This window comes from Sphingomonas lacunae (assembly GCF_012979535.1).
Classification (GTDB): domain Bacteria; phylum Pseudomonadota; class Alphaproteobacteria; order Sphingomonadales; family Sphingomonadaceae; genus Sphingopyxis; species Sphingopyxis lacunae.
In genome coordinates, this window is record NZ_CP053015.1 from 2,900,709 (window position 1) to 2,957,470 (window position 56,762).

54 protein-coding genes (2 of these 54 cut by a window edge) are annotated in these 56,762 nt (G+C 62.4%); 28 read left to right on the top strand and 26 right to left on the bottom strand.

The annotated features are described in order from the left end of the window. The 4 genes from GV829_RS13865 to GV829_RS13880 form a co-directional block, all read right to left on the bottom strand. A protein-coding gene (locus GV829_RS13865; RefSeq protein WP_246202901.1) for a cell wall hydrolase crosses the window boundary here: on the bottom strand, positions 1-1,007 show its 5' portion. 265 nt of this gene lie to the left of the window's left edge; the window shows 1,007 of its 1,272 coding nt (coding positions 1-1,007); it begins with the start codon at positions 1,005-1,007; the stop codon falls past the left edge of the window. A 134-nt stretch (positions 1,008-1,141) separates the two neighbouring features. After that, positions 1,142-1,612 (bottom strand): OsmC family protein, encoded by a 471-nt coding sequence (locus tag GV829_RS13870; RefSeq protein WP_169947594.1) that lies wholly within the window; start codon positions 1,610-1,612, stop codon positions 1,142-1,144. An 81-nt stretch (positions 1,613-1,693) separates the two neighbouring features. Then, the gene (locus GV829_RS13875) at positions 1,694-2,551 is read right to left on the bottom strand and encodes an arginyltransferase (protein WP_169948421.1); all 858 of its coding nucleotides are present in this window, start codon (positions 2,549-2,551) and stop codon (positions 1,694-1,696) included. 139 nt (positions 2,552-2,690) lie between these two features. Further along, a complete protein-coding gene (locus tag GV829_RS13880) occupies positions 2,691-3,965 on the bottom strand; it encodes a threonine ammonia-lyase (RefSeq protein ID WP_169947596.1) in 1,275 nt (424 codons plus the stop codon). Between the two features lie 58 nt (positions 3,966-4,023). On the opposite strand from GV829_RS13880, the gene GV829_RS13885 reads away from it, so the two are divergent. Continuing rightward, complete coding sequence (locus tag GV829_RS13885; protein WP_169948423.1) at positions 4,024-4,890, top strand: NAD(P)-dependent oxidoreductase; 867 nt, start codon at positions 4,024-4,026, stop codon at positions 4,888-4,890. Beyond that, positions 4,887-6,587 (top strand): amidohydrolase, encoded by a 1,701-nt coding sequence (locus GV829_RS13890; RefSeq protein WP_246202902.1) that lies wholly within the window; start codon positions 4,887-4,889, stop codon positions 6,585-6,587. Before GV829_RS13885 ends, GV829_RS13890 begins: the two co-directional genes overlap by 4 nt. Positions 6,588-6,654: 67 nt before the next feature. On the opposite strand, the gene sdhA is transcribed toward GV829_RS13890, so the two are convergent. The 5 genes from sdhA to ald form a co-directional block, all read right to left on the bottom strand. Next, positions 6,655-8,472 carry a succinate dehydrogenase flavoprotein subunit gene (gene sdhA / locus GV829_RS13895; protein ID WP_169947598.1) on the bottom strand — a complete coding sequence of 606 codons (1,818 nt, stop codon included), beginning with the start codon at positions 8,470-8,472 and terminating at the stop codon, positions 6,655-6,657. Further along, positions 8,459-8,857, bottom strand: a complete 399-nt coding sequence (gene sdhD, locus GV829_RS13900; protein ID WP_169947600.1) for a succinate dehydrogenase, hydrophobic membrane anchor protein — start codon at positions 8,855-8,857, stop codon at positions 8,459-8,461. The genes sdhA and sdhD overlap by 14 nt, the downstream gene beginning before the upstream one ends. Positions 8,858-8,860: 3 nt before the next feature. Then, positions 8,861-9,256, bottom strand: a complete 396-nt coding sequence (gene sdhC, locus GV829_RS13905; RefSeq protein WP_169947602.1) for a succinate dehydrogenase, cytochrome b556 subunit — start codon at positions 9,254-9,256, stop codon at positions 8,861-8,863. A gap of 105 nt (positions 9,257-9,361) precedes the next feature. Further along, positions 9,362-9,571 (bottom strand): hypothetical protein, encoded by a 210-nt coding sequence (locus tag GV829_RS13910; protein WP_169947604.1) that lies wholly within the window; start codon positions 9,569-9,571, stop codon positions 9,362-9,364. A gap of 19 nt (positions 9,572-9,590) precedes the next feature. Then, positions 9,591-10,706 carry an alanine dehydrogenase gene (gene ald, locus GV829_RS13915; RefSeq protein WP_169947606.1) on the bottom strand — a complete coding sequence of 372 codons (1,116 nt, stop codon included), beginning with the start codon at positions 10,704-10,706 and terminating at the stop codon, positions 9,591-9,593. A 221-nt stretch (positions 10,707-10,927) separates the two neighbouring features. Here ald and GV829_RS13920 point away from each other — a divergent pair, with 221 nt between their 5' ends. From GV829_RS13920 to GV829_RS13940, 5 genes are all read left to right on the top strand, one after another. Continuing rightward, positions 10,928-12,286 carry a methyl-accepting chemotaxis protein gene (locus GV829_RS13920; RefSeq protein ID WP_169947608.1) on the top strand — a complete coding sequence of 453 codons (1,359 nt, stop codon included), beginning with the start codon at positions 10,928-10,930 and terminating at the stop codon, positions 12,284-12,286. Positions 12,287-12,334: 48 nt separating this feature from the next. After that, the gene (locus tag GV829_RS13925; RefSeq protein ID WP_169947610.1) at positions 12,335-13,042 is read left to right on the top strand and encodes an SDR family NAD(P)-dependent oxidoreductase; all 708 of its coding nucleotides are present in this window, start codon (positions 12,335-12,337) and stop codon (positions 13,040-13,042) included. Between the two features lie 154 nt (positions 13,043-13,196). Beyond that, positions 13,197-15,536, top strand: a complete 2,340-nt coding sequence (locus tag GV829_RS13930; RefSeq protein ID WP_169947612.1) for a putative bifunctional diguanylate cyclase/phosphodiesterase — start codon at positions 13,197-13,199, stop codon at positions 15,534-15,536. A 51-nt stretch (positions 15,537-15,587) separates the two neighbouring features. After that, positions 15,588-16,574 carry a subclass B3 metallo-beta-lactamase gene (gene bla / locus GV829_RS13935; protein ID WP_246202904.1) on the top strand — a complete coding sequence of 329 codons (987 nt, stop codon included), beginning with the start codon at positions 15,588-15,590 and terminating at the stop codon, positions 16,572-16,574. Positions 16,575-16,584: 10 nt separating this feature from the next. Continuing rightward, positions 16,585-17,562 (top strand): 50S ribosomal protein L11 methyltransferase, encoded by a 978-nt coding sequence (locus GV829_RS13940; RefSeq protein WP_169947614.1) that lies wholly within the window; start codon positions 16,585-16,587, stop codon positions 17,560-17,562. Here GV829_RS13940 and phhA read toward each other — a convergent pair whose 3' ends face one another. Beyond that, positions 17,563-18,450, bottom strand: coding sequence for a phenylalanine 4-monooxygenase (gene phhA / locus GV829_RS13945; protein ID WP_169947616.1), 888 nt, complete (start codon positions 18,448-18,450; stop codon positions 17,563-17,565). A 153-nt stretch (positions 18,451-18,603) separates the two neighbouring features. Here phhA and yfiR point away from each other — a divergent pair, with 153 nt between their 5' ends. From yfiR to yfiB, 3 genes are read left to right on the top strand one after another with little or no spacing between them, the layout of a single operon-like run. Next, positions 18,604-19,110: a regulatory sequestration protein YfiR gene (gene yfiR, locus GV829_RS13950; protein WP_169947618.1), complete on the top strand. Its 507-nt coding sequence runs from the start codon at positions 18,604-18,606 to the stop codon at positions 19,108-19,110. Next, positions 19,107-20,381: a diguanylate cyclase DgcN/YfiN gene (dgcN, locus tag GV829_RS13955; RefSeq protein WP_169947620.1), complete on the top strand. Its 1,275-nt coding sequence runs from the start codon at positions 19,107-19,109 to the stop codon at positions 20,379-20,381. The genes yfiR and dgcN overlap by 4 nt, the downstream gene beginning before the upstream one ends. Beyond that, positions 20,378-20,866 (top strand): outer membrane lipoprotein YfiB, encoded by a 489-nt coding sequence (gene yfiB / locus GV829_RS13960; RefSeq protein ID WP_169947622.1) that lies wholly within the window; start codon positions 20,378-20,380, stop codon positions 20,864-20,866. The genes dgcN and yfiB overlap by 4 nt, the downstream gene beginning before the upstream one ends. Before the next feature lie 12 nt (positions 20,867-20,878). Here the strand turns inward: yfiB and GV829_RS13965 are convergent, their stop codons facing one another. From GV829_RS13965 to ubiA, 5 genes are all read right to left on the bottom strand, one after another. Then, positions 20,879-21,526: a Crp/Fnr family transcriptional regulator gene (locus GV829_RS13965; RefSeq protein ID WP_169947624.1), complete on the bottom strand. Its 648-nt coding sequence runs from the start codon at positions 21,524-21,526 to the stop codon at positions 20,879-20,881. Between the two features lie 306 nt (positions 21,527-21,832). Continuing rightward, entirely contained in the window at positions 21,833-23,887 is a 2,055-nt protein-coding gene (gene ligA, locus GV829_RS13970) for an NAD-dependent DNA ligase LigA (RefSeq protein ID WP_169947626.1), read from the bottom strand. Beyond that, positions 23,887-25,551: a DNA repair protein RecN gene (gene recN, locus GV829_RS13975; RefSeq protein ID WP_169947628.1), complete on the bottom strand. Its 1,665-nt coding sequence runs from the start codon at positions 25,549-25,551 to the stop codon at positions 23,887-23,889. Before recN ends, ligA begins: the two co-directional genes overlap by 1 nt. 87 nt (positions 25,552-25,638) lie before the next feature. Next, a complete protein-coding gene (locus GV829_RS13980) occupies positions 25,639-26,430 on the bottom strand; it encodes an outer membrane protein assembly factor BamD (protein ID WP_169947630.1) in 792 nt (263 codons plus the stop codon). Between the two features lie 87 nt (positions 26,431-26,517). Then, complete coding sequence (gene ubiA, locus GV829_RS13985; protein ID WP_169948429.1) at positions 26,518-27,432, bottom strand: 4-hydroxybenzoate octaprenyltransferase; 915 nt, start codon at positions 27,430-27,432, stop codon at positions 26,518-26,520. Between the two features lie 98 nt (positions 27,433-27,530). On the opposite strand from ubiA, the gene GV829_RS13990 reads away from it, so the two are divergent. After that, positions 27,531-28,277 carry a 16S rRNA (uracil(1498)-N(3))-methyltransferase gene (locus GV829_RS13990; RefSeq protein ID WP_169947632.1) on the top strand — a complete coding sequence of 249 codons (747 nt, stop codon included), beginning with the start codon at positions 27,531-27,533 and terminating at the stop codon, positions 28,275-28,277. A gap of 6 nt (positions 28,278-28,283) precedes the next feature. On the opposite strand, the gene GV829_RS13995 is transcribed toward GV829_RS13990, so the two are convergent. Next, positions 28,284-30,104, bottom strand: coding sequence for a CshA/CshB family fibrillar adhesin-related protein (locus tag GV829_RS13995; RefSeq protein WP_169947634.1), 1,821 nt, complete (start codon positions 30,102-30,104; stop codon positions 28,284-28,286). Between the two features lie 253 nt (positions 30,105-30,357). On the opposite strand from GV829_RS13995, the gene GV829_RS14000 reads away from it, so the two are divergent. Together GV829_RS14000 and GV829_RS14005 are read left to right on the top strand one after the other, a co-directional pair. Beyond that, entirely contained in the window at positions 30,358-32,247 is a 1,890-nt protein-coding gene (locus tag GV829_RS14000; protein ID WP_246202905.1) for a proprotein convertase P-domain-containing protein, read from the top strand. An 85-nt stretch (positions 32,248-32,332) separates the two neighbouring features. Next, positions 32,333-33,706, top strand: coding sequence for a glutamate--cysteine ligase (locus tag GV829_RS14005; protein ID WP_169947638.1), 1,374 nt, complete (start codon positions 32,333-32,335; stop codon positions 33,704-33,706). 12 nt (positions 33,707-33,718) lie between these two features. On the opposite strand, the gene GV829_RS14010 is transcribed toward GV829_RS14005, so the two are convergent. Together GV829_RS14010 and GV829_RS14015 are read right to left on the bottom strand one after the other, a co-directional pair. Then, positions 33,719-35,107, bottom strand: coding sequence for a methyltransferase family protein (locus GV829_RS14010; RefSeq protein ID WP_169947640.1), 1,389 nt, complete (start codon positions 35,105-35,107; stop codon positions 33,719-33,721). A gap of 108 nt (positions 35,108-35,215) precedes the next feature. Next, positions 35,216-35,602: a DUF805 domain-containing protein gene (locus GV829_RS14015; protein WP_169947642.1), complete on the bottom strand. Its 387-nt coding sequence runs from the start codon at positions 35,600-35,602 to the stop codon at positions 35,216-35,218. 285 nt (positions 35,603-35,887) lie between these two features. On the opposite strand from GV829_RS14015, the gene GV829_RS14020 reads away from it, so the two are divergent. Both GV829_RS14020 and GV829_RS14025 read left to right on the top strand, forming a co-directional pair. Next, positions 35,888-37,051: a M23 family metallopeptidase gene (locus tag GV829_RS14020; protein ID WP_169947645.1), complete on the top strand. Its 1,164-nt coding sequence runs from the start codon at positions 35,888-35,890 to the stop codon at positions 37,049-37,051. Position 37,052: 1 nt separating this feature from the next. After that, the gene (locus GV829_RS14025) at positions 37,053-37,445 is read left to right on the top strand and encodes a bactofilin family protein (RefSeq protein ID WP_169947647.1); all 393 of its coding nucleotides are present in this window, start codon (positions 37,053-37,055) and stop codon (positions 37,443-37,445) included. Positions 37,446-37,451: 6 nt separating this feature from the next. Here the strand turns inward: GV829_RS14025 and GV829_RS14030 are convergent, their stop codons facing one another. After that, entirely contained in the window at positions 37,452-38,960 is a 1,509-nt protein-coding gene (locus GV829_RS14030) for a YifB family Mg chelatase-like AAA ATPase (RefSeq protein ID WP_169948431.1), read from the bottom strand. Between the two features lie 348 nt (positions 38,961-39,308). Between GV829_RS14030 and GV829_RS14035 the strand changes: the two genes are divergently transcribed. From GV829_RS14035 to GV829_RS14065, 7 genes are all read left to right on the top strand, one after another. Continuing rightward, the gene (locus GV829_RS14035; RefSeq protein WP_169947649.1) at positions 39,309-40,097 is read left to right on the top strand and encodes an alpha/beta hydrolase; all 789 of its coding nucleotides are present in this window, start codon (positions 39,309-39,311) and stop codon (positions 40,095-40,097) included. Between the two features lie 124 nt (positions 40,098-40,221). Beyond that, positions 40,222-40,356: a 50S ribosomal protein L34 gene (gene rpmH / locus GV829_RS14040; RefSeq protein ID WP_169947651.1), complete on the top strand. Its 135-nt coding sequence runs from the start codon at positions 40,222-40,224 to the stop codon at positions 40,354-40,356. 100 nt (positions 40,357-40,456) lie between these two features. Continuing rightward, a complete protein-coding gene (rnpA, locus tag GV829_RS14045) occupies positions 40,457-40,768 on the top strand; it encodes a ribonuclease P protein component (protein WP_246203127.1) in 312 nt (103 codons plus the stop codon). Then, the gene (yidD, locus tag GV829_RS14050; RefSeq protein ID WP_169947653.1) at positions 40,765-40,977 is read left to right on the top strand and encodes a membrane protein insertion efficiency factor YidD; all 213 of its coding nucleotides are present in this window, start codon (positions 40,765-40,767) and stop codon (positions 40,975-40,977) included. Before rnpA ends, yidD begins: the two co-directional genes overlap by 4 nt. 63 nt (positions 40,978-41,040) lie before the next feature. After that, the gene (gene yidC / locus GV829_RS14055; RefSeq protein WP_169947655.1) at positions 41,041-42,762 is read left to right on the top strand and encodes a membrane protein insertase YidC; all 1,722 of its coding nucleotides are present in this window, start codon (positions 41,041-41,043) and stop codon (positions 42,760-42,762) included. Beyond that, positions 42,759-43,421 (top strand): ribosome biogenesis GTP-binding protein YihA/YsxC, encoded by a 663-nt coding sequence (gene yihA, locus GV829_RS14060; RefSeq protein ID WP_169947657.1) that lies wholly within the window; start codon positions 42,759-42,761, stop codon positions 43,419-43,421. Before yidC ends, yihA begins: the two co-directional genes overlap by 4 nt. Positions 43,422-43,492: 71 nt before the next feature. After that, a complete protein-coding gene (locus GV829_RS14065) occupies positions 43,493-44,167 on the top strand; it encodes a glutathione S-transferase family protein (protein ID WP_212612181.1) in 675 nt (224 codons plus the stop codon). Positions 44,168-44,171: 4 nt separating this feature from the next. Here GV829_RS14065 and GV829_RS14070 read toward each other — a convergent pair whose 3' ends face one another. Beyond that, on the bottom strand, positions 44,172-44,642 hold the full coding sequence (locus GV829_RS14070; protein ID WP_169947661.1) for a cupin domain-containing protein: 471 nt from the start codon (positions 44,640-44,642) through the stop codon (positions 44,172-44,174). Between the two features lie 46 nt (positions 44,643-44,688). Between GV829_RS14070 and dapE the strand changes: the two genes are divergently transcribed. Further along, complete coding sequence (gene dapE, locus GV829_RS14075; RefSeq protein WP_169947663.1) at positions 44,689-45,828, top strand: succinyl-diaminopimelate desuccinylase; 1,140 nt, start codon at positions 44,689-44,691, stop codon at positions 45,826-45,828. A 1-nt stretch (position 45,829) separates the two neighbouring features. Here the strand turns inward: dapE and GV829_RS14080 are convergent, their stop codons facing one another. From GV829_RS14080 to GV829_RS14090, 3 genes are all read right to left on the bottom strand, one after another. Further along, entirely contained in the window at positions 45,830-46,225 is a 396-nt protein-coding gene (locus tag GV829_RS14080) for a Smr/MutS family protein (protein ID WP_169947665.1), read from the bottom strand. Positions 46,226-46,450: 225 nt separating this feature from the next. Continuing rightward, positions 46,451-47,755 (bottom strand): murein transglycosylase A, encoded by a 1,305-nt coding sequence (gene mltA / locus GV829_RS14085; protein ID WP_246202906.1) that lies wholly within the window; start codon positions 47,753-47,755, stop codon positions 46,451-46,453. A 109-nt stretch (positions 47,756-47,864) separates the two neighbouring features. After that, positions 47,865-48,527, bottom strand: a complete 663-nt coding sequence (locus GV829_RS14090) for a Tim44/TimA family putative adaptor protein (RefSeq protein ID WP_246202907.1) — start codon at positions 48,525-48,527, stop codon at positions 47,865-47,867. 291 nt (positions 48,528-48,818) lie between these two features. On the opposite strand from GV829_RS14090, the gene secB reads away from it, so the two are divergent. From secB to GV829_RS14110, 4 genes are all read left to right on the top strand, one after another. Continuing rightward, positions 48,819-49,322, top strand: coding sequence for a protein-export chaperone SecB (secB, locus tag GV829_RS14095; protein WP_169947669.1), 504 nt, complete (start codon positions 48,819-48,821; stop codon positions 49,320-49,322). 54 nt (positions 49,323-49,376) lie between these two features. After that, positions 49,377-50,957: a murein biosynthesis integral membrane protein MurJ gene (gene murJ, locus GV829_RS14100; RefSeq protein WP_169947671.1), complete on the top strand. Its 1,581-nt coding sequence runs from the start codon at positions 49,377-49,379 to the stop codon at positions 50,955-50,957. A gap of 33 nt (positions 50,958-50,990) precedes the next feature. Beyond that, positions 50,991-51,989, top strand: a complete 999-nt coding sequence (gene trpS, locus GV829_RS14105) for a tryptophan--tRNA ligase (protein ID WP_169948436.1) — start codon at positions 50,991-50,993, stop codon at positions 51,987-51,989. Between the two features lie 161 nt (positions 51,990-52,150). Further along, positions 52,151-52,834, top strand: coding sequence for a DUF4136 domain-containing protein (locus tag GV829_RS14110; RefSeq protein ID WP_169947673.1), 684 nt, complete (start codon positions 52,151-52,153; stop codon positions 52,832-52,834). A 102-nt stretch (positions 52,835-52,936) separates the two neighbouring features. On the opposite strand, the gene dnaA is transcribed toward GV829_RS14110, so the two are convergent. From dnaA to mutM, 3 genes are all read right to left on the bottom strand, one after another. After that, on the bottom strand, positions 52,937-54,406 hold the full coding sequence (dnaA, locus tag GV829_RS14115) for a chromosomal replication initiator protein DnaA (RefSeq protein WP_425505423.1): 1,470 nt from the start codon (positions 54,404-54,406) through the stop codon (positions 52,937-52,939). Between the two features lie 455 nt (positions 54,407-54,861). Beyond that, positions 54,862-55,125, bottom strand: coding sequence for a 30S ribosomal protein S20 (gene rpsT, locus GV829_RS14120; RefSeq protein ID WP_169947675.1), 264 nt, complete (start codon positions 55,123-55,125; stop codon positions 54,862-54,864). Positions 55,126-55,231: 106 nt separating this feature from the next. After that, positions 55,232-56,047 carry a bifunctional DNA-formamidopyrimidine glycosylase/DNA-(apurinic or apyrimidinic site) lyase gene (mutM, locus tag GV829_RS14125; protein ID WP_169947677.1) on the bottom strand — a complete coding sequence of 272 codons (816 nt, stop codon included), beginning with the start codon at positions 56,045-56,047 and terminating at the stop codon, positions 55,232-55,234. Positions 56,048-56,154: 107 nt separating this feature from the next. Here mutM and GV829_RS14130 point away from each other — a divergent pair, with 107 nt between their 5' ends. Continuing rightward, on the top strand, positions 56,155-56,762 hold the 5' portion of the coding sequence (locus GV829_RS14130; protein ID WP_169947679.1) for a class I SAM-dependent methyltransferase. Its footprint extends 136 nt past the window's final position; the window shows 608 of its 744 coding nt (coding positions 1-608); it begins with the start codon at positions 56,155-56,157; its stop codon lies off the right edge, out of view.

Below are 56,762 nucleotides of genomic sequence, written 5' to 3' on the forward strand. Positions count from 1 at the left end.
GTCACGCCTGCTGCGACAGTGCCAGGAACGACGGCCGAAGGCACGTTGCGGCCGGCCCTGGCAGCCAGCTGGGCAGCAATCGGCAAATAGGGGCCCGGCGCCGGTTCCCGCCCCGAATATGGCCGGGAGAAAGCGGCAGGCGTCCCATATCGACCACGCCAGCGGTGAAAGATGTGGGCGCCGACAATGTTCGTCATAGCCAGCGACCGCCCCCAAGACGGCCAAATGGCCGTGGTGTGATAATGGGTAGCCACACCAACTGCCGGAAAAGTCCGTCCGGCGAGGGCTTCAGCTGCAATACGGCTGGCTCTGGACCAGTTGGTCCGGCTCGGCGAGCGGGCCATCGCGCCGTCGCAGGCAAAGGTAAACTGGCAGACCAGAGGCCGTTGCGAGCCCTGGAACACCACACCACAAACGCTGCCAGGAAAGCTGGGATGGCGAACACGGTTGAGCACAACCTGCGCAACAGCACGCATTCCGTCATCAGATTCACTCGCAGCCTCATAATACAGAGCTGCAGTGAGACAATAATGCGCACGGGCGGTATCAGTGGCGGTTGCGCCGCGAAACACATAGCGGGTCGGCGGCGGACCAACATAGGCCTCCATCCGCATGGCGGCGGCATTGGCGGGTGGCAGAGCCGCTTCGCCGTCCCCGCCCGCCAGTTCGGCAACGGTCGGCAATGCAGTCGGATCCGGCAAATCGGGCGCAATTTCCCGGGCCGCGTCAAAGCTGGTTGCATTGACAAGCGACCATAGCTGCGCATCATAGGGTTTGAGTGTCACCGGCACTGACACGGAATAGGGTTCCGGGGAAAAGGGATTGCCCCAAAGCTGATGTGATCCCAGCAACAAAGCAGGTACCAACGCCATCCCGCCCAACAACAGCCAGCGGCGCGAACGGTGCACCCGGCCACCAGATCGCGGCGGGCGACCAAATGGGCGCGCGGTTCGCCCGTCAGCGGCTTTGCCAGAAGCCCAGTCATCCGGATGAATTGCTGCGGTCATGCGCGCCTGTTCTGAACCCACTTTCCTGTGGCTTGCCCGAATCATGCGGCAAGGCCCTGCGACAATGGCACGCATTTATGTCCAAATCGCCAACGTGAACCTTTTCGCCCCGCTGCGGGACAGTCACGTCACCGTCAGGTCGCGGCCTGACGCGCTTCGCAAAGCACCGGAAAGTTGACAGAACGGGCAATGAAACAGAGCTGATGCGCCCGTTCATGGAGCGCAGTGATCACGTCCCATTCGACCACGCCATCGACATCGACACAGGGTCTGAGAATGACGCGGGTGAATTGCCCGCCGCCATCGGCGGCTTCTGTCATTTCGCCAAGCGGCTCGTCACGGTAGGCAGTAACGATGACGCCCGCCTCAGCGGCGAGATGCAGGAACCAGAGCTGGTGGCAAGCCACCAAGGATGCCACCAGCAATTCCTCAGGATTCCATGCCGCGGCATCGCCGAGGAATGCCGGATCGCTGCTGCCGGCAATGGGCAGCTTGCCAGCCGCCGACAGGCGATGGCCGCGATCATAATCGCGATAGCCGCTGGTCCCGTTGCCACGGTTGCCAGTCCAGTCGAGGGTGAGTGAGTAACGGTGTATGCGGGCCATGCTGCAACCCGTATCAGACAAGCTGCCTGACTGCCAGTTCATGCCGAGCAAAGCCAGTGCGGCCGGTCAATCTTGCCACCTTCAGATCTGGCCCAGTGCGGCGAATTCTTCTTCGGCCCGGCGGGTTTCGGCATAGATGGATGCGGCGGCCTCGGCTTCCTTTGCCGGTTCGGCCCTTACGGTCGCGTTACCACCGGTCCTTTGCACCGGGGCCATGCGGGCCCATCCGTCCGGGCCCAGGCGTTCCAGCGGCTGGAAGCGGGTCTTGTAGCCCATGCGGTCGGACCCTTCGATCCAATAACCGAGATAGACATATGGCAGACCGGCGCGGGCGGCGCGAACGATATGGTCGAGGATGATGAAGGTACCAAGCCCCTTGCGTCCGCTGTCGTTCGTTTCGAAGAAACTATAGACCATCGACAGGCCATCACCCTGACGATCAGTAAGGCAGGCACCGACCAGTCGCCCGGCCGAGCCATCCGGATTGGGTTCGCGATATTCGACAACGCAGCTTTCAACCGGTGAATGTTCGACCATGCCGGCAAAATCTTCCTCGCTCATATCGGCCATTCCACCTGTGGGATGGCGTGATGCGAGGTAACGGGTGAGAAGTTCATATTGTTCTTCGGTGGCCCAGGGCGCCCGCGCTTCGACGATCAGATCGGCATGGGCCTTTAGCGTCCGCTTTTGGGAACTGCTGGGTTTGAATTCCCCTGCCGCAACGCGCACCGAAACACAGGCGGTGCAGCCCAGGCAACTGGGCCTATAGGCAACATTCTGGCTGCGACGAAAGCCGATCCGGCCCAACGCGTCATTGAGTTGCGCAGCATTGCTGCCGGTCAGTTCGGTGAACACCTTACGTTCGCTGCGTCCCGGCAGATAGGGACACGGGCTCGGGCTCGTGACAAAGAATCGTGGGAAGCGGAACGGTGCGGTCACTGAAAAACGGGCCTTTTGCAACGGGTCCGCCGAGAAGGCGTTGCGAGCACTATGGCAAGAGGTCCGATTCAATTAAAGCCTGTTAACCACGGAAATGTGAGTTGATCGACAGGTGATTCAGAACGGAACAGCCAGCACGTCAGGCCAGTTCCACCATCGTTACCTGATAACCCGCCTTGCGAAGCGCGGACACCAGTGAATCGAGATGGTCCCTGTCTCGCAATTCGCATTCAATGTCGGTGATCAGCCCCTTTGCCGGCAAGGTGGTGAAAATGCGCTGATGATAAATCTCGACGATATTCACCTGCAGGCTGTTGAAAACGCTCATGACATTGAACAAGGCGCCGGGCCGGTCCTGCAAACGGATACGCAGGCGGGCAAGTCGTCCAGACCGGGCGAGATCACGCAGCAGCACATTGGCGAGCAGCCGGGTGTCGATGTTGCCACCACATAGAACGAGGCCGACATTGCGGCCCTTGAACCGGTCACCATGGGCCAAGAGCGCAGCGAAGCCGGCAGCCCCCGCCCCTTCGACCACCGTTTTTTCGATTTGCAGCAACAGGCTGACCGCCCGTTCAAGATGACGTTCGGCGACAAGCACAATGTCGTCGGCGAGTTTGGCGACAACACCGCTGGTAAACTCACCCGGCTGCTTGACGGCGATGCCTTCGGCCAAAGTATCGCCTTCGCACGGCATGTCGACGTGGTTCAGACGGGCATACATTGACGGATAAAGCTCTGCCTGCACGCCAATAAGACGGATGTCCGGTCGCAACCCCCGGGCCGCTGTACCCATACCGGAGAAGAGCCCGCCTCCGCCGATCGGAATGATCAGCGTATCAATCTCTGGCTGATCTTCGAGCATTTCCAGCGCGACCGTGCCCTGCCCTGCGGCGATACGGGGATCATCAAAGGGATGGACAAAGGTCAGCCCCCGTTCCTGTTCCAGTTCGCGGGCATGCGCGTAGGCATCATCATATTTCTCGCCATGCAGGACGATTTCCGCGCCATGGCTTGCGGTCTGATAGACTTTCACCTGCGGGGTAGTCTGGGGCATGACGATGGTGACCGGCACACCCAGGCGGGCGCCATGATAGGCCAGCCCTTGCGCATGATTACCGGCACTGGCGGCGATGACACCCCTTTCGCGCTGCTCCTTGTCCATCATCAACAGCGTGTTGAGAGCGCCCCGTTCCTTGTAGGCCGCCGTAAACTGAAGATTTTCGAACTTCAGAAAGACGTTCGCACCGACCATGGCGGACAGGGTGCGGCTGATCGTTGTCGGCGTGTGGAGCACGGCATCGCCGATGCGCTCCCGCGCGGCGCGGACATCATCCAAAGTCAAAAGGGGCGAGCCGCCCGGTGCAACAGGCGAGCCGGGCACCAAGGTCGAAAGAGGTGAGCTATCTGTCATGACGCATCCGCCTCTATCCCATCTGGCGCGGCACGCAAACCGCCGTTATGCCGATGGCATGGCAAGATTAGCTTTTATCGGACTGGGCACCATGGGCGGCCCCATCGCCCGTCACCTGGCCAAGGCTGGGCATGAAATGATCGTGTTCAACCGCAGCCGGGCCAAAGCCGACGCATGGGTCACGGCCCATGGCGGCACCGTGGCGAGCAGCCCCGCCGCGGCGGCGGAAGGGGCCGATGCGGTCATCAGTTGCGTTGGTACCGACGATGACTTGGCCAGCATCACATTGGGCCGCGATGGTGCATTTCGCACAATGGCCAAGGGCGCACTGTATATCGACCACACCACCGTATCCGCCAAGATCGCCCGGCAATTGTCGGTGGAGGCGGACTCGCGTGGATTGATGGTGGTCGACGCGCCGGTGACCGGGGGACAGGCTGGAGCGGAAAATGGCACACTGACGCTGATGTGTGGTGGCAAAAAGGCGGCAATCGAGGCTGCGACGCCGCTGATGACCGCCTATTCGCGGCGGATTGTCCACATTGGGAGGGCGGGCGCAGGGCAGACAACCAAGATGGCGAACCAGATCGCCTTTGCCGGCATCATCCAGAGCCTGTCCGAAGCATTGCGCTTTGCCGAGGCGGCGCGGCTCGACCTCGACAAGGTCTATGAGGCAATCAGCGGCGGCGCGGCGGGTAGCTGGCAGATGGACAATCGCTGGCACAGCATGGCGAAGGACGAGTTTGATTTCGGTTTTGCCGTTGACTGGATGCGCAAGGACCTGGGCCTCGCCATTGATGAGGCGCGCGCCAATGGGGCCAGCCTGCCGATTGCCGCGATCATCGACCAATTTTATGCCGAATTGCAGGCGATGGGTGCCGGACGGCAGGATACCAGTGTTCTGGTGAAGAGGTTGCCGAAATGATGACGCCCACAATGCGCACCTGTCTGGCGGCCCTGGCCTTGGCATGGCTGCCCACTCCAGCCGTCGCCGAAACGCTGATCGACAATGTCGATGGCCTGACGCTGACGGCCAATGGCGACGTGCAGCGGTTCAACGCCATTATCATCGGCGATGACGGCCGGGTTGAACAATTGCTGCGGCCGGGAGACCGGCGCCCGGATCGGCCCGATTTCCGCAAAGACGGGCGCGGTCAGGTGCTGATGCCCGGGCTGATCGACGCGCACGGACATGTGATGGGCCTGGGTTTCCAGCTGATGACGCTCGATCTTTCACAGACGCGCAGCCTGGCGGAGGCACAGGAAGCCATCCGCGCCTATGCCGCCGCCAATCCCGAATTGCCGTGGATCATCGGCCGGGGATGGAATCAGGAAAGCTGGGCCCTCGGCCGCTTTCCCACCGCTGCCGACATTGACGCTGTGGTGGCCGACAAGCCGGTATGGCTGGAACGGGTCGATGGCCATGCCGGATGGGCGAACAGCGCGGCCATGCGGGCGGCCAGTATCACCGCCTCCACCCGTTCACCCAGTGGTGGGCGGATTGAGACCGTTGGTGGACGACCAAGCGGCATATTTGTCGATGCCGCAAGCGATCTGATCGCGCGCCATGTGCCACAGCCGCTGGCCCGCGACCGTGACAGGGCACTGGCGCTGGCCCAACAAAGGCTGCTCGAATCCGGCATCACCACTGTGGCCGACATGGGCACGAGCATGGAGGATTGGCAGGCGTTCCGCAGGGCGGGAGATGGCGGTCGGTTGAATGTCCGGATCATCAGCTACGCCGCCGGGACCGACGCCATGGCGCTGATCGCCGGGCCGGGGCCGACGCCATGGCTCTATGAGGACCGGCTGCGCATGGTTGGGGTCAAACTGGTGCTCGACGGCGCGCTGGGCTCGCGCGGCGCGTGGCTCAAAGCTCCCTATAGCGATGCGCCAACGATCACCGGCCTGCCAATGCTGAGCCAGTCGCAGCTGCGCAACTTCATGGTGCGTGCAACGATGGACGGATTTCAGGTGGCGGTCCATGCCATCGGTGACGCCGCGAATGGCGAGCTGCTGGCCGCGATCGATGATGTCGCGGCCAGCTTTCCCGGCGACCGGCGCTGGCGGATCGAACATGCCCAGATCGTTGACCTGCCTGACATCGCCCGGTTCGGCCAGCATGGCATCATCGCCAGCATGCAGCCGGTGCACCAGACCAGCGACAGGCTGATGGCCGAAGCGCGGCTGGGACCAGACCGGTTGGGCGGAGCCTATGCCTGGCGGACGATTGCAGGGACCGGATCGCGACTGGCCTTTGGCAGCGACTTCCCGGTCGAAAGCCCTGACCCGTTCGCCGGCCTCGCCACCGCCTTTACCCGGGAGGATGCACAGGGCCAGCCGTTCGGCGGATGGCGGCCGGAGGAGGCGGTCAACCGTATCGCGGCGCTCGACGGCTTCACCCGCAGCGCGGCCTATGCCGGCTTTGCCGAGGACCGGATCGGCACGCTGATGCCGGGGATGCGGGCCGATTTCATCCTGCTCGACAAGGATGTGACGCTTGCGAGCCCGAGCGACGTGCGTGGCGCCCGGGTCGCGGAGACATGGGTTGGCGGGCGGCCGGTGTGGGTGCGCAGCGGGACGAACGATGCCTCAACCGGGGACCCAAGAGAGAGCCTCTGAGGGTTCCCCCAAAACACAAGGGGCCGGATCGCTCCGGCCCCCTGAAAGATGGCATTGAGGGCGACGTTCAATACACCCGCGCCTTGGGCTTGATATACTCTACCTCGTCGGAGAGGGTATATTCGTGGACGGGGCGGTAGTCGAGTTTGACTTCGCCGCCCTTGCCGCCCCAGCCGTCGAACCAGCTGACGGTGTGCTTCATCCAGTTGGCGTCGTTGCGGTCGGGGAAGTCCTCATGCGCGTGGGCGCCGCGGCTTTCCTTGCGGTTCGCCGCCGAATGCATGGTGACGCTGGCCTGGCTGATGAGGTTGTCGAGCTCAAGCGTCTCGATGAGGTCGGTGTTCCAGATCAGCGAGCGGTCGCTGACGCGGATGTCCTGCATCTTGGCGTAGGTCTTGCCCAGCAGGTCCTTGCCCTCGTCAAGCAGCGCAGTGTCGCGGAACACGGCGCAATGCTTTTGCATCGTCTTCTGCATTTCTACGCGGACTTCGGCGGTAGGCGAACCGCCGTTGGCGAAGCGGAAATGATCGAGGCGTTGCAGCGCGAAGTCGGCTGAATCCTTGGGCATCGGCTTGTGCGGGGTGCCGGGCTTGATCAGTTCCTTGAGGCGGTGGCCGGTGGCGCGGCCGAACACGACAAGGTCGATCAGCGAGTTGGAACCAAGGCGGTTGGCGCCATGGACCGAGACGCAGGCAGCTTCACCCACGGCGAACAGGCCGGGGATGACATGCTCAGGATTGCCGTCCTTCAGCGTGACGACTTCGCCATGATAGTTACAGGGAATGCCACCCATATTGTAATGGACGGTTGGTGTCACCGGCAGCGGCTGGCGGGTCAGGTCAACACCGGCGAAAATTTTGCCGCTTTCGGTGATGCCGGGCAGGCGTTCGGCCAGCACCTTGGCATCGATATGGTCAAGGTGCAGGTAGATATGGTCGCCATCGGGACCAACGCCGCGGCCTTCGCGCATTTCCAGCGCCATCGAACGCGACACGACGTCACGGCTGGCAAGATCCTTGGCCGACGGCGCATAGCGTTCCATGAAACGCTCGCCTTCGGAGTTGGTCAGATAACCGCCCTCCCCACGCGCGCCTTCGGTAATGAGGACGCCGGCGCCATAGATGCCGGTCGGGTGGAACTGGACAAATTCCATGTCCTGAAGCGGGAGCCCAGCGCGCAGGACCATGCCGCCGCCGTCACCGGTGCAGGTGTGGGCGGAGGTCGCGGTGTAATAGGCGCGGCCATAACCGCCGGTCGCCAGCACGACGGCGTGGCTCTTGAACCGGTGGATCGAGCCATCCTCCATGCACATGGCGATGACGCCACGGCATTCCCCGTCGACCATGATCAGGTCGAGCGCGAAATATTCGATGAAGAAGTCCGCGTCATATTTCAGGCTCTGCTGGTAGAGAGCGTGAAGCATGGCGTGGCCGGTACGGTCGGCGGCGGCGCAGGTGCGCTGTACCGGCGGGCCTTCGCCCATATTCTGCATGTGACCGCCGAACGGACGCTGGTAGATGGTGCCATCGGCATTGCGGCTGAACGGCACGCCGGCATGTTCCAGCTCGTAAACCGCCTGCGGCGCTTCCCGCACCATATATTCGATGGCGTCCTGGTCACCCAGCCAGTCCGACCCCTTGACGGTGTCGTACATGTGCCAGGTCCAGTGGTCCGGCGTGTTGTTGCACAGCGACGCGGCGATGCCGCCCTGAGCCGCCACAGTGTGCGAGCGGGTCGGGAACACCTTGGTGATGCAGGCGGTTTTCAGGCCGGCTTCGGCGCTGCCCATGGTGGCGCGCAAACCGGAGCCACCGGCTCCGACGACAACCGTGTCATAGACATGGTCGATGATCTTGTAGGCGGGGGCTGCTTCACTGGCCGACATTGACGGGCGCTCCCAAAGCGATCTTGGCAATACAGAAGAGGGCGAAGATGAGGCCGCCCCAGGTGAAGAAGGTGAGGAGCAGGAGAGAGGCAAGCTTGGTCGCTTCGCCGTGCACATAATCCTCGATCAACACGGTCAGGCCCAGGCGCATGTGGGTGAAGGCGCTGATCGCCAGCAGCGCCAGCGGCACAGCGGCGAATGGTGAGGCCAGCCAGCGGACCATCGCGTCATGGCTGCCCGCGCTGCCCGAAAGCAGGCTGATCAACAGCCAAACCAGCAGCGCCAGATTGGCAATGGCAGTGACGCGCGACAAGGTGAAATGATGTGTACCGCTGTGCGCGGAACCTAGTCCGCGAACACGGCCGAGACGGGTGCCGTTACCCATGGATCAGAGCCTCCCGTAGAAAATGAACAGCCAGATCAGCGCGGTGATCAGCACGCCGCCGGCGAGGCTGACGATCGACCAGGCGCGGTTGGCTTTCAGCTCATAACCGGCGCCCGTGTCGAGCAACAGGTGGCGGATGCCAGAGCAGGCATGGTTGGCAAAAGCCCAGGTGATGCCGATCAGCACAACCAAACCATACCAGCTGCCCAAATGGCCAAGGAAGGCGTCATAGGCTTCCTTGCCAGCGGCGGCGCAGCCCAGCCAGCTGAGGAACAGAAGGCCGCCAACAATGGCGGCGCCGTCACCCGAAATGCGGTGGAAGATGGAGACCGCCATGTGCGGGCCCCATTTATAGACCTGCAGGTGCGGAGAGATGGGACGTTTGCCAGCAAAAGCCATGACGAGGTTGAACCCCCTTCTGAACCACAATCAATGCGGCTCGCTTTAACGAGAAAGCGAGGGGATGCAACCAGCCTGTCGCAAACGACAGGGCAAAAAAACCGATCAGTCTTTTCGGTCGCGGTTGGCATAGAGCAAGGCGGCGATCAGCGCCGCCGAGCCGACACCTATCGCGGCAGCGGCGCCGGCCTTCCAGCCCAGCTTGCCTTTGGCTTCAGCCCTTTCCTTTTGTTCCCGAACGCGCCGCGCCTCGCGCAGCACTTCATTCTCTTCGGTTTCGGCAGATTCGGGGATGTCGTCCTGGGGGGAGGTCATTGCACTGTCTCTCGCAATCTCAAGCCAAAGCCTGCGCCACCGGCAGGTGCGGCAAGTCGAGCGCCTCTGCCACCGGCTGGCAGGTGATGTGACCGTTCCACACATTGAGTCCCGCCGCAAGACAGGGATCAGCATTGAGTGCCGCTTTCCACCCCATGCCGGCAATGCGCAATGCGTGCGGCAAGGTGACATTGTTCAGCGCATAGGTGGAGGTGCGGGCGACCGCGCCGGGCATATTGGCCACGCAATAATGGACGATCCCATCGACGACAAAGGTCGGCTCTGCGTGGGTGGTCGGGTGCGATGTTTCAAAACAGCCACCCTGATCGATGGCGACATCGACGAGCACGCTGCCCGGCTTCATCGTGCCCAGCATGTCCCGCGTGACAAGATGCGGGGCGGCGGCGCCGGGAATCAGCACCGCGCCGATGACAAGATCCGCCTCCGCCACGCATTCGGCCAGATTGGCCTTGTTGGAAAAGCGGGTTTTCGCGCGCGATTCGAAATGGATGCCGAGTCGTTCGAGGACCTCCGGGTCACGATCAAGGATGGTCACATCGGCGCCGAGGCCAACCGCCATCTGGGCAGCGTTGAAGCCGACAACCCCGCCGCCAATGACGGTCACCTTGCCCGGCGCAACGCCCGGCACGCCGCCGAGCAGGACGCCGCGCCCACCATGCGCCTTTTCCAGCGCGGTCGCGCCGGCCTGGATGGACATGCGGCCGGCCACCTGGCTCATGGGTTTGAGCAATGGCAGCCCGCCCTGCCGCCCGGTGACGGTTTCATAAGCAATGCCGATCACGCCGGAGGCCTGCAAATCCCTGGTTTGCTCAGGATCGGGGGCGAGATGAAGATATGTGTACAGGATCTGCCCGGAACGCAGCATGGCGCGTTCGACCGGTTGCGGCTCCTTGACCTTCACGATCATTTCCGCCTCGGCAAAAATGGCCGTTGCCATGTCAACGATACGGGCGCCGGCAGCGCGATAATGATCATCGGTCGCACCAATGCCCTGCCCCGCCCCGCTCTCGATCAGGACAACATGGCCATGGGCGGTCAGTTCACGCGCGCTCTCCGGCGTCAGGCCGACCCGATATTCGTGATTTTTGATCTCGCGGGGGCATCCGATGATCATGTCCGTCTCTCCTGCTGCGGCCAAAGGCCCGCCCGTACCAGCACGGGAACGCCAACCACGCTCCCGGCCCCTCTTGGCCTAGAAATAATATTTCACTGTGCGGTTGGAAAGTTACCGCACACGTCAAGCGGCGCACTTTCTGCGCCGGCTCTAACAGCCTGTTAACCATGGTGCGATAAGCCCCTCAAAACACACACTTTGGTTGACGATGGGGCTTGACCATGCCGAGCAGCACCTACCGCAGGCTGACCATGGCCGACGTGCCACCACTGGCAGTTGCCGAGAAGATGGGCGTCTTTGACAAGGACGGTCGGCTGAGGGAACGATGCGCCAGGGTGCGCGCTGTCTATCGCGGGCATGAGGACACCCTGATCCGGGCATTCTGGAACACCTATAACAGCCGCGTGCCGCCCGAAGCACAGGTGACCGGCACGGTGCTCGAAAAGAATATCGAGGATGGCCGGCGCTATATTGACGCCAAATTCGGTGCCCCGGATGAGCAGGAATGGGCAACCATCTGTTGCCTGTTTGCGTGGCGTGCTGTGACATCCGGGTCGGACATCGGCACGATCATCGCCTGCCTGACCGCATCGAACGCTGCCGGTGCCCAGTGCATATTAGAAGCCTGTGGCGAAGACACCGCCCGAGCCATTGACCTGGCCGAAACGGTGATGGTGATGGCATCTTTCGAGGCGGACATATTGCACAGCTACAAGGCGCGGCTCGACCAGCATGTGCAGGCCGATGAACGGCGATTGCTGGCGCAACAATTTCAGTCGACGGTAGCCAATGACATGCTCGGCGCCTCTGCCGTTGGCACGCAATTGGGCGGGCAAACCAGCGCAGCGGCGAGCGCCGCCCGCGACATGCTGGGCAAGGCGTCCGAAGTGGCAGCCGCAGCCGAGCAGTCGGCGCTCGCGATGCGCGAGGCAGCCCGCACCGCCGCCGGACTGATCCGCGCCATTGACACCACGCGGCAAGAGGTCGCCGAAGCCGCGGTGATCGCCGACAAGGCTTCCGAACAGGCGACCGCGGCGCTCGACATTTCCATGGCGCTGTCGGGCCATGCGGAAACGATCGAATCGATCCTTGGCCTGATCCGCGACGTGGCGGGCCAGACCAATCTGCTGGCGCTCAACGCAACGATCGAGGCAGCCCGTGCGGGGGATGCCGGGCGCGGCTTTGCCGTGGTGGCGCAAGAGGTCAAGAGCCTCGCCAACCAGACAGCGCGCGCCACCGATGATATTGCCAGCAAGGTTGCCGCCATCCAGTCGGCGACGCGCACAACCGTGTCCGCCAACAGTTCGATCCGCGAAACGGTGGAGGAAGTGAAAGCCGTGGCCGGGCGCATCCGCGATGCCATGGATACGCAAGCGCACACCGTCACCACCATCACCGCGGCGGTTGACGAAACCGCTCTGGCGGCTGATTCCATGTCAGGCACGATCGCTTCGATCCGGGAAGACACTGACAAGGTAGTCAGTGAAATCAATGCCTTGGAATCCGGATTTGAGACCATCAATGAGAATTTGGGCAACCTCGCCCGGTCAACCAGCGAATTCACCCGCAAGGTCGCCTGACAGTTTCAACCACTGGCCCGCACCGCTGCTGCCCGCTATGGCGGGGGCATGACGACACATATCCTTTTGACTGGCGCGTCGCGCGGCATCGGCGCGGCCATTGCGGCTGCCCTTTCAACCCCTAGCAACCGGCTTGTCGCCCTGTCGAGCAAGGACGGCGACCTGGCCGATCCCAGCACGCCGGCGAGAGTGTGGGACGATGCCTTGGCGCGGCTCGACGGTCGCATTGATGTGCTGATCAACAATGCCGGGGTGTTCGAGGCCAACCCTCTCGACGGCGCGGCGGCAGAGTGGACCGATGGCTGGAACCGGACCATGCAGATCAACCTGACCGCCAGCGCCGAACTGTGCCGTCGCGCCGTGCTGCACTGGCAGGAGCGCGCCCGCGACGGTGACAATAGCGGCGGACGCATCGTCAACATCGCGAGCCGTGCAGCCTATCGGGGCGACAGCCCGGCGCACTGGCACTATGCCGCGTCCAAGGCCGGCATGGTGGCGATGACCAAGACGATTGCCCGCGCCTATGCCAAGGAAGGCATCCTTGCCTTTGCCATCTGCCCCGGTTTCACCATGACCGGAATGGCAGATGACTATCTGGCAAGCCGAGGCGGCGACAAGTTGCTGGCTGATATTCCGCTGGGCAGAGTCGCCATGCCCGGCGAGGTCGGGGAGATGGCGCGATGGTGCGCGCTGGACGCGCCGCCATCGATGACCGGTGCGGTGCTCGACGTGAACGGGGCAAGTTATGTTCGGTAATTCGGCAGGCGATGTGCGCCGGATAAGCGCGGAAATGCTTCACTTTCTTTCATAACCATCAGAAATGCAGCAATAATTTACGCCTAATCAATTGTTGAGCAATTTGTAGTTTAAGCAGCCCCTGCAAAGAATCACATGCGTTTGGGGCCGCACAATGAAAATCGACACGCTTCGCGTCGGCGGGGCCAGGGATTCAAACGAAAGCTGGCTGTTGCATCGCCAGCTCGAAGAAAATCTCGGCAATCTGCGGCCATCTGCGGCTGGCAACATTATCAATGCCTTGATCTGTTCGGCATTGTTCATCAGCAGCGTGTCGCCTTTAGTGATCGGCGCGGTTCTGGTGACGCTGACCATGCTTTTGGCCTGGCGCGCGCGAACGGCGCGTGATTTTGCCGAGGTAACGCCGGACAGCCCGGCGCTCGACATGGTCAGGCGCCGGGTCAATCTGCTGGCACTGTCGCTCGGGGCTCTTTGGGGTCTGTCGCTGTGCGCCTTGTTCACTATTGCCACTACCGAGCAACAGATGTTCCTGGGCATATTGGCCGCAGGCATGATGAATGCCGGCACGGTAACATTTCGCACCAGGGCGCGCGCGGCACGCCTGTATCTGTTGTCGATCATCCCCGGATTGGCTGTCAGTTTCCTGATGACCAACAGCATGTCGGGTGTGGCGGCACTGGGGCTGCTGATCTGTTATTCGGCCTTTCTCTCGTCGCAGATCAGCCTCGCTGCGCAGCGGTTTGACATGGCCGCGCGCCGCGAACGGGCGCTTGAGGAATCCAACGCGACCGTCGCCCTGTTACTCAATGATTTTGCCGAGCAAGGTTCCGACTGGCTGTTCGAGCTGGACCGCGACGGCTGCATCCGCAATCCGGAACAAAGACTGGCTCAGGCCTGCCAGCGTCCGATCGAGACAGTGGTTGGCAAATCCTGGATCAAGCTGTTCGATCCCAGCATCGAACGCGGTCAGATGGCCGCGCATATCATGGAAGGGCGGGCCTTCCGTCACCTGATCCTGTCGCTGACCATCGGCCAGGTCCAGCATTGGTGGAGTATCAGCGCGCGCCCTGTAGAGGATGGCTGGCGCGGTGTCTGCACCGACATCACCGCGCAGCGCCACGCTGAAGAACGGGTCAGCTACATGGCCCATTATGATGGATTGACCGACCTGCCCAACCGGTTCCTGTTCAACGAGAGCCTGTACCACAGCCTGAACCAGAAGGACGGGGTAGCCGGGTTGATGTGTCTTGACCTCGACAATTTCAAGGTGATCAACGACACCCTGGGTCACCCGGTCGGTGACCGGCTGCTCAAGGCAGCAGCACGCCGGATCCAGTCCTGCGTTGGCGACACCGAGCTGGTTGCGCGACTGGGCGGCGACGAATTCGCCGTGCTGGTGCCGGCATCGAGGCTCGACCAGATTGATACGATCGCTGCCACCATCATCGAAAAGCTCTCGGTGCCCTTTGCACTGGGCGATCATGACGTGGTCATCGGCACCAGCATCGGCATCGCAGTCGGTCCTGACCATGGATCCGACACCGACCTGTTGATGCGCAATGCCGATCTGGCCCTCTATTCCGCAAAAGCATTGGGCCGCAATCGCGCCATCCGCTTTGAAAGCGGCATGGACGAGGCGGCACAGGCCCGACGCCTGATCGAACTCGACCTGCGCAGCGCGCTGGGCAAGGGAGAAATGCGCCTGCACTATCAGCAGCTTGTTGACGTCGTGACGGGCGACATCAGCGGCCACGAGGCATTGATCCGCTGGGAGCATCCGGACCGCGGCATTGTGATGCCCAATGTCTTCATTCCAGTGGCGGAAGATACCGGTCTGATCATCCAGATTGGCGAATGGGTAATCCGTCAGGCAATTGCCGACTTGGCGACTTGGGACGAAAGGCTGACGGTATCGATCAATCTGTCGCCGGCACAGATGCGCAGTTCCTCGCTGATCGGCACCATAGCCCATGCTATCGCCGCCAATGCAGTGGACCCGGCGCGGATCTGTTTCGAAATCACCGAAACGGTGCTGATGCAGGACAGCGACGCCAATATCGAAACGCTGCACATGCTGCGGCGGCTGGGAGTCAACATCGCGCTCGACGATTTCGGAACGGGCTATTCCTCGCTCAACTATCTGCGCAGCTTCCCCTTCACCAAGATCAAGATCGATCGTTGCTTCATTGCGGAAATCGACAGTCGCGAGGATTGCCAAGCCATTGTGCGGTCGGTCGTTAATCTTGCATCGAGCTTGGGCATGAAGACCACCGCTGAGGGGGTTGAACGCGAAGAGCAGATGACGATGCTGAAGGCGCAGGGATGTGACGAGGTGCAGGGTTTCCTGTTCAGCCATGCCGTAGCGCGGGAGGAACTGTCCGACCTGCGCCATGCCCCCGATGTCGAGATCATCGACCGCCGGATGATGGAAATGGCGGACTATGAAGAACGGTTGAAGAGCCGCAGCGAAAGGCCAAAGATCAAGGCGGCCTGAAGCACGGCTGGCGTGCTGGCTAATCGCCATGGCCACGGTTAAGGTCGGCCAATGAACGTCGAATCGAAATGGAGCAGGGGCCGGCGGGTCGGCGCTTTGGCGCGTGCGCTGGCCCCGGCCCTCGTCATGACCCTTGCCGCTTGCACCGCGACACCTGTACCCCGGCCATCACCTGAAACAGCCGTCAACGGCGTGCCCAACCGAACGGATGACCCACGGGCGCAGGGGCACCAATTGGCCAATGCCTGTGCCGGGCGGGAGGGTTGGGCCGATGCGGCGCCACCGGCTCGCATTCACGGCAACACCTATTACGTCGGCACCTGTGGCATCGCGGTTCTGTTGCTGACGTCTCCGCAAGGCCATGTGCTGATTGACGGGGCAACCGAGGAAGCGGTGCCATCAATCCTGGCCAACATCCGGTCGCTTGGTTTTGACCCTCGCGACATCCGTTTCATCATCGGCAGCCATGAGCATCTCGACCATATGGGCGGCTTTGCCGCTCTCAAGGCGGCAACCGGGGCACAGGTGTGGGCCAGCGAGGCTGCCCGACCATCGCTGGAAAACGGCACGGTGGATGCCGATGACCCTCAGTATGGGATTATCCCGGGCATGAGACCGGTGCCGGTTCACGGCATCGTCAGCGATGGCACAATCATCTCGCCCGACAATGACAGCATTCGGCTGACCGCGGTGCCGACACCGGGCCACACCAGCGGGGGTACCAGCTGGACCTGGCGGAGCTGTGAGAGTGGCGACTGCGTCACCTTTGCCTATGTCGACAGCCTGACCGCCGTGTCGGCTGACGATTACCGCTTTGCCGATCATCCCGAACGAGTTGCACCCTTTCGTTCAACCTTTGACCGGGTAGCAGCGATGCCGTGCGACGTTCTGATCACTCCACATCCGTCCTTCAGCAACCTGTTTGCCCGGTTGAGCGGCAACGAACCCCTCGTCGATCCGGCTGCATGCCGACGCCTGGTCGAGTCGATGCGGGTACGGCTCGACACACGGCTCGCGCGGGAAAGCAGCGGCGGCTAGGGGCGAATTAATGACCGAAAGCTGGATGACCGCCTTTCCCTGCAACCGCGCTCAGGCGGAGATGCTGACCGACGAGCATCCTTCCCTCGCCGCATTTGATCCCGCGCCCGTGCTGGTCGCAAGCGAAATTGACGAAGACCGCAACGAATGGCGCATCGATGTCTATACCCAGGACGAGCCTGACCGGCGGCTGATCGAAACGATGATGGCGCTGCTGGGCCGCAAGAACCGCAAGCCGCCAAAGCCAGAACGATTGGCCGACGAAGATTGGGTGACATTGTCGCAGGCGGGGCTGGAGCCAGTGCGTGCCGGCTGCTTTTACGTCCATACAGCCAAGGATGCGCCGGACACCATGCCGGGCGTGGTCAATTTCCGGATCGATGCCGGACAGGCGTTTGGTACAGGCCATCATGACACGACCGCCGGTTGCCTGTTGGCGCTTGACCGGTTGAAACGACAGGGCCGTCGCTATGCGACCGTTGCCGACATTGGAACAGGCACCGGCCTGCTTGCCTTTGCCGCGCTGCACCTGTGGCCCAGGGCCTTTGCCGTGGCCAGCGACATTGACCCGGTCAGCGTGAAAGTGTCGGCGGAAAATGCTGCAATCAATGGCGTTCCCATCGGCTTTGGACCGGGCAAGATGGTGCTCGCTGTGGCTGATGGCACGCGCCACCCGTTGATCACGGAAACCGCGCCCTATGACCTGGTCTGCGCCAACATCCTCGCCGGGCCGCTGATTGCGCTGGCGCCTTCGCTGGCGGCGATCACCGCCGAGGGTGGTCAATTGGTGCTGGCGGGCCTGCTCGACAAACAGCGTGATGCGGTCGTCGCCGCGTACCGCAGGGTCGGCTTCCGCGTCGATGAACATGGTCCCGGTGCGCAATGGCCAGTGCTGGTGCTCACCCTAAGGCGGCGTCAAGGTTGGCGCAGGCCCCGGCGCGCCAACGGCAGCGCGGGTCAGCCACCTGGAGATTTCGGCAGTTGGTGATCAGCGGCTGGCAGCATAGGCCTGTGTGCCAAGATTGATCAGCACGTCGGAATCGATCAGCTGCGCCACGTCAATGTCCGATACTGTTTGCAAGCGGGCATAAAGCGGCGCAAAATCGGTGTGCAGGGTCGCGTCCAGCAATTGTTCGAAACTGTCGATGACAAAATAATTCTGCTGATAGTCGTCAATGCGATAGTCGGTTCGCATCACCCTTTCGAGATCAAAGGCGATGCGATGCGGGCTGGGATCATCAAGGGCAAAGACGCTTTCCCCATAGCTGGAGACGATCCCCGCACCATAGATGCGCAAACCGCCAGCTTCACGGACGAGTCCGAATTCGACCGTGTACCAGTACAGCCGGGCCAGCTTTTCCAGCGAACCAAAGCTGAGGCTTCGCAATCCGCCCTTGCCATAGGCCTGCATGTAATCAGCAAAGACCGGATCGGCCAGCATGGGCACATGGCCGAACACGTCATGAAAGACGTCGGGCTCCTGAAGATAGTCCAACTGGTCAGCCCGACGGATGAAATTGCCCGACACAAAGCGGCGGTTGGCGAGATGATCAAAGAAAACATCATCCGGCACTAGTCCAGGCACAGCCACCACCTGCCACCCGGTCGCAGCCATCAGCCGCTCGTTGAGATCACGAAAATCAGGGATGCCGGGCCGTTCGAGCCGCAAGACATCAACGCCGCGCAAAAAAGCATCACTGGCCCTGCCCGGGAGCATCGCCACCTGGCGAGCGAACAGCGTATCCCACACCGCATGATCAGCCGCTGAGAAATCATCCCAATTCTGTGGAATGGTCCAATCAGGCGCCGCGCCGGGTGGCGGGACATCATGCACATGGCTGACAAAAGCAGGTGGCAAAGGGGGATCAACGGCCATGACTGCTTATAGCATGGAAAATGGTTCCATTTGCAACCAGTCCCCAATCTACATCAATGTCAGTGGCAATTTACCGCCATTTGTGCCATTAGCGGGCCATCATCCTCGGGCATAATGACGCTTACTTTGGCTTTTTCCCCTCAACTCATAGGCTTGACTATTGTAGCGTCGTTGTGGCCGATCAGCACGCAAACCAGCGCGCCGGTCGCCAGCGACGGCATAGCCATTGCCACGGCTGATATTGCATCGGGCATTGTGACCTATGCCCGTTGGCCGTCGGATCTGCGGGCCGTGCGGCTGTGCATTGTCGGGCCGACTACGATGGGCGGCCGGATCGACAATCGCCGCCTCATCAACGGGCAAATGCTGGCGACCTCGCGGATGACAGCGGCGCAATGGTCTGCTGACCAATGCGATGCCCTGTATCTAGGCCGCACTACAGCCGTCGAGCGCACCACCATCATACGCAGCCTGACCAACCGACCCATATTGTCGATGACGGACAGCGATCCCCAATGCGTCCATGGCAGCATGTTCTGCCTGCGCAGCGTGACTGGCGGGGTCACATTCGATCTCAACATAGACGCAGTGTCGCGCAGCCGTGTCAGGGTGGATCCGCGCGTTCTGGCGCTTGCACGGCGGCCGGGGAGTGGGCGATGACCGAACCGCACCCTCCCCATAGCGCAACAGATGCGCGCATCTCGCTGCAACATGCGCTGGGCCGTTCGCTGGCGCTGGTTGCGTTGCTGGCAGTGACCCTATCCCTGACAGTGGTGCTGGTAACGGGCTTCCTGCTGTTCAAGCAATATGCCCGACACAATCTGGAGCTGGTTGCCGAACAGGCCAGCTATTCGTTGGAAGTCCCGGTCGTGTTCAATGATGCTGTTGCCGCGCGCGAGGCAATGGCGCCGATTGTCGCCGACGAGAGCATCGATGAAATCACCATCATAAAGACCAACGGGGATGTGATGACCCGGTGGGAGCGACCGGGCCGTCTGAAGAACAGCCTGCTGGCACGCATGGTCTTCCCCGATCCGATGGTCGCGCCGATCGGCCCTGCGGACAAGCCGGTAGCCCATGTCCGCGTGGTCGGTGGTGCACAGGGTCTTGACCGGTTGCTGACCGGCACAATTCTGGGTGCATTGGGCTGTCTGGTCGTCACCTTTATCGGGACAGGGTTGATTGGCGCGCGGCTGCGTCGGACCATCATCGAGCCGATCCAATCGATCGCCGAAGTGGCCCAGACTGTCCGATCCGACCGTACATTCGAACGCCGGGCACCGTCCGCCACAATTACTGAAGTTGATGATTTATCACGTGGATTCAATTCATTACTTGATGAATTGCAGGACTGGCATCAGCAACTTGACCGGGCCCATGAAGCCTTGTTGCATCGGGCCAGCCACGACACATTGTCGGGCCTGCCCAACCGTGCCGCCTTTGTCGATGCGGTAGGCGTTGCCATCCGCGCGGCACAGCGCAACGGCGAAAAATTCGCCATGCTGTTTCTCGATGGTGACGGGTTCAAACAAATTAATGACCGCTATGGCCATGTTGCCGGCGACAGGGTGATTGCCGCCATTGCCCAGCGGATTACCCATGTCCTGCGCTTTGGAGACACGGCCGCCCGGATGGGCGGGGACGAGTTCGCCATATTGATCCTTCACCTCGAACAGGTTGAAGACGCCAGTGCAGTGGCGGACCGCATCACCAAGGTGATGCTGGAACCGATAGACATTGGCAGTGGCCTTCACGTCACCATCAGCCTGTCTATTGGCCAAGCCATCTATCCTGATCACGGCGATGATGTGGAAACTCTGATCCGCAGCGCCGATGAACATATGTATCAGGACAAGCACAGTAAAATTCGAACGGGACCGGTAGCCGGAGAGGAATCGGCGACCGCGTCCCTTAGTGGAGACCAGCCATGACCAGTCGTTTTTCAGCCTTCATCCTGGCGCTGTTCGGTGCGCTCAGCCTCGCGGCATGCCAGACGATGCCGCAATCGGGCTTCACCCGTGCGCAGACCGAGATGCTCCAGTCCCAGGGTTTTGTCGAAACCGAACAAGGGTGGCAATTGTCGATGGCCGACCGCATGTTGTTCGCAACCAACAGTTCGGACGTCCAGCCCGAAATGGCTGGCCGGATCGCGACCATGGCGCAGGGGCTCCAATCGGTCGGCCTGACGTCAGCCCGTGTCGAGGGGCATACCGATTCATCGGGTAGCGAAGAGTATAATGCTCGCCTGTCGGAAGCGCGGGCCAATGCGGTCGCCGTGATCATGCAGGCCAATGGCTTTCCGGCAGCAGGGCTGGCCATCCGTGGCTGGGGAGAGAGCCTGCCCATCGCCGACAATGCCACCGAGGAAGGCATGGCCCAAAATCGGCGCGTTGTGGTGATCGTGACCGCCCTCTGAACCGGTCAAATATCAGGGCTCGGCATTGGCCGGTCCGGCCTCCCTGGCCAGCCAGCGTTCCAGCCGGGCCCGATCGGTCAGCCAGAGTTTCCTGTAACCGCGCCTGACCACCCCCAGTTCGACCAGCGCTGCCAGAGCGCTGACCAATGATACCCGCGACACGCCCAGCAGATTGGCCAGATCCTGCTGGCTGCCATCAAACAGCCCATCGCGCGGATCACACTCCTGCAACAACAGCCAGCCCAGCCTGATCCGGGCGGGATGGCGCCGTTCGGCGTCGATCAACCGGATCATCCTGTGCATCTGCGTCGCCATCGACGTAAGCAGGAACCGTGCCACCTGGGCATCGGTATCGATCAGCCGGTCGAGGTGCACCCCGCCCACTGTGCAGATGCTGGTCCGGCCCTGGGCAATACCGTCATTCAATCGCCGGGCTTGGGCAAAATAACTGGTGTCGCCAGTGACTTCACCCGGACCAAGCACAGTCAGCAGATTATAGGTTCCGTCGTGCCGGTAACGCCCGACCGCCATGGATCCCGAAACGACCATGACAAGCCCGATCGCAGGCTCCCCCTGCTGAAAGATGAATTCGCCATCGTCAAAATGGCGAATCGAACCGGCAGCCACCAGACGGTCAAAAACGGACTGTGAGCCATTCATTCCAAAGGATTTCACCAATTGATAAGTTCTTTGCATTGTCGTTAACCACAATGGGTAATGAATAGCATCAATGCAAGCGGAAGCATCGCCGGGCGGGCGATGCGGAACCTGCATGGGGGCGGTTCGCGCATGTTCTCTGCACGGACAAGTAGCCTCGGGTCGCGATGAATGCCCGAGCATTCATCAGCACGGCGCGGCGGAGCTTTATGGGGAAAGCAGACGCCGCGCCGTTGCTAATTTCGGCTCGGCCAATAGCGAAGGTCAAGCGATCTGATCCGCTACCGAACAGATTGAGCCTGTCGTCGGTTAGACACCGGTCGCGGCAATGATGGTGGCCCATTCGGCTTCGTCCACCACGCGAATGCCCAGTTCGGTCGCCTTCTTCAATTTGGACCCTGCCCCGGGTCCTGCAACCACCAAATCTGTTTGCGCGCTGACCGAGCCGGCAGCCTTTGCCCCCAGGCTCTCAGCCTGCGCCTTGGCTTCGTCACGGCTCATGGTTTCGAGCTTGCCGGTGAAGACGATGGTCTTGCCGCTCCATTCGGTCTGACGGGCGTTGGAGACATAGGCGGGCGGGTTGACTTCGGAGAGGAGGTCTTCCCACAGATCGACGTTGTGCGGTTCGTGGAAGAAATCGCCCAGCGCCTCGACCACAGCCGGGCCGATGCCGTCGATCGAGGTCAATTGCGCCAGTGCCCCGGCTTCACCGCCATGGGCAGCCTGCGCGGTCTCTCGCAAGGCCGGCAGTGTGCCGAACGCCTTGAGCAGGTCCCGCGCCGTCACCGCGCCGACATGGCGGATGCCGAGGCCGAACAGCAGACGGGCCGCATCGGGCGCGCGCTTGGCTTCGATTGCGGCGAGCAAATTGTCGACCGACTTGTCCTTCCAGCCTTCGCGACCAACCAACTCATCGCGGTGCCGCTTCAAGCGGAAGATATCGCCCGGCCGTTCGAGCCAACCATAGCCGAGGAATTCGGCGATGCTCTTTTCGCCCAACCCCTCGATATCGAGCGCGGGGCGGCTGACGAAGTGACGGAGCCGTTCAAAACGTTGCGCGGGGCAGATGAGGCCGCCGGTGCAGCGGACATCCACTTCGCCCTCCTCGGCCACCGCCTCGCTGCCGCAGTCCGGGCAATGATCAGGGAAGGCCCAGGGTTCGCGCGCCTCATCCCGACTGAGATTGTCAACGACTTGCGGGATCACATCCCCGGCCCGCTGGATGACCACCCGGTCGCCCGGATGCACGCCGAGACGGGCAATCTCGTCGCGATTGTGCAGCGTGACGTTGGATACAATGACACCGCCGACACCGACCGGGGTCAGCCGCCCGACAGGCGTCAGCTTGCCAGTGCGGCCGACCTGGATGTCGATCGCTTCGAGCGTGGTCTGCGCGCGTTCGGCGGGGAATTTATGGGCGATGGCCCAGCGCGGCGCCTTTGCAACAAAGCCTAGCCGCGCCTGCCAGTCGAGCCGGTCGACCTTGTACACCACACCGTCAATGTCGAACGGCAGGTCGGCACGCTTGCTTTCTATGTGGCCATAATGGGCGAGCGCGGCCCCTGCCCCATCGGCGCGGATGAGCAGGTCGGAAAGCGGCAGACCCCAATCACCGATCGCCCGCATCACACCCATCTGTGTGTCGGCGGGGAGTTCAGACACCTCTCCCCAGCCATGGGCGAGGAAGCGCAAGGGCCGCGCGGCAGTGACGCTGGCGTCCTTTTGCCGCAGGCTGCCGGCAGCGGCATTGCGGGGATTGGCAAACAGCTTTTGCTCGGCGGCTTCCTGCGCGGCATTGAGCGCGGCGAAATCGGACTTCGCCATATAGACCTCACCGCGCACCTCGAAGACGGCGGGGGCGGCTCCTGTCAGGCGTTCGGGAATGTCGGTGATGGTGCGGACGTTGGCGGTGACATCCTCCCCCACCGTGCCATCGCCACGCGTGGCGGCGCGTACCAGCACGCCATCCTCATAACGCAGCGAGCAGGACAGGCCGTCAATCTTGGGCTCCGCCGTCAGGCACACCGGCTCCGCGTCACCCAGTGCGAGGAAACGGCGGATGCGGGCGACAAATTCCTCAACCTCCTCGCCCGAAAAGGCGTTGTCGAGGCTGAGCATCGGCTTGGCGTGCGGCACTTTGGTGAGCGCCGAAGATGTGGGTGCACCGACCATGCGCGACGGGCTGTCGGCGCGGACAAGATGGGGGAACTCCGCCTCCAGCGCAGCATTTTCACGGACCAGCGCGTCATAGTCGGCATCCGAAATCTCGGGCGCATCCTGATCATGATAGAGCCGGTTATGCCGCGCAATCTCCTTGGCGAGACGCAGCAGACGATTGGCGGCTTCGGCTTCAGACAAAGCCATCACACCACCTCCATCAGTCGCGCTGCCTGGGCCCGTGCCTCATCGGTGATGTCGGCCCCTGATAGCATGCGGGCAATTTCTTCCTGCCGCTCGCCCGCATCGAGGCTGCGGACGCCGGTGCGGGCGACGGTGCCGTCGCTGGTCTTGGCGATCATATAATGCTGAGTGCCCCGTGCCGCGACCTGCGGGCTGTGCGTGACGACGAGCAGTTGGCGACTGTCCGAAAGGCGCGACAGGCGCTCACCAATGGCGCTGGCGACTGCGCCGCCCACGCCCCGGTCGATCTCGTCAAAGATGATCGTGCCGGCGCCACCGACTTCGGCAAGGCTGACCTTGAGCGCGAGCAGGAAGCGCGACAATTCGCCGCCCGAGGCAATCTTCATCAGCCCGGCGAAGGGCGCGCCGGGATTGGTGGCGATGAGGAATTCGACACGGTCGGCACCGTGCGGCCCCCATTGCGACTGGTCGAGGGGCTCGACAGCCGTGCGGAATTGCGCCGCGTCGAGTTTCAGCGGAGCCAGTTCACTCGCCACCGCCTTGTCGAGCGCGGCAGCGGCTTTGACCCGCGCCGCGTGCAGCGCCTCGGCGGCGTTGCGATAGGCGGACTGGCTGCGGGCAACCCTACTTTCCAGATCAGCGAGGCTTTGCTCCCCGGCATCAATGGCGGCACGGCGCGCGGTCAGATCCTCCAGCAACGCGGCGAGCCCATCCGCTTCGACGCGATGCTTGCGGGCCAGTGCGCGCAGATCAAACAGGCGGGTTTCAATGCGATCCAGTTCGGCCGGGTCAAAACGCAAGGCCTCGGCAGCCTTGGACAAGCTGTCTTCGCCCTCTCCCGCCTCAATCAGCGCGCGGTCAAAGGCTGCCAGTGCCTCGGCGAACAGCGGGTGCTCGGCAGCGAGGCGGTCGAGCCGGCGGGTGGCAGCGCGCAATTGGGCAAGCGCACCATCAGACCCGGCCAACAATTTGTCGACGCCATCCATCTCATCTACGAGCCGGGCGCCCTTTTGCATGTCCGAGCGCGCAGCGGCGAGGGCCTCCTCCTCGCCCGCCTCGGGCGCGAGCGCGGCGATTTCGGCGATGCTGTGGTCGAGCCATTCGCGTTCGCTGACATCGTTGAGCAAGCGTTCACGCGCTTCGGCCAACGCTGTTTCGGCCGCACGCCATTCGCCATGGGACTGGGCGACTGAAGACAGGTCAATCTGCCCAAAGGCGTCGAGCAGGGCGCGGTGACCGCGCGGATTGAGGAGGCCCCGCTCATCATGCTGGCCGTGAATTTCCACCAGCGTCGCGCCAACATCGCGAAGCAGCGCCGCCGACGCTGGCTGGTCGGCGATGAAGCCGCGGCTGCCGCCGTCGCGCTTGACCTCCCGGCGGATGACAAGCGGTTCGCCAGGTTCCACCTCTATGCCGGCTTCATCAAGCAGATCGAGTGCGGCATGACCGGCCTTGAGCGGGGCAAAACTGGCGGTAACCCGGGCCCTGTCGGTGCCGTGGCGGACCAGGCCGCTATCGGCCCGGCTGCCCAGCGCCAGTCCCAATGCATCGAGCAGGATCGATTTGCCGGCTCCGGTTTCCCCGGTGAGCACACCAAGGCCGTCGTTAAAATCAAGGTCAAGCGCCTCGATCAAAACCACGTCGCGGATGGAAAGGGCCGTCAGCATGGGTCCGCCATCGCCCAGCTATAGCCATGGAACGATTGGGGAACAAGCCTGTGTTCGTGCGGCACCGCCCGCTCCGCCGCGGTCGCGTCAGTTGGTCTGGTTGACCTGTTGCGGCGCATGTTCGCCCAGCAGATCATAGGCGCGCTCATACCATTCCGAACCCGGATAGTTGCGACCGAGAACCGCCGCCGCGCGACGAGCCTCGTCCTGCACCCCGAGCGAGAGGTAGGATTCGGTCAGACGATAAAGGGCTTCGGGGGCATGGCTGGTCGTCTGATACTGATCGACGACAGCGCGGAAACGCATGGTGGCCGCCAACCAGCGCGACGACCGCTGGTAATAGCGGCCAATCTCCATTTCCTTGCCGGCCAGATGGTCATTCACCAGATCAAGCTTCAGCCTGGCATCGGACGCATATTGGCTTTCCGGGTAACGGCGGATGAGCTCTCCAAGCGCATCGCGAGCCTGTTCGGTGATCCGCTGATCACGGGTCACGTCGCTGATTTGTTCATAATAGCAGAGCGCGATCAGATAAAATGCATAGGGCGCATCGCGATTGCCGGGATGCAGCTGGAGGAACCGCTGGGCCGAGGCAATCGAGTCGGTATACTCTGCTGCCGCATAATAGTTGAATGCACTCATCAGCTGCGCACGCCGGGCCCAGGGCGAATAGGGATGCTGGCGCTCCACCTCGTCAAACAGGGCCGCCGCAATCTTGTGCTGGCCGCGATCCATGCGATCCTTGGCCGCGAGATAAAGGGTGCTCACATCCCGGGCGATGTAACGCGTATCGCGCGGCGCGTTGGTGCGACCGGCACAACCGGCAAGGAGGATGGCGGGCAGGACGGCGGCTGCGATCAGCTTGGCTTTGCGGTTCATGCGCGGGGGTATAACCAGAGCGAAGCTGAACGCCAAGCGAACAGTGCAGCAAAAACACATCCGCCTTTGCCGGATCAGCCTGGAGGGTCAGGCCGTGCTGCCTACCACAAAACAGGCCGCCGCCATCAACAGGCCTGTCGTCCGGTTGCCGCGGAAACGGTCCAGCGGATTTCTACCGTCTTCAGGATCAAGCGTCCCCACCTGCCAAGCTAAGTGAGCGGCAGCCGGCGCCAGTGCCAGCAGAGCCAGCGGATCCGGGCGAACCAGCCAAAGTGCTCCTGCCCAACCGGCTATTGCCAGCAGATAGAAACCGGCAACACCGACCCGCACCCAGTTGCCCATTCGGCGGGCGCTGGACCGGATGCCGACGATGGCGTCATCCTCGACATCCTGAAGTGCATAGATGGTGTCATAGCCAATCACCCAGGCGATGCAGCCGGCATAGAGCAGTGACATGGCCCAGTCTGCCTCTCCCCTGATAGCCACCCAGGCAACCGGCACACCCCAGCTGAAAACAAGGCCGAGCCAGGCCTGAGGCCACCAGGTGATGCGCTTCATGAAGGGATAGGCGGCGACCGGCACCAGGCTGGCCAAGGCGACAAGTTGGGCAGCGGTTGGCAGTTGCAGAAGGACGACCAGCCCGACCCCGCAGAGGAAGAGCAGCCACGCCCAAGCCGCCTTGAGCGACACGGCGCCGCTGGCCAGCGGGCGGTTGCGGGTGCGTTCGACCTGCCGGTCGAGATCGCGGTCGACTATGTCGTTATAAACGCAGCCCGCTCCACGCATGACCATGGCGCCGAGCAGCATCCAAAACAGCAGCGGCCAATGATCGATGGCACCGCCTGCCAGCGCCACACCCCAGACACATGGCCAAAACAGCAGCCACCAGCCGATAGGCCTGTCGAAACGGGCGAGCAGCGCATAGGGCCGCACCGTCGCCGGCAACAGTCGCATCAACAGGCCGAGTTGCGTATCGGGGACACTATCCACAGAGGAGGGCATACTGGAATCAGTCACTGGCGCGCCATAGCGCGTCGTACAGCCGCCGTCATGACCCCTTCAGCTTGACCTGTCACCCCCGTCGACCGCAAAGAGGTGCCATGCCTGCCACACCTGCCTGGCCACCCCGCAGCGCGCCGCGCCTGTTTGTCGAACCCTTGCTTGCGGCCGGGGGTGTCCGGCACATCGACGGGAACGCCGCCCATTATCTGTGTCAGGTGATGCGGGTAAAGCCGGGCGATGCCGTCATACTGTGCGACAATGAAAGCGGCGAATGGGCAGCACGGGTAGAAACTGTCGCCAAGCGCCACGTCGATCTGGTGATTGTCGAGCGGCTCCGCGTCCGCGAAGCGGTGCCCGATCTGTGGCTCGTGATCGCCCCGGTCAAAAAGCCCAATTTCGATCTCGTGCTGGAAAAGGCGACCGAATTAGGAGTCGACCGGATTGTCCCGGTGCTCACCCGGCGGAGCGTCGTCGACAAGGTCAATCTTGAACGCGCCCGGACGATCATGACCGAAGCGGCGGAGCAATGCGCCCGCACCGCTCTGCCCTCGATCGCGGAACTGGTCCCTTTGGCAAAGCTTCTTGCCGCCTGGCCCAACGGGCGGTGCCTTTTCATGGCCGATGAATTGGGCGGCGAACCGGCGGCAGAGGTTTTTGCAGCGGCAGGAGCACCGGCGGCCATTCTGATCGGACCGGAAGGCGGATTTGACGATGCCGAGCGACAGGCCATTCGTGCCCTGCCCCAGGCCAGGCCCATCACCCTGGGCCCCCGCATCCTGCGCGCCGAAACGGCGGCGATTGCCGCAACATCGCTATGGATGGCATGCGCCGGCGACTGGCGTTAAGGTGCCTTATTCAACGAGCACCCGGTAACGGATGGTGAAGCTGGGCGTCGCCGTCGCGGATGTGGCGGCGGCCATCGTTCCGGTGGGGGCAATCCGCAGCCCGGTCACCGCCGTGTCATAGGTGCCGACAGGCGTGTAGCTGAAGGGAGCGCCGCCGGACGGCTGATTGGAAAATGTCACCATTGTCGCAGGGTTGAAGGCGTTGAGCCCGCTCGTTGTCGTACCATTGGTGAAACTGACCCCGGTGACTCGGTCATAGGCAACATTGGGCGGCAGCACATCGAGCATGATGAGGCTGTTGGACGTCACCGTCGTGTTGCCGATGTTGGTAACGCTGATGGCATATTCGACCACAGCGCCGGGGATCATCATCGGATTGGTGGTGCCATTGACAGGATCGGAAATGACCCGTGAGCTTTTGGCGATCGACAGGACTGCCACGTTACGCCGCGTGTTGGTAATGGTGCACGTTATGACATCACCCAGTTGCGGCGTGATGGGGCCTGGCACGCTGGTGGGTAGTGCCGTTGTTGATCCGGCCCAAGCGTTCGCGCAGCTCATTGTCGGGGTGTAGACCGACAGGCTGGTTGCACCAACGCCCAGTTCATCCAGGGTATAGGCTGTCCCGGCATTGAGCTCGACCAAGCTGGTGTCTCCACCCGTCACCGTAGTGCCGGTCCCGCTGGTCGTGGAGGAGGCGATGACAGTCGTGCCGTTCATGATGCGGACATTGAACTGGTCGGTCGAAAATGTGCGCCCGGTCGACCCCATCACCTTGCGCAGGCGGACATGCGGAAAGGCGGCGTTGGTAAAGATGCACTGGATGGCATCGCCAAATTGAAGCGCGCCGAAATTGTAGCTGGATGTCACAAGATTGTTGGGTAACGGCGTCGTCGATCCGGCCGTCCCATTGGTACAGGTCAAACTGCCGCGATAGCGCGCCAGGGGGCTGACACTGCCGGGCGCCATAGTCTCGCTGATGGTCAGGGGTATCCCCGATGCCAGCGACACTGCAGCCGCGGTGAACGGTCCATTGCCGGTGCCGCTGGTGGTGCCGCTGGCGAGGGTGGTGCCCGATGACGTGGCGCTGATGCGGAAAGTGAACTGGTCCGCCGCATTTATGCGCGAGCCGACAATCTGTTTTGTCAGGCGGATGGACGCAAAGCGCACCGCAAACATCACCCCTTGCAACCCCGAACCCACCATGGTCGCGGTCACCGTGGTCGGACTCGTGGTGCCGACGATATACCCGCCGGTAAAGCTGGGCAGGCCACCGCCGGTGGTATCAAAGGTGGAGGTGCCTATGCCGGATTGCGTCGGCATGTTGCCGCCGCTGATGGGATTGACCGAATCGAGCATCTGCCAGCCGCCACCATTGGTCGTGAAACGGATGGATTCCGCTCCATCGGTTGATTCCGCGTCAGCCGCCACAAAGGCATAGGCCGTGACAGCCGGAGCGCCCGGGGGCGGCGTCACCAAGATGTTCCGGATTGTGAATGTGACCGTTGAGCCATTGTTGGCCATATACAGGATCGGCCGGCCGGGAATCCCGAGAAACGCCGAATTGCCCACGGCAGCGCCGCCCCAGGATGGTGCGGTGATGGATCTCGCAGCCGAGGCAGCTGTGCTCGTGGCACGCAGGTTGAAGGTCAGTATCGCCCCGTCACTGAGCGTGAAGCTGAAATTTTGGCCGGCAGTCGACCGGGCCGTGGTGTCGTTATATGTGGAGAAATCAAGCCAGCAATAGGTCTGCCAGCCCGCAGGCGCGCTCCCTTGCGTGGTCGCGGCTCCGCAGGTCTGGGCATTGGCGGGTGCGGCGAAGGTCATGGCGGTCCACAGGATCGCCAAGGTCAAGCACGCCAGCAGCCTTCTGGTCCAGGCTCTGATCATGCGAACGCGCATAGTCTGTGATCGTTAGGAAAGACTGAACGTCAGGGCATGCCTCCAAACGCCGATTAACCCGCTGTTAGAGCCGATCGGCTATTGGAAATGCATGCGTGGACCAGACATGCTGAGTAACAAGGACGGACTATCCGTCATCCCATTGCTGCGACGTCTTTTTATTGGATTCGTCGCAGCGGTGCTTGCTGTGCTGGGCGCACCGGCCCTGGCGCAAACATCGACGTTCAGCAACACGACGACAGGTGCGATCAATGGATCGACCACCTGTGCAGCTCCGCTTGTGCGCAACTTCACAGTAGGAACCAGCTTTACCGTCAGCGATGTTGATTTGGGAGTGCTGGCCACCCATACATGGCGCGGCGACATGCAGATCACCCTGCAATCTCCTGCCGGTACGCGGGTCCAGTTGGTCAATGGCGACATCAACGCGGTAGACGGGGACAATTTCAACGTCCGGCTGGACGATGCGGTCGCGACGCTGGTCAACACTGATGGCAGCACCAATCACACGACAACGGCCCCGCCCTATCAGAACCAGTTCCGTCCGAATGCTCTGCTCTCAGCCTTCAACGGGCAGAATAGCGCCGGCACATGGCGCCTCGAAATCTGCGATCTGTTTCCGGGAGCCGATGATGGCACTTTCCAGCGCGCCGACCTGTACTTGACACAGGTGCCGGCCAATTATGCCGACCTGTCACTGACCAGCAGCGTCAATAATGCCAGCCCGGCCAATGGCGCGACCATCAGCTATACGCTCACTGTCACCAACGCTGGCGCCCCGTCACAGGCGGCGACGGGCATAACCGTCGGCAATATTCTGCCGTTGGGCACATCCTTTGTCTCCGCCAGCGGATCAGGCAGTTTCAACAGTGGTACCGGTATCTGGACTGTGCCCAATCTGGCGCCGGGTGCCTCGGCGACCATCACCATTACGGCAACGGTCACAGCCTCAGCGGGCGCAACCATCACCAGTTTTGCCGAGATACGGACCAGTTCACTGACCGATCTGGATTCGACACCCAACAACGGATCGGTCACGGAGGATGACGATGCGCAGGCGACCTTTACGGTATCCGGCACCCGCGTTGCGGGAACACCTCCTGTCCTGACCTGTCCGCTGACGACCGTGCATGATTGGGACGCCGTCACATGGGCTGCAGGCTCAACATCAAACAGCTATGGAATTGCCAATATCGGCACGGTCGGCTGGACGATCACCAATCCGGGCACATGGCTTAACAACGCCACTTATGGCGGGCTGAGCCCAGCGGAACAGACTGCGGTCAACGGCGGCATAGCGGGGGCTGGCCAGTCGTTGTTCCAACTGACTGACATGGCGAACCAGACCCAATCGGCCGTCACCACCATCACCTTGCCCACGGCGGTTCCCGGTTTGCAGTTCCGCATTTTCGACGTCGATTTCGCCAGCGGCCAGTTTGCCGATCGCGTTACGGTTACCGGCACATTCAACGGAGCGAATGTGACACCGGTGCTGACCAACGGAATTGCCAATTATGTCATCGGCAACAGCGCCTTTGGCGATGCCACGTCCGGAGACACCAGCGGCAATGGCAATGTCGTGGTTACTTTCACCTCGCCTGTCGACACCATTGTCATCAGCTATGGCAACCACAGCCTGGCGCCGGCCAATCCGGGACAACAGGCCATCGCCATCCATGACATCACCTTTTGCCGGCCCCAGGCGACATTGAGCATCGCCAAGTCGAGCAGCGTTATCAGTGATCCGGTCAACGGAACCACTAATCCGGCGATGATTCCGGGCGCCGTGGTCCGATATTGCCTGTTGGTCACCAATCCGGGCAGTGCCACCACCACCGCCATCGCCGTAACCGACACAATCCCGGCCAACCTTACTTATGTGCCGGGTAGCATGGCCAGCGGCACAAGTTGTGCGGGCGCCACCACTGCAGAAGATGATAATGCCTCCGGCGCCGACGAAAGCGATCCTTTTGGAGCGCAGCTGTCCGGGACAACCATCATTGGCACCGCCGCGTCGATCGGACCGGCCAGCACCTTTGCCTTGCGATTCTCTGCCACGGTCAACTGACGGTCGGCTACAAGCCAATCTCAACTGATTTGATGGAGTGCAAATCCCTCTGGCAATGTTCCGGGCAGGCCGATAATGCCGCGCCATGAGCACGAGACAGGTTTCAGATCGCAACGATCCTCAAATTGACAGCCGCGACGATCTCGTCGCGCCCATGCAGGCCGGTGAAAAGCCCAAGGAACGCTGGCGCATCGGCACCGAGCATGAGAAGCTCGTCTATCGCCTGTCCGACCATGGCGCGCCCTCCTATGAGGAACCGGGCGGCATTCATGACCTGTTGATGGCGCTGACCCGCTATGGCTGGGAGCCGGTGGTCGAGGGCGGCAAGGTGATCGCCCTTTCGGGTAGCGACGGCACCGTCAGCCTCGAACCCGCCGGACAGCTCGAACTGTCAGGCGCGCCGCTTGTCAACCTGCACCAGACATGTGCTGAAACCGGCCGTCACCTGAAACAGGTGAAGGAAGTGGGCGCCGAACTCGGCCTCGGCTTCATGGGTCTTGGCATGTGGCCTGACAAGACCCGCGAAGTCCTGCCGATCATGCCCAAGGGGCGGTACGAAATAATGCTGCGCCACATGCCGCGCGTCGGCACCATGGGCCTCGACATGATGTTGCGCACCTGCACCATCCAGACCAACCTCGACTATGCGAGCGAGGCGGATATGGTGCAGAAATTCCGCGTATCGCTGGCACTGCAACCGCTGGCGACCGCGCTGTTTGCCAACTCCCCCTTCCTCGAGGGTAAACCCAACGGCTTCCTCTCCTATCGCAGCCACATCTGGACTGACACCGATCCGCACCGCACCGGCATGCTGCCCTTCGTCTTCGAAGATGGCTTTGGCTATGAGCGTTACGTCGATTACATGCTCGACGTGCCAATGTACTTCGTGTTCCGCGAAGGCCGCTACATTGACGCGGCGGGCCTGAGCTTCCGAGATTTCCTCAACGGCGAATTGTCCGTCCTGCCCGGTGAGAAGCCGACCCGCAGCGACTGGGTTGACCATTTGTCGACCGCCTTCCCTGAAGTGCGCCTCAAATCCTATCTCGAAATGCGTGGCGCCGATGGCGGCCCGTGGAACCGCATCTGTGCCCTGCCCGCCTTTTGGGTCGGCCTGCTCTATGATCAGGGCGCACTGGATGCCGCCTGGGACCTCGTCCGTGACTGGAGCATCGAGGCCCAGCAAAAGCTGCGCGACGATGTGCCGCGCATGGGGCTCAATGCGGTCGCTCCGGATGGGCGGACCCTGCACCAGGTCGCTGCCGATGTGCTGGATATAGCTTCAACTGGCCTCACCGCCCGGGACGAGGTCAATTCGATGGGCGACAATGAGGTCGGCTTCCTCAAGCCGCTGCGCGACATTGTCGCCGAGGGCAAGACGCCGGCTGACCGCCTGCTCGAACGCTTTCACGGCGAATGGGGCGGCGACATCAGCCGGGTTTACGCCGAAAAGAGCTTCTGACCTCGCCTGGCCTCAGGCAGACGGGCCGACGCGCGGATCCGGTTCCAGCGTGATGACAGGACGCGACAGGCCACTGATCCGGCTGAACAGGCGGGGCACGACAGCGTGCTGTTGTGACCATTCCCAATAGGCGCGATACTCCGGATCGGCGAGCAGATGTCGCTCCTCGGTCTTGGCGCGCCAATAATAAATGCCGCTGACACAGGCGAGCAGCATCGTATTGCGCACCGCGCTCCAGATGCCCGCGTCATTCCAGTCGAGGATGACCAGAGAAGACAGCCACCAAAAGGCGTTCTTGGCCAGATAGGCCGGGTGACGGGTGAAGCGATACGGCCCGTGCGTAATGATCCCGCGGTGGGTCAGGTTGGAAAACCGTGGTCCGAACGCAACAGTGGCCCAAGCGTAAATGGCGGTCAGGCCGGCGAGCATGCTGCCCCAGACCCAATAGAACCAGGCCGGCATCTGCCAATGATCGAACCAGACATTCCAGTCGGCGGTGTTCACATGATAGTCGAGCGGTCCGCCGGGGTTCATCAGGACGAACGGCGGATAGCAGGCCAGCGCCGCCACCCATGCCATGCCGTAGGGATTGGCGGTGCGGATGTGGGCATCGAGCGGCTTCATGGTCAGCACATAGCCTACGGTCGCGAAATGGACGTCGATCATGTACAGAAAGGCAATGGCGAATCCGGTAAAGGCGACCGGATTGGCCATGATGTCCTCCCAGGACGGCATGATCAGGCCGATGAAATTGCCCGGCACGATCGACACCATGAAGGCGAGGAAAAAGCCCTTCACCAGCCAGGCACGCCAGTGCTTCCAGACCATCTCGACATCAAAATCATCCGCACCCAGCAACCAGCGGCCGAAGTGCCAGGCGCCATCCTGCGGATCTGTAAGTCGGCGGTCGAGCCACAGCACATAGGGGATCGACAGGAAGAAAAGGGGAATGGCGATGCGGGTGAACAGCCACATCGAAAATTCATATTGCCCCTGCCAATAATAGCGCAGCAGGCCATAGACGAGGCCAATGATCGCCCAAGTGGCCCAAAGGCCGGCGAGCTTGGCAACCGAAATGTCGAAAACCTCTTGCCATGGGCGGCGCAGGGACCATTCGATACCCGTCGTCGGGTTGCGATGAACCTTGTCCACCAGCAACGACCAGGCAACCATGGCCAGCCCGCAGAAAAACACGCTGGCCAGTGCGCTGTTGTTGCCATTCATGCCAAAATAGCGGGCAATGGCAAACCAGCCGAGCAATCCGGCAAGCCCGGCGATCCCGGCGCCGCTGCTTACCGCCGAACGGGGGCGGGCCACATGGGATGCAGTGGCATCAGCGGCTGTTCCTGCGGCAGTGGCAGTGACGGATTGCGGGTCAGCGGAAGAGGCGGACTTGGTCATCGCGCCAATCTACCGCAAAATGGTCAATGCGACGTGAACGTTCTTCCATCGCGCAAGGGGGCGGCACCGGCGGGAAAGATGATCTACCCGCCGGAACCACCTCAGTCGTCAGTTGAATGTCGCCGCATCGCTGCCCTTGGGGTCCGGACCATATTGGTTTGGCCCCTTGGTTCCTTCGAGGAACATGAAGATCAGCACGATCAGGCCACCGACAATCGGAATGAACCCGAGAAGCACAAACCAGCCCGACTTATCCTGGTCATGGAAACGGCGGACCTGCACTGCAATGCCCGGAACGATACATGCCAGGAGCAACAGGCTAGTAAGCGGTCCATAGGCACCGCCAACCATGCCCGAGAGTCCCAGTATCGATTCAATGATACTCAGGACGATGGCGGCAACCACAATGCCCACCACGAACATCCAATATTCCATGCGCCGGGCGCGACCCGAGAAATCGGCGTATTTTTTCCAGGCAGCCAACATCCATTCCATAGCTATTCCCCCTACATCTGCTGCGCCGTCGGATAACGGCGCCCGGGTTCCAACAGAAAGCTTCTGTCATGCGGGCATGCTGCCGCTTCGCGGAGCGATATGCAACACCGCAAAAGTGCGAGTCGTTTCGCTTGGGAGACCAATTGCTCGGCTGGAAAATGCATCTCGTCGTAACAATCTTTCGACTCGTCACGAGTCACGAGAGTCGGATTCGGACCCGCAAAGGCTTGCTGCTATCGGACCCGCCTTGAGTCTCGGGCAAGATAAAGAGCGGGGTCGCCCTCAGTGCAAGTTCTGCAGCGCCTGACAGCGCTTTCCACAAGGTGGAATGCCCTGTTTCGCGATCATGAAATCTTTGTAAGAACCGGAGGCGATGTCCGCTTCATCCGCCTGAGCGCGCAGGTGCAGCGCCGGGTCGCGACGGTCGTGTCGCTGGCGCTTGGCGCATGGCTCATCTTCACCATAGGCATGCTGGCCTATCAGGCGGCAACCGCTTGGCAGCGGCAGGACGTGGCCGCGCGCGCCGCGATCGTCGAGCGTGCAGAAGCGCGCGTTGCCCGTGAAAGCGGCCGTATCGAGCATATCGCCGAACGGCTTGATGCCCGGCAGAAATATCTTGAAGGTGTGGTCACCCAGCATCTTGGCGTCGAGGTTGAGGCAGATGCCAAGGCAGCGGGCGACGCCGCAGCCGCCGCCGCGCGCGCCACCAGCCCGACGCTCCCCGCCGATGCCGACAAGATCAGCGTCCTCCGCGCCATCGGCCAGCGGCAGGAACAACTGGCCGTGGCGATGACCGCCGCGATCACCGAACGCAGTGCACGGGCGGAATCCGCCCTGCGCGCCGTGGGTATCCGTCCCGGCAGTACCGCGAACCAGGGCGGTCCCTTCATCCCCGCGAACCGCGATGGCCTGTTGCCACCACGCGAACCCCTGTTCCAGCGGCTGGATGCGGCGATCGATCGGATGGAGTTTCTCGAAAATCTGGTCCTTTCCCTGCCCTCCACCATTCCGGCGGCTGGTATGAACCTGTCGTCCGGCTTCGGCTATAGGCGCGATCCCTTCACCGGTGCGGGCGCGATGCACGCCGGGCTGGATTTCAAGGGACCGCATGGCAGCCCGATTTATTCCGCTGCCGCCGGAACGATCAGCTTCGCCGGGCGCAAGGCTGGCTATGGCAATGTCGTCGAGGTCGATCATGGTCATGGCATCATCACCCGCTATGCCCACCTTTCGGGCTTTGCCGCCCGCGCAGGCCAGCGCGTTGCGCCGGGACAGTTGATCGCACGCATGGGTTCGACCGGCCGATCGACCGGCACCCACCTTCATTTTGAGGTTCGCGTCAACGGCACCGCCGTCAATCCGCGCCGTTTTCTGGAGTCAAACAGCGATGTTCTCGAGGTCCAAGCCGACGCAGGCGAGCGAGTCCGCACCCGTGCAGGTGCCCGCTAGGATGGCTACCGGCGCACGCAACGTGACCTTTTCGGTGCTTGGCAGTGATGTCGTGATCACAGGCAATGTCTCGGCGACAGTCGATCTGCATCTCGACGGCCGCATCGAAGGCGACCTTGCCTGCGCCAACCTCGTGCAGGGCGCCGACAGCCTGATCAAGGGCGCGATTGTAGCCGAGTCCGCCAAGCTGGCCGGCACCGTCGATGGCAGCATCACCGCCCGCGACCTCACCATCCAGTCGACCGCCCGGATCAACGGCGACGTGACCTACGAAAATCTCGTCATCGAGCCCGGCGGCCAGGTCGACGGCCGCTTCACCCACCGCCGTGGCGCGGGTGCCGCCGCTGCTGCCGGGCCGGCGATGCTCGAATTGGGCTCAACTGACCAAGGGTAATCCCGGTCAATTCACCGGCGCCCGCCGCCGGTAGCTCAATGCTTCGGCGATGTGGATGCGACCGACCGTCTCGCTGCCCGCCAGATCGGCAATAGTCCGGGCTACCCTGAGCACCCGCGTATAGCCGCGCGCGGACAGGCGCATGGCGGCGGCGGCTTGCGCGAGCAGCGCCTTGCCGGGTTCATCCGGCGTGGCATGATCCTCCAGCTCCGGGCCGTCGGCCTCGGCATTGGTCCGCGCCTTGCCCCCGGCATAGCGCGCCGTCTGCCGCGCGCGCGCCGCGGCGACGCGGGCGGCGACGGCATCACTGCCCTCTGACGGCGCCGGATTGACCAGATCAGCGGCGCTCACCGCTTCGACCTCGACACTCAGGTCAATGCGGTCGAGCAGCGGGCCGGATACCCGCGCCTGATAATCGGCAGCACAACGCGGCGCACGTGAACAGGCGAGCGCGGCATCACCCAAATGGCCGCAGCGGCACGGGTTCATCGCCGCCACCAGCTGCACCCGCGCCGGAAAGGTGACATGGGCATTGGCCCGCGCCACGCTGACGACACCGGTTTCGAGCGGCTGGCGCAGGCTGTCGAGCACCGGGCGCTGGAATTCGGGCAATTCGTCGAGGAACAGGACACCGAGGTGCGCGAGGCTGACCTCCCCCGGCCGCACGCGCAATCCACCGCCGACCAGCGCCGGCATCGAGGCGCTGTGGTGCGGGCTTCGGAACGGGCGGGAGCGGACCAGCTTGCCGCCTTCAAGCGTTCCGGCGACCGAAGCGACCATCGAAACCTCCAGCGCCTCGGCGGGAGTCAGGTCCGGCAATATTCCGGGCAGGCAAGCGGCGAGCAATGATTTTCCCGCTCCCGGCGGCCCGACCATCAGCAGGTTGTGACCGCCCGCCGCCGCAATTTCGATTGCTCGCCGCGCCGTTTCCTGTCCCTTCACCTGCGCCATATCGACGGCGCGGACCGGCGCATCAGCCTGTGCCAGCACGGGCGGCGGGATGTGGCCGGTCTTGTTCATGTGGTTGAGCAGGGCGAGCAGGTCAGGCGCGGCAATCACCTCCACCTCCCCTGCCCAGGCTGCTTCGGGTCCCTGTGCAGCCGGGCAGATGAGGCCAAGCCCCGCCTCGCTCGCATGCAGCGCCGCGAGCAGCACGCCCGGAGATCCGGCAATCCGTCCGTCGAGCCCCAGTTCGCCAACGACGACATAGCTCGACAGCGTCTCCGCATCGACCACACCCATGGCGCCGAGCAAAGCCAGCGCGATCGGCAGGTCATAATGCGACCCTTCCTTGGGCAGATCAGCAGGGGAGAGGTTGACGGTAATCCGCTTGGGCGGGAGCGACAGACCGATGGCGGATATGGCCGCCCTCACCCGCTCACGGCTTTCAGCCACCGCCTTGTCCGGCAGGCCGACGATGACAAAGCCTGGCACGCCGGGCGCAATCTGGCACTGCACTTCCACACCCACGGCCTCAAGGCCGAGATAGGCAACCGTCGCGGCAATGGCGACCATTCGGGGATCCCCCATCCATGCTCCGGCGCAGCGCCCCGAAATATCGCTGTGCCGCCTTTGTTCCTTTCGCCTTGGTGACATGCCGCAAGGGGTGAGTCGAGAGCGAAATTGTTGCCATGGCCTGAACGGCAACTGCTCAACCAGCGAGGCAAGCGCCTTCGCGGAGCCATCACCATTGGCTGGGTATCGCCACATCTCGTCCCGATCCGTGACAGAAGGCAGGGTAAACAGCGGCCTAACCGCGCCCGGTGGTGCCATGGTAAGGGGCATTGGGTCACCCGTTTGGCGGTGAACAGCATCTTTCCTCTCCTTCGTCGCCTCCTTTTGGCTTGCTCGATCCCGACAGCCATGGCCGCGGCCCCCATCGCGGCACAGGCGGCGGAGGGGACTGTCCGGCTCACCACCGCGACCGCGATGATCATCGACACCGGCGGCATTGCGAGCGATGACCAGAGCCTGAGCTGGAGCGAAACGGTCGAAGAGACCGTGCTGTTGCCGGACGACGAAAGCCCGGCCATGCTCTATGACGCGGGAGAGGGCACCAGCCGGTTTGCCGTCACTGCCGTTACATCCGTTCGTGAAGATCCGCTCGACTTTGGCCCCAGCCGCACGCCCATTGCCCGGCTTGGTCCCTTTTATCTGGTCACGCCTGACACGATAGAGATGATTGGCACTGTCGACAGCGACAGTCCCTATCAGTTGGCCCGATTGATGGCGACACACCCCGGCGTGCGCCGGCTGGTGATGGTCGAATGTCCGGGTTCCATCGACGAAGCAGCCAACCATATGCTGGCCCGCCAGGTGCGGCAGGCAGGGCTGGAAACCCATGTGCCACGCGGTGGTTCTATCCGTTCGGGCGCGGTCGACCTGTTCCTCGCCGGGATTCGCCGGACCGCAGACCAGAGCGCCGAATTCGGCGTGCACAGCTGGCGGGACGACGACGGGATGCAAGCGCATGATTTTGCCGCCAATGATCCGGTCAATCTCGAATACATCAACTATTACCGGGAAATGGGGCTGTCTGACCGGACAGCGCGCCAGTTTTACGCCCTTACCAACAGCGTGCCGTTCGAATCGGTCCGCACCCTGACCGCCGCTGACATGGCTCGCTTGGGTCTTGCCGAAGTATCTGGCTGACTCCTTCGCCAGCGCCGCAAGATACGTTGACTTTCCCGCCCGAATCCCCTAGCGCCGCCTTCATTAGAGGCCGCCTCTCGCTTGGCGGCCCTTTTCATTACAGTTTCGCGAAGAAAGTTCGACCATGAAGCGCACCTTCCAGCCCAGCAACCTCGTCCGCGCCCGCCGTCACGGTTTCCGCGCCCGCACGGCGACTGTGGGTGGCCGCGCCGTCTTGCGCGCCCGTCGTGCCCGCGGTCGTTCCAAGCTGTCGGCCTGAGCCTGACACGCTGGCTTCGGGGGACACCCCTGCCGTGCCGATCCGCCGCCTGACGCGGCGATCAGAATTTCTCGCCGCCAATGCCGGCGTTCGCGTGCCCATGCCCGCGTTCGTGTTGCTGGTGCATCCGCGCGGCGATGACCAACCCGATGCCGGATATGGCGTTACCGCGACCAAACGCCTCGGCGGCGCGGTAATCCGTAATCGTGTCAAACGCCGATTTCGCGCCATTATCCGGGATGTATTTCCCACCCATGCGCTGACCGGAGCCGATCATGTGCTGATCGGCCGGCCCGATGCTTTGACGCGGGATCATGAGCGCCTGACCACCGACATCACAAAGGCACTGGCCAAAGCGGAACGGCGATTGGCGGAACGCCAGCGCCACTCAGGGGATGGGGCCGCGGCATGATCGGCAAGCTGATGATTGCGGTTGCGCGCCTGTGGCAGATCGGACCATCGCGCATTTTGCCCCCATCGTGCCGCTTCGCTCCATCGTGCAGCCAATATGCGATAGAGGCAATCAGCAAGCATGGCGCGATCAAGGGTGGATGGTTGGCCCTGAAACGTATACTGCGCTGCCATCCTTGGGGTGGGCATGGTTACGATCCCGTCCCGTAACACTATATAGACCGGCAACCAGCTGCCTCGCGCCGCTGCAACGCTATGAAAGACGCCTGAACCGTGGAAGACAAACGCAATATCGTCGTCGCAATGGTGCTGATCGCCCTGATCCTGTTCGGCTGGCCCTATCTGACAGAACGCTTCTTCCCTCAGCCAAATGCGCCCGTCACAGCGTCAACCACTGTCGCTGGCGCACCGGCGACATCAGCAGCAGCACCGGCCGTCGTGCCAACCGCAGCGGCCGTTGCCCGTCCGGTCAGCGTGGCGCAGGCAGTGGCCACCGGCGGCCGCATCCCCATCGAAACGCCGACGCTCAAGGGTTCGATCAATCTCACCGGCGCACGCATTGATGATCTGGAACTGGTCCGCTATCGCGAGACACTGGCCAAGGACAGCCCACCGGTGCGCCTGTTCGCACCCGGCGGCACGGCCAAGGCCTATTTCGCGACCCTCGGCTGGGCCGGAGCCGGGCTTGTAGCGCCGACCGCAGGTGCCGTTTGGACCGCACCTGCCGGTGCCAAACTCACCCCAACATCACCGGTGACACTTACCTGGGACAATGGCCAGGGACAGCAGTTTGCTATCACCCTGTCGGTCGATGACAAATATATGTTCACCGCCAAACAGGTGATGACCAACCGTGGTTCAGCTCCGGTCGCAGCCAGCGCCTTCAGCTCGCTGACCCGCATTGGCACCTCACCTGATCCCGACAGCTGGACAATCCACAATGGCGCGATGGGCGTGTTCAATGAAACAGCCGAATATATCGACAAGGACGATATTGACGAAGCGCCCCAGGGCACGCTGGCGAAGCGCTCGACCGGTGGCTGGCTGGGCTTCACCGATCATTTCTGGCTCGGCGCTGTCATGCCCGCGCAGAATGCTGTTGTGGACACCAGCATCCGCCATGGAGCGAACAATCTTTACCAGGCCGATTTCGCTACCACCGAAAAAATCGTCGCCCCGAACAGCAGCAGCACGACCGAAAGTCGCATTTTTGCAGGTGCCAAGGAAACGCGGGTGCTCGACGGCTATGCTGACGAACAGGGCATAACCCTGCTCGACCGCGCCACTGACTGGGGCTGGTTCATCTGGTTTGCCAAGCCGATCTTTTACCTGCTCGACTGGCTGTTCGCCCATATTGGCAATTTCGGTGTGGCCATCATGGCCCTGACGCTGATCATCCGCCTTGTCATGTATCCGATTGCGCAAAAGCAGTTCCAGAGCATGGCGGCGATGCGCGTCCTCCAGCCCAAGGTGAAGGCGCTGCAGGAGAAATACGCCGACGACAAGCCGCGTATGCAGCAGGAGATGATGGCGCTCTACAAGACCGAAAAGATCAATCCGCTGGCCGGTTGTCTGCCGATCCTCATCCAGATTCCGATCTTTTACGCCCTCTACAAGTCGCTGATGCTGACGGTCGAAATGCGCCACCAGCCGTTCGCCCTCTGGATCAAGGATCTGTCAGCACCTGATCCGCTGCACATCCTCAACCTGTTCGGCCTGCTGCCCTTTACCCCGCCTGCCTTCCTGGGCATCGGTGTACTGGCCATTCTGCTGGGCATCACCATGTATCTGCAGTTCAAGCTGAACCCGCCGCCGGCTGACCCGATCCAGGCGCAAGTATTCTCGATCATGCCGTGGATGATGATGTTCATCATGGCCCCGTTCGCCGCCGGCTTGCTGCTGTACTGGATCACCAACAATATCCTGTCGATCGGTCAGCAGCGCTTGCTCTATGCCCGCTATCCGCAGATGAAGGAAGCGATGGCGGCCAAGTGAGCAACGCCGACGATCTTGACGCCGCAGCTCTGGAAGAGCGTATCGAGCGGGCGCGCAAGCTGTTTTCCGGTCGGGTGGACTTCCTCAAGTCCGCACCGAAGCTGGAGCATCTGCCCGCCCCCGACGCGCCCGAAATCGCCATTGCCGGCCGGTCCAATGTCGGCAAGTCGACGCTGATCAACGCGCTGACCGGCCGCAAGGCGCTGGCCCGCGCGTCAAACACGCCGGGGCGGACGCAGGAACTGAACTTCTTTGACGTGGGCGATCCGCTCGCCTTCCGCATCGTTGACATGCCGGGCTATGGCTTTGCCGAAGCGCCGAAGGATGTTGTCAAGAAATGGCGGCACCTGATCAATGACTATCTGCGCGGCCGCCAGGTGCTGAAACGCGCGCTGGTGCTGATCGACAGCCGCCATGGCCTCAAGGATGTCGACCGCGAAATCCTCGACATGCTCGACACGGCGGCCGTCAGCTATCGCATCGTCCTGACCAAGGGCGACAAGATCAAGCCGAGCGAGCTCAACGCGACCACCGCCAAGGTCGCGACCGAGATCCGCAAGCGTCCCGCCGCGCACCCCGATGTGCTGGCCACCGCAGCCGAGACCGGCCACGGCATCGCCGAACTGCGCGCCGCTGTCCTCGAAGCCGCCGAACTCTGATCGCCCTTTCACCCTTCGACAAGCTCATGGTCAGCGCATAAGATGGCCCATCCGGCCACCATCGCGGACGCATCATGAAACTGTTCATCGGCAACAAGACCTATTCGAGCTGGAGCCTCCGCGGCTGGCTCGCCGTTCGCCACAGCGGCTTGCCTTTTGAGGAGGTCAAGGTCCCGCTCTATGACGAGGCCTGGGACAAGGCCCGCGAAGGCGACGAGTTCGCTCCATCGGGCGGCAAGGTGCCCATCCTGTGGGACGGCGACGACACGGTGGTTTGGGACAGCCTCGCCATCGTCGATTATTGCGACCTCAAGACCGGCCGGACGCGCGGCTATTGGCCGGAAGACCCCGCCGCCTTTGCCATGGCACGATCCATGGCGGCAGAGATGCATTCAAGCTTTGCCGCCTTGCGGCGCACCCACAGCATGAACATCAAGCGTATCTATCCGCCCGCGCCCCTTCTGCCCGAGGTGGAGGCCGACGTGATCCGCATTCTGCAACTCTGGGCGGAAGCCCGCGCGCGCTTTGGCGGGGCAGGCGATTATCTGTTCGGAGCGTGGAGCGCGGCGGACATGATGTTCGCGCCGGTGGTCACCCGCTTCATCACCTATTCGATGCCCATGCCGCGCTTTGCCCTGCCCTATATGCAGGCCGTCATCAGCCACCCGCACATGCAGGAATGGATTGGCGGCGCGCAGGAGGAGGATATGGTGATCGAGAAGTTCGAGGGCCCGGCGCAGGGTTGATTGTTCAGGGTATCCGCTTCGCAGGATAGTTCACGCCATCCTTGGTTGTGTAGCGCCCGTCGGGGGTGAACAGCATGTCGATGTCCGAATAGCCGCCGCCAGTATCACAGCGCTTGCCGCCACCGAGCGCGACAAACACGCAATCGGCGTCGCTGTCATTGCGCAGATGATGGCCATTGGTGCAGCCCTTGGGCCAGACGGCGATGTCTCCAGCCCTCATCACCCATTCGCCGTCATCCTCGACCAACACCGCCTCGCCGCTGATCATCACCAGCATCTCGTCCTCACCATTGTGCCAGTGCCGCTGCGATGACCAGGCACCGGGTTTGAGCACCACATGGCTGGCGGCAAAATCTGTGAGACCGGTTGCAGGTGCGAGCCGCCGATACCAACGCCCCTTCACCGGCTCTGCAAATTGTTCAGGATAGCCGGTGGCGTTGGTCTGCGGGATGGCGTCGAGATCAAGCTTGGGCATGGGGCACTCCTTTGCAGCCACTTCATTCTGCCGCTATGGCGAGAACATGGCTAGCCTTTCCCCCCTCGATCCCGTCGCCCTCGCCCAATCACTGATCGCCGCACCCAGCGTCACGCCCGCCACCGGCGCGGTGTTTGACGTGCTCGAAAGTGCCCTTGTTCCGCTCGGTTTTGCGGTCGAGCGTTTCATCGATGGCGAGGCCCCCGATGGCCCGGTCGAAAATCTGCTCGCGGTGCGCGGCGGGTCTGGGAAACATCTCGGCTTTGCCGGCCATCTTGATGTCGTACCGCCGGGTGAAGGCTGGACCACTGGTGCGTTCGAGCCCCGGATCCACGGAGAACTGCTCTACGGTCGCGGCGCGGTTGACATGAAGGGCAGCATCGCCGCCTTTGTTGCCGCCGCCAGCGCGGTGCCGGCTGACGCTGGCACACTCAGCCTGATCATCACCGGTGACGAGGAAGGTCCGGCCGAACATGGCACCCGCGCCCTGATGCGCCACATGGAGGTACGCGGCGTCACCCCTGACATGCTGCTGGTCGGCGAGCCCACCTCGGTCAACCGGCTGGGCGACATGCTCAAGATCGGTCGGCGCGGATCAGTCAATATCTGGATCAGCGTGCCAGGCAAGGAAGGCCATGTTGCCTACCCCCACCTGGCCGACAATCCCATCCCTCGCCTCATCCGGATCCTCGCCCGCATCGACGCCATCACGCTCGACCATGGCAACGCCCTGTTCCAGCCATCGAATATCGAGGTGACCAATCTCCACGTCGGCAACCCTGCCACCAACGTCATCCCGCCCGTCGCCGAAGCGCGCCTGTCGATCCGCTTCAATGACGAACAGCGCGGCGAAAATCTGGCTGCGATGATCACCGCGCTGGTGCAGGAGGAAGCGCCCGACGCCACGGTGACGGCCAAGATCAGTGGCGAGGCCTTCCGCACCCGCCCCGGCCCCTGGGTCGATCTGGTTGCAGGCGCGATCCGCGACGTAACCGGACTTGAGCCCGACCGCTCAACCACCGGCGGCACCAGCGACGCGCGTTTCCTCCACGTGCTCGCGCCGATCGTCGAATTCGGCCTGTGCAATGCAACGATGCACAAGCGCGACGAAGCAGTGGCCATCCCCGATTTGCATGCGCTGACGGCGATCTACCGGACGGTGATCGAGCGGGGGCTGGCGAAGTAGCTCAGGACCGCTCGGCCTTCCTCAACACCACATAGAGCGCCCCAGCCCCGCCGTGGCGCGGATGCGCGTTCCTGACAGCCAATATCCGGCTGGCATGGTGTGAATGGGCGAGCCACGTCGCCAGTTCGCGGCGGATCGCGCCGCGCGGGGCTTCATCGGGCCCGCGTACCTTGCCGGCGATGACCAGGACAACCCTCGCGCCCATCGCCGTTGCACGGTCGAGCGCGCGCGACAGGGCGGTGTGGGCGCCAGCGAGGTAATGGCCGTGCAGGTCAATGGTCATGTCGATGCTGATCCGGCCACTGCGCAAATCGCGCTCCCAAGCCTTGTCAATCGGCGCGCTGCCAACCGGCGTGGATGGTTTGGCTGGGCCCTTTGCCAAAGTTGGCTGCAGCATCTTGAAGCCCGTCCCCTTCAGGGGAGGGGCTGTGGCAGGGGTTGTCGGTTGGCGCGGAGTCGGTTTGACAGGCCCCTGCCCTAACCCCTCCCCTGAAGGGGCGGGGAACTTGGGCAAGCTGACCACCTTGCTCTTCAAAGGCCGCACGCTCGCCTTGACGCGTCGCCACATGACCTCACCGGGATCATCGGCCGCCGGGGTTTTGGGCGTGCGAGCCACAATCGCTCAGCGCGGCGCCAGAAGGCGCTCGACACTCGCCGTCGGTAACAAAAGCAGCGCGGTGCCACGCGCGCTCATGCCCCCGGCAATTGTGCGCGCTTCTTCCCCTGCGCCCCAGAAAGTGTCGAAACGGTTGGCGCCGCGGATTGCTCCACCCGTGTCCTGCGCTATCCAAAGACCACTGGCCTCCGGGCGGTCCATCATCAGGAATACCGGCGCACCGAGCGGCACAAACAGCGGGTCGGCGGCAACACTGGCGCGCCCGGTAACCGGCACGCCCAGCGAACCCAACGGACCAGCACCGGTCAGTTCGCGGAAGAAAATCCAGCTGCCATTTTCCCGCATCACCGACGCACCCCCGTCAGGCTGGCGACGCAAATAGCTCATCAGCCCCTGCATCGAGGCTTCGCCGGGTTGCAGCACGCCTCGGTCGCGCAACAAACGACCAATGCCCACATACTCCCGGCCATTTTGCCCGGCGTAGCCAATGCGCATTACACTGCCGTCTGCCATCCGCAGCCGACCGGAACCCTGAATTTGCAGGAAAAAGAATTCGACCGGATCGGCTGCCCAGGCGATTTCCAGATTTCGGTTGGCCAACGCGCCACCGTCAATGGCCGTCCGGTCATGATAGGGGATCAGGCGACTGCCATCGATCCGCCCGCGCAGCCGTTTGCCCGCCAGCTCGGCGCTGAACTGACCCAGATCGACCTCCACCAGATCTGACGGGACGCCATAGACAGGGACCTGGCACTGCGGCGTCCGAGTGCGGCAACCGACAATCTCGGGCTCATAATAGCCGGTGGCAAGGCCCCGACCATCGCCAACCTGGACCGTCCGGAAATGAGTGGCAAAGAAACGGATGGCATCGCTGTCGGTCCAGCCCGGCGCAGCGGCACAGGCATTCGCCCAATCGCCCGGCAGTGTCAGGCCCGAACTGTCAGAGCGCCGGGTAACACTGTTGCAGCTGATGCGAAACGCGGCCAGCGCCCGGCTGGCCATCTCCGGCGTCAGGCCAATTGTCGACAGGTCGCTGCCTGCGGCAATGCCCGTAGCAATGGCATTGGCCCCGACCGGAACACCAGTGGCAGTCGGGGTTGGCACAGTCGGAACAGGGACAGGGACGGTCGCTGCGGGGGCCGGGGTTGGCACTGGTGCGGATGGCGTGGGCACAGTCGCAGCCGTAGCCCTGCCGCCATCGGGAATGATTGTTGCACCACAGGCAGACAAGGTGAACGCCACCGCACCGCCAACGGCAAGCCTCGCCGCGCCAGATAGTCTGCCGATCCGCTTCATCATGCTTTCACCCATTGACCATTGGACGCTTATGGTCGTCCTGTTTCAACGGCTTTTGCAGGAAGCATGGAGCGGGGACAAGCGTCAGCCTGCCCGGCCTGCGATATAAACACCGGTTCAGTGATTAGCCGGCGTCGGTTTCGTCGAGCAACCAGTTGGGATCGCGGCTACCAATGGAGCGAACAAAACTCCACACATCATGGGTTGCCACGGCATCAGTCATCGAACCGGCAATGATGCGGCCTTCCCCGTCGCGCGTTATCGCGGCAATGTCGGCATCAAAGCGTACAGTCAGACGGGCTATCCCGTTGTTGACCGAAGCATCGGTGATGATCGCCCGATCAATCGTCACCAGACGATTGTCCAGAGTTTCTCCCCGGGCGGCGCGGGCGTCGATTTCTTCGGCAAAGGCTTCAAAACTGTCTGCGTCGCACAATTCGCGCAACGCGTTCTTGTCGCCTTTCCAATATGCTTCCAGGATCATGCGATAGGCAGCCTGCGCCCCGTGCAGGAACCGGCTGACATCAAAGCTGCGGTCAGCTGCCAATACCGCACGAATGCCGATTTCTGCGGCCGGCTCATAGACGGAGCCGGCAACCGGTGTGACACTGCGCAAGCGTGGGGTTTCCTGAGGCTGTGCAGCGGGTGCGGTAACCGGAGCGGTGCGCGGTTGCTCATCTGGGCGGGGCGCTACCTCAGGGTCGCTGCCATGCTTGCCCAGCGCACTGTAGAGCCTGAGGCCCAGAAAAGCCGCTATAAGGGCGAGGATGATAATCGTCGAAGTCACGCGCGCTTCTCGCTGTCCAAGGGTGATTGTGCTTAAGATAGGACAAGTCCGACCCGGTTTCAAATCACGATGATAGAGAATTTCGGGTTGCTGGCTGGTGAACCGCTGCTTCAAAAGCCGGAAACACCATGCGACCGGCGCCATTCCCGGGCTCAGCAGTCCATTGCGCCGACCCCAAGCCGCTGCTAGTGGCGCTTTCAAGCGCGAGCGGGGGGCATGGCAACCGGTTCGACAAACATGTCATGCGAGGCCGATCGACCCGGCCCGAACAACAGGAAAGATGCTCAACTCATGGCCGACGACGCCCAGACTCCAGAAACAGTGACCCAGCCCAATGGTATGGACAATGGCCCTGCCATCGGGCTGATTTCGCAATATGTAAAGGATCTGTCGTTCGAGAACCCGAATTCGCCGGCCTGCTATCAGTGGCAGTCGCAGCCGCAGATCGATGTGCAGTTCAACATCGGTTCCAACCCTGTGGGCGATGGCGTCTATGAATCGGCGATAAAGGTGGACATCAGCGCGACCCACCCCGAGGGCCAGAGCTTTGTCGTGGACCTGACCTATGCTGGCCTTTTCGGCGTACGCAATGTACCCGAAGACCAGATTCAAGCCTTCATGCTCGCTGAAGCCCCGCGTATCCTGTTTCCCTTTGCCCGCCGCGTGATTGCGGACGCGGTACGCGATGGCGGCTTTATGCCGCTGCTGCTGGAACCGATCGATTTCCACGGTCTCTATGTCTCCCAGCAGGAACAGGCTCTCGCTGCCAGTGCCGAGCCAGCCGGCAACGCCTGACGCCTGCCTGTGCGGGTCGTCCCTCCCAGTTCCAAGCGTTGAGGAGCGGCCCGCATGAATCTGGTTCGCGCGGTTTCCACCATTGGCAGCCTGACCATGGTAAGCCGCGTACTGGGCATGGTGCGGGACATGCTGATGGCGCGCTATGTCGGTGCAGGCATGGCGTCCGACGCGTTCCTCATCGCCTGGCGTCTGCCCAATCTGTTCCGCGCACTGTTCGCTGAAGGGGCCATGGCGGCCGTCTTTGTGCCGATGTTCAACCGCCGCATGGCGGAGGGGGAAGCCGAAGAGGAAGGGGCCGGCCTGCGCGCGGCCAAGGACTTTGCCGGACAGGTGCTGTCGGTGCTGTTCCCGTTCCTCGTCTTTTTCACTGTCGTGATGATGCTGCTTGCCGGTCCCATCGTCTATGCGATGACCGGCGGATTTCCTGACGACGGCCCCGAAAAGTTCGATCTCGCCCGCCATCTGACGCTGATCACCTTCCCCTATCTTGGGCTGATCAGCCTCGTCTCCTTGCTGGGCGGCATATTGAATTCGTTGCACCGTTTCTGGGTCAATGCCGCCGCGCCGATCCTGCTCAATGTCAGCCTGATCATCGCGCTGCTCTTTTTCCGGGGGGAAACTCAGGCCGAGACAGCCGAAACACAGGCCATCGCCGTCACCGTCGCAGGCATGATCCAACTGCTTTGGCTGATCCTTGCTTGCCGCAAAGCCGGTGTCGTCCTGAAACTGTCCCGCCCTCGCCTCACTCCCCATGTGAAGACGATGCTGGTGCTGATCGTTCCCGCAGTGATTGGCCAGGGGGCGATCCAGATCAACCTCTTGGTCTCCACCACCCTCGCTGCCCGCTTCCTTAGTGAAGGGGCGATTTCGTGGATCTATTATGCCGACCGGCTCAACCAGCTGCCGCTCGGCATCATCGGCATCGGGGTCGGCACCGCCATATTGCCAATGCTGTCGCGCCAGATTGGCGGCGGCGATCTCAAGGCAGCGAACGACACACAGAATCGCGCCATCGAACTGGCGCTGTTCCTGGCCATGCCCGCCGCCGTGGCGCTGATCGTAGCGGGCGTGCCGATTGTACGCGGCCTGCTCGAACATGGCGCATTTGACAGCGGCGACACCAGCAGCACGGCAGCTGTGCTCGCGGCCTTTGCAAGCGGAGTCCCGGCCTATGTCCTGATCAAGGTGCTGACGCCCGGTTTCTATGCACGACAGGATACGAAAACCCCGGTGCGCCTGGCCCTGTGGTCAATGCTGGTCAACCTTGTCGGCAACCTGATCCTTATCTGGCCGCTTGGTCCCGTCGGCGTCGGCGTGGCCACCTCGCTTTCGGCCTGGGTCAATGTTGCGCTGCTCTACGGCATGTTGCACCGCCGCGACCTGCTCTCGCTCGACAGCCGGCTGCTGGGCAAGGTGTGGCGCATTCTCGCTGCCGCTGTCTCCATGGGTATCGCTTTGTGGTTCGGTGGCCACCTTGCTGATGGCTGGATGGCAGGGGACTGGTATCATCGCGCTATCGGCCTGATCCTGCTCTGTGGCGCCGGAGGCCTCGTATATGTGCTGGCATCTTTCGCCTTTGGTGCCTATCGCCTCAGCGAACTCAAATCCGTGCTGCAACGCCGCCGCGCCTGATCGGCCGGCGTCAGCCACAGGGAACAGATGACCATGCGCGTTGTTTCGGGCATCCAGCCCACCGGCAATCTCCACCTTGGCAATTATCTGGGCGCCATCGTCCAATGGGTGGCTATGCAGGATGCGCATCCGGGTGAGTGCCTGTTCTTCCTCGCCGACCTGCACGCCATCACCGTCCGCAATGATCCTGCGGTGCTGTCCTCAAACGTCCGGGAGCTGACGGCGGCGCTGATCGCCAGCGGCATTGATCCCGACCGGTCGATCCTGTTCAACCAGACCCGCGTGCCCCAGCACAGTGAGTTGGCCTGGTTGCTGATGTGCACGGCCCGCATCGGCTGGCTCAACCGCATGACCCAGTTCAAGGAAAAGTCGGGCAAGGACCGCGAGGGCGCCAGCATTGGCCTGTTCGGTTATCCGGTGCTCCAGGCCGCCGACGTGCTCCTCTATCAGGCGACGCATGTGCCGGTCGGGGAGGACCAGAAGCAACATCTGGAACTCGCGCGCGACATCGCCACCAAGTTCAACCTCGATACCGGTACCGAGACATTCACCCTGCCCGAACCAATGATCGGCACGATTGCTCCGCGCGTGATGAGCTTGCGCGACGGCAGCTCGAAAATGTCAAAGTCGGACCCTAGCGACATGAGCCGCATCAACCTGATGGATGATGACGACCTCATTGCGCAAAAGTTCCGGAAGGCGCGCACCGATGCCGAGCCCCTGCCCGGTGAGGCGGCCGGACTGGCCGACCGGCCTGAAGCCGCCAATCTGGTTGGCATCTATGCCGCCATGTCGGGCATCAGCCGGGATCAGGTATGCGCGGAGTTCGCCGGCAAAGGCTTTGGTGCGTTCAAACCGGCGCTCGCCGATCTGGCGGTCGCCAAATTGTCACCTATCCGCAGCCGCTTTGCCGAACTGATGCAGGATGTGCCAGCGATCGACCGGATACTTGAGGACGGCGCCGCCCGGGCCCGTGCCTTGGCCGCACCGACACTTGCGACGGCACAACAGGCTCTGGGCCTGCACGGTTGAGCCGGCGGAGGTGCAACGAGTCTGTTCAGTTGGTTCAACCGGGGTTCAGCCACATCAGCGCATCATTCGGCCAAAATCCGGCGCAGGTCGGCTTCACCCCCTTGTCACAAGGTGACGCCGCTGGTCCGCGCCGCCATAAAGGGACCACAGGAGCCAGATCCATGCGAGTCACATCCTTAGTCAAAACCGCAGTCGCCGCCCTGGCCTTGGGCGCCCTGTCAGCCTGCGCCACGCCCGGCTTTCGGGCCGATGTGTCGCGCTTCCAGCAAATGCCAGCGCCGCAGGGACAGACTTTTGCCGTGGTGTCCACGGCCGGAGAGGGGCAGGATGGTCTGGAATTCCAGCATTATGCCGCCATAGTCGCTTCAGAGCTGACCCGACTTGGCTATGTCCCCGCCGCTACAGCGGAGGCCGCCGAATTTCGCGTCAGCCTGCGCTATGGTGTCGACAATGGACGGGAACGTATCGTGCGCGATCCCGGTTTTCACGATCCCTTTTGGGGCCCTGGCTGGGGCTATTCAGGCTTTTACGGCCGACCGATGATCATCCGAACACCGCGCGGCTATGCTTGGGTGCCCGGATTTTACGATCCTTTCCTGTTCGGTCCGGGCTGGAGCCGCTTCAATGAACGCAGCTATACGGTTTATACCAGCCACCTCGATCTGATGATCAGGCGTAATGAGACCGGAGAGCCCCTGTTCGAGGGGCAGGCGCAGGCCGTTTCACGGGACAATGACCTGACACGGCTGGTACCGAACCTTACCGCTGCCCTGTTCACCGGATTTCCCGGCAACAACGGCGAAACGGTGCGCATCACCCTGCCCCCGCCACCGCGCCAGCGTTGAACCCTGCCAAAAACCGGTGCCAAAACCCGGTCATCCCCGGTCCAGCCGGGAGTTTATGCCCTTGGGAGAGGAGAGGGTCGGGCGGTAACCACCCGACTTTCATCATGCCGTCAGAGCGCGCCTGATCCGGCGGATGTCGGTGTCGAGGTCGGCGTCATCGACCCTTAGCGCCTCGATGGTGCGCACCGCATGGATAACCGTGGAATGGTCACGCCCACCAAAGCGCCGGCCAATTTCCGGGAAGCTGCGCGGAGTCAGTTCCTTGGCCAGATACATCGCCACCTGCCGTGGCCGTGCCACCGCCCGGGTACGGCGTTGGGATGCCATTTCGCTCTTGTCGATGCGATAATGGGCGCAGACCGCGCGCTGTATCTCCTCGATGGTGATCCGCGCGCGTGAACCGCGTGCGGTTTCCGCCAGACGTTCCTGCGCCATGGCAAGATCGATTGGCGTGTCGGTCAGCGCTGCATAGGCCAGCAACTTGTTGAGCGCCCCTTCCAGTTCACGGACGTTGCGCGGGAAACTGTGGGCGATCCAGTCGAGTACTGCTGTAGGCACCATCACGCCAAGGGCAGCCGCCTTGCGTTCCAAAATGGCCGCTCGCAGGTCCTGATCAGGCGGATCGATGTCCGCCACAAGACCACCGGCCAGTCGCGACAACAGGCGTTGATCAATGCCATCGAGCCGGTGCGGCAGCCGATCAGCCGCAACAACCAGCCGTCCGCCTGACGTCATGACGTCATCAAAAGTATGGAGCAATTCGATCTGGGTCGAATCCTTGCCGATAACGAATTGCAGATCGTCGATCAGCAACAGGTCAGCCGCACGAAGCCTGGCCTTGAACGCCATCATCTCGTTGGCACGCATGGCGCCAACAAATTCCATCATGAATTTCTCTGCCGACATCAGGATGATGCGGGCACCAGTGTCGCGAGCCAGGGTGGCGGAGGCTATCGAGTGCAACAGGTGCGTCTTGCCCTGCCCGGTCTCCGCCCGCAGATAGAGCGGATGAAACTGAGGCGCCTCAACAGCGGCCATACGGCGCGCCGCGTTGAGCGCCAATATATTGCTGCGCCCCTGTACAAAATTGTCAAAGGTCAACCGCGGATCAAGCTGGGGGGGCGCATGATCAGCAACCGATGCACTGCCATGCAGTGGCAGATTGCCACGCCGTTCAGCCACCGGCATCGCCGACACGACATTGGCAGGGCGCTGGTGGGCATTGACCGCCAGTGTGCGCAGCCCCGGCAGCACCTGCAACCAGGCGAGGCGCAAGCGGTCAGCAAAGCGCTTTTCAATCTGCTCGCCGATGAAGGCGCTGGGCGATGAGAGCGTCAAGAGGCCGCTGCTGGCATCAAAGCTGACCGGTTTCACATGCTTGAGCCAATGGTCAAAGGCACGTGCACCAATGTCACTGCGCAGTCCTGCGGCAACAGTGGTCCAAGCCGCTGCCAGCCGCTGGACATCGATGGAGCCCGCAACCATTGACCCGGAGCGGGCGGGCACGATGGCATCGGCATCAAGCCGGCTGATCGCCTCGCCACCCATCTCCTGCTCGTCCCCCTGCGTCATTGCTGCCTTGTCGTTCCCGAAATACCGTCCGTTTCCGGACAACGCCGCCCTTGTCCTGGCCTGTGTAAGGCCGGGCGTGGACGTTCTTGTTGTTTGGCGGCCCTGCACGGATCGCACCGGGCACATCGGTTCTAGGGATGGAATCGGCCGCGCCGCAAGAGCAGGGACCGTAAAAAAAATGAAATAAAGGCGTTGACTAGGAAAGCTGCGGCTTTGGTGGGAAATGGGCAGAAAATGGCCATTTTCCGTACCTGTGGCTTGCTCCATTTTGGCGAGGAGCGTGCGAATCGTGGACTAAGCTGGATTTGCCATCTGCCGCCATCGGGGCAACATCGTCATGGCAATGGGTGGTCGCACGGAACAAAACAAAACCGCCGACACACTGTGCCGGCGGTTTGTCACATAGGTTTTTTCCCGCAACCGATTCGAAGGCGAATCGGCGGTAGGGAGAACGCTTAACCCAGTGCGTTGAGAGCCTTGGTCAGACGCGAATATTTGCGGGCAGCAGTGTTCTTGTGGACCACGCCCTTGGCAACGCCGCGCGCCAGTTCAGGCTGCATCGCCGACAGAGCGGTGGCAGCGGTGTCCTTGTCACCAGCCGTCAGGGCCAGCTCCACCTTGCGAATCAGCGTACGGATACGCGAGACGCGGTTGCGGTTGATCAGCGTGCGGGCCTGGTTGCGACGGATGCGCTTGCGGGCCTGGGGCGTATTGGCCATGAAATCCTCAAATCTCGCGATGTCGAACGAAATAAGGACCGGATTCGCTTCCCCGGCCCTTCCAAGTGCTGGGCGCATAGCGGCAGCTTGGGCAAAGGTCAACGCTTCAGCGCTGGCATTTCCCGCAGAAAAAGGTGGAACGTCCGCCTTGCACCAGTCTTTTGACCGGGGCGTTGCATTGGCGACACGGCTCACCTTCGCGGCCATAGACGCGCCATTCATGGCTGAAATAGCCCAATTGCCCGTCAGGGTGGACAAAATCACGCAGCGACGACCCACCCGCTGCAATTGCCTGCACCAGCACCGCCTTGATCGCCTCGACCAGCGCGGCAATCCGCTTTGTCGGCACCTGTCCGGCGGCCTTCGTCGGTGAAATTCCGGCCATGAACAGCGCTTCGCAGACATAGATGTTGCCCAGACCGGCGACGATTCGCTGATCAAGCAACAGCGTTTTGACCGGCGCAGACCGCCCCTCAAATGCCGCTGCAAGCTGTCTGGCATTGAACGCATCAGACAAGGGTTCCGGTCCCAGCGCAGCAAAGGGGGCAAATCCGGTCTCGGCATCACCGCTGACCAGATCAACCGAACCGAACCGACGCGGGTCATTGAGCGCCAGCAGCCGACCGGTTCCGGTCTCGATGACCAGATGATCGTGCGTTTCCCCTTCGCTGATATCGGTGCGCCAGCGGCCTGACATGCCGAGGTGAAAAATCATCACATCGTCGCGATCAGTATGGATCAGGCCATATTTCGCGCGCCGCGACAGCCCGGTCACGGTCGCACCGGTCATCCGCTGGACCAGATCGACCGGAAAGGGTCGGCGCAGGTCTGCACGGTTGAGGGTCAGGCGCGCAATCCTCTGGCCTTCCAGCAGGGGCATCAATCCGCGAACGGTGGTTTCAACTTCGGGCAGTTCAGGCATAATATGATACCGCTAGCCGTCCGATGCCCGCGCGTGAAGCCTTGTTAGGCAGCGAACCCTTGGCTAGAGCCGCTGCAACTTCTCCCCCGCCCGCCCGGAGCGACTTGATGACCAGCAGCAGCGAAACCGTCTCCTTCGGCTATGAACAGGTCAGCCCCGAGGAAAAGACCCGGCGCGTTGGCAGTGTCTTCTCCAGTGTCGCCCGCAAATATGACATCATGAACGACGCCATGTCGGGCGGTATGCACCGCCTGTGGAAGGACAGGTTCGTCCGTCGTTTGAAACCGCGCCGGGGCGAACATATTCTCGACATGGCGGGCGGCACCGGTGACATCGCCTTCCGCATTGCAGAACGCGGCGCTCAAGTAACGGTGTCGGACATCAACCCCGATATGCTCGGTGTCGGGATGGAACGGGCCGAAAAGCGCGGCATCCACGGCCTTATCTGGTCCGAACAAAATGCCGAGACGCTGACCTTCGATGATGCAGCGTTCGACGGCTACACCATCGCCTTTGGTATCCGCAACGTCACCCGCATCGACAAGGCGTTGGCGGAGGCATTCCGCGTTCTCAAACCGGGTGGGCGTTTCTTCTGCCTAGAATTCTCGACCACCGAATGGCCGGGGTTCAAGGATGTGTACGACGCCTATTCGCACCACCTCGTCCCCCGAATCGGTCAAGCCATCGCCGGCGACGCCGACAGCTATCGCTACCT

Bases quoted from the DNA above. Each gene is read 5' to 3' on its own strand.
- GV829_RS13870 (WP_169947594.1), bottom strand. From the start codon at position 1,612: ATGGCCCGCATACACCGTTACTCACTCACCCTCGACTGGACTGGCAAC.
- GV829_RS13880 (WP_169947596.1), bottom strand. From the start codon at position 3,965: ATGACAGATAGCTCACCTCTTTCGACCTTGGTGCCCGGCTCGCCTGTT.
- GV829_RS13885 (WP_169948423.1), top strand. From the start codon at position 4,024: ATGGCAAGATTAGCTTTTATCGGACTGGGCACCATGGGCGGCCCCATC.
- GV829_RS13890 (WP_246202902.1), top strand. From the start codon at position 4,887: ATGATGACGCCCACAATGCGCACCTGTCTGGCGGCCCTGGCCTTGGCA.
- sdhA (WP_169947598.1), bottom strand. From the start codon at position 8,472: ATGTCGGCCAGTGAAGCAGCCCCCGCCTACAAGATCATCGACCATGTC.
- sdhD (WP_169947600.1), bottom strand. From the start codon at position 8,857: ATGGGTAACGGCACCCGTCTCGGCCGTGTTCGCGGACTAGGTTCCGCG.
- sdhC (WP_169947602.1), bottom strand. From the start codon at position 9,256: ATGGCTTTTGCTGGCAAACGTCCCATCTCTCCGCACCTGCAGGTCTAT.
- GV829_RS13910 (WP_169947604.1), bottom strand. From the start codon at position 9,571: ATGACCTCCCCCCAGGACGACATCCCCGAATCTGCCGAAACCGAAGAG.
- ald (WP_169947606.1), bottom strand. From the start codon at position 10,706: ATGATCATCGGATGCCCCCGCGAGATCAAAAATCACGAATATCGGGTC.
- GV829_RS13920 (WP_169947608.1), top strand. From the start codon at position 10,928: ATGCCGAGCAGCACCTACCGCAGGCTGACCATGGCCGACGTGCCACCA.
- GV829_RS13925 (WP_169947610.1), top strand. From the start codon at position 12,335: ATGACGACACATATCCTTTTGACTGGCGCGTCGCGCGGCATCGGCGCG.
- GV829_RS13930 (WP_169947612.1), top strand. From the start codon at position 13,197: ATGAAAATCGACACGCTTCGCGTCGGCGGGGCCAGGGATTCAAACGAA.
- bla (WP_246202904.1), top strand. From the start codon at position 15,588: ATGAACGTCGAATCGAAATGGAGCAGGGGCCGGCGGGTCGGCGCTTTG.
- GV829_RS13940 (WP_169947614.1), top strand. From the start codon at position 16,585: ATGACCGAAAGCTGGATGACCGCCTTTCCCTGCAACCGCGCTCAGGCG.
- phhA (WP_169947616.1), bottom strand. From the start codon at position 18,450: ATGGCCGTTGATCCCCCTTTGCCACCTGCTTTTGTCAGCCATGTGCAT.
- dgcN (WP_169947620.1), top strand. From the start codon at position 19,107: ATGACCGAACCGCACCCTCCCCATAGCGCAACAGATGCGCGCATCTCG.
- yfiB (WP_169947622.1), top strand. From the start codon at position 20,378: ATGACCAGTCGTTTTTCAGCCTTCATCCTGGCGCTGTTCGGTGCGCTC.
- GV829_RS13965 (WP_169947624.1), bottom strand. From the start codon at position 21,526: ATGAATGGCTCACAGTCCGTTTTTGACCGTCTGGTGGCTGCCGGTTCG.
- ligA (WP_169947626.1), bottom strand. From the start codon at position 23,887: ATGGCTTTGTCTGAAGCCGAAGCCGCCAATCGTCTGCTGCGTCTCGCC.
- recN (WP_169947628.1), bottom strand. From the start codon at position 25,551: ATGCTGACGGCCCTTTCCATCCGCGACGTGGTTTTGATCGAGGCGCTT.
- GV829_RS13980 (WP_169947630.1), bottom strand. From the start codon at position 26,430: ATGAACCGCAAAGCCAAGCTGATCGCAGCCGCCGTCCTGCCCGCCATC.
- ubiA (WP_169948429.1), bottom strand. From the start codon at position 27,432: ATGCCCTCCTCTGTGGATAGTGTCCCCGATACGCAACTCGGCCTGTTG.
- GV829_RS13990 (WP_169947632.1), top strand. From the start codon at position 27,531: ATGCCTGCCACACCTGCCTGGCCACCCCGCAGCGCGCCGCGCCTGTTT.
- GV829_RS13995 (WP_169947634.1), bottom strand. From the start codon at position 30,104: ATGACCTTCGCCGCACCCGCCAATGCCCAGACCTGCGGAGCCGCGACC.
- GV829_RS14005 (WP_169947638.1), top strand. From the start codon at position 32,333: ATGAGCACGAGACAGGTTTCAGATCGCAACGATCCTCAAATTGACAGC.
- GV829_RS14010 (WP_169947640.1), bottom strand. From the start codon at position 35,107: ATGACCAAGTCCGCCTCTTCCGCTGACCCGCAATCCGTCACTGCCACT.
- GV829_RS14015 (WP_169947642.1), bottom strand. From the start codon at position 35,602: ATGGAATGGATGTTGGCTGCCTGGAAAAAATACGCCGATTTCTCGGGT.
- GV829_RS14025 (WP_169947647.1), top strand. From the start codon at position 37,053: ATGGCTACCGGCGCACGCAACGTGACCTTTTCGGTGCTTGGCAGTGAT.
- GV829_RS14030 (WP_169948431.1), bottom strand. From the start codon at position 38,960: ATGGTCGCCATTGCCGCGACGGTTGCCTATCTCGGCCTTGAGGCCGTG.
- GV829_RS14035 (WP_169947649.1), top strand. From the start codon at position 39,309: ATGGCCGCGGCCCCCATCGCGGCACAGGCGGCGGAGGGGACTGTCCGG.
- rpmH (WP_169947651.1), top strand. From the start codon at position 40,222: ATGAAGCGCACCTTCCAGCCCAGCAACCTCGTCCGCGCCCGCCGTCAC.
- rnpA (WP_246203127.1), top strand. From the start codon at position 40,457: ATGCCCGCGTTCGTGTTGCTGGTGCATCCGCGCGGCGATGACCAACCC.
- yidD (WP_169947653.1), top strand. From the start codon at position 40,765: ATGATCGGCAAGCTGATGATTGCGGTTGCGCGCCTGTGGCAGATCGGA.
- GV829_RS14070 (WP_169947661.1), bottom strand. From the start codon at position 44,642: ATGCCCAAGCTTGATCTCGACGCCATCCCGCAGACCAACGCCACCGGC.
- dapE (WP_169947663.1), top strand. From the start codon at position 44,689: ATGGCTAGCCTTTCCCCCCTCGATCCCGTCGCCCTCGCCCAATCACTG.
- GV829_RS14080 (WP_169947665.1), bottom strand. From the start codon at position 46,225: ATGCTGCAGCCAACTTTGGCAAAGGGCCCAGCCAAACCATCCACGCCG.
- mltA (WP_246202906.1), bottom strand. From the start codon at position 47,755: ATGGGTGAAAGCATGATGAAGCGGATCGGCAGACTATCTGGCGCGGCG.
- secB (WP_169947669.1), top strand. From the start codon at position 48,819: ATGGCCGACGACGCCCAGACTCCAGAAACAGTGACCCAGCCCAATGGT.
- murJ (WP_169947671.1), top strand. From the start codon at position 49,377: ATGAATCTGGTTCGCGCGGTTTCCACCATTGGCAGCCTGACCATGGTA.
- trpS (WP_169948436.1), top strand. From the start codon at position 50,991: ATGCGCGTTGTTTCGGGCATCCAGCCCACCGGCAATCTCCACCTTGGC.
- GV829_RS14110 (WP_169947673.1), top strand. From the start codon at position 52,151: ATGCGAGTCACATCCTTAGTCAAAACCGCAGTCGCCGCCCTGGCCTTG.
- dnaA (WP_425505423.1), bottom strand. From the start codon at position 54,406: ATGACGCAGGGGGACGAGCAGGAGATGGGTGGCGAGGCGATCAGCCGG.
- rpsT (WP_169947675.1), bottom strand. From the start codon at position 55,125: ATGGCCAATACGCCCCAGGCCCGCAAGCGCATCCGTCGCAACCAGGCC.
- mutM (WP_169947677.1), bottom strand. From the start codon at position 56,047: ATGCCTGAACTGCCCGAAGTTGAAACCACCGTTCGCGGATTGATGCCC.